Here is a 57,671-nt window from a genome sequence, read left to right on the forward strand (position 1 = left end):
GCTATACGTTGATGAAAAACGAGCATGTGCGCATCGACATCATCAGCGGCCGCCTGAGTGCACAGAGCCGGGCGTGGATCGACATCTTCGGCTTCGTGTTTTTCTTCTTCCCGATGGTCTATCTCTTCGTCAGTCTCGGCTGGCCGTTCTTCATGATGTCCTTCTCCGGCGGCGAAATGTCGTCGAACGCCGGCGGGCTGATCCGCTGGCCGGTGAAAATCCTGCTGCCGGTCGGTTTTGCGCTGCTCGCGCTGCAGGGCGTCTCGGAGCTGATCAAGCGCGTTGCTTTCCTGCGCGGACTGATCGCCGATCCGACCGAAAAGGAAGGCATCAGCGCCGAAGAGCAACTGGCGGCTGAAATCGCCGCGACGGCCCGTGGGGAGCGCGTATGAACGAGTTCCTCATCGCCAACATGGCGCCGATCATGTTCGGCGCGCTGATTGTCTTCATGCTGGTCGGCTTCCCGGTCGCCTTTGCGCTTGCCGCCAACGGCATCTTCTTCGGCCTGCTCGGCATCCATCTCGGCCTGCTCAACGAGTCGCTGTTCATGGCGCTGCCCGAGCGCGTCTTCGGCATCATGAACAACGACACGCTGCTCGCCGTGCCCTTCTTCACCTTCATGGGGCTGGTGCTTGAACGCTCGGGGCTGGCCGAGGAACTGCTCGACACCATCGGCCAGCTGTTCGGGCCGATCCGCGGCGGGCTCGCCTACGCGGTGATCTTCGTCGGCGCGCTGCTGGCGGCGACCACCGGCGTCGTCGCCGCGTCGGTGATCTCGATGGGCCTGATCTCGCTGCCGATCATGATGCGCTACGGCTACGACCGGAAGATCGCCTCCGGCGTCATCGCCGCCTCGGGAACGCTGGCGCAGATCATCCCGCCGTCGCTGGTGCTGATCATCATGGCCGACCAGCTCGGCCGCTCGGTCGGCGACCTCTACGAGGGGGCGCTGATCCCCGGCCTCACCCTCACCGCGCTCTACGTCGGGTTCATCTTTCTGGTCAGCATCTTCCGTCCGGCGGCGGTGCCCGCCCTGCCGCTGGAGGCCCGCTCGCTGCATGGCATGAAGCTCCTCATGCGCACGCTGACCTCGCTGGTGCCGCCGCTGCTGCTCATCTTCCTCGTCCTCGGCACCATCTTCATCGGCGTCGCCACGCCGACCGAGGGCGGTGCCATGGGCGCCACTGGCGCGCTGCTGCTGGCACTGGCGAAAAAGCGTCTCTCCTGGAGGCTGCTCCGCCAGGCGATGGACTCGACCGCCAAGCTGACGACTTTCGTCGTCTTCATCCTGATCGGTGCGCGCGTCTTCTCGCTCACCTTCTATGGCGTCGACGGCCACCTCTGGGTCGAAGAGCTACTCACGGCCTTGCCCGGCGGGGTGGTTGGCTTCCTCATCGTCGTCAACATCCTCGTTTTCGTACTCGCCTTCTTCCTCGACTTCTTCGAACTGTCGTTCATCATCGTGCCCCTGCTGGCGCCGGTGGCCGACAAGCTCGGTATCGACCTCGTCTGGTTCGGCGTGCTGCTGGCAGTGAACATGCAGACCTCGTTCATGCACCCGCCCTTCGGCTTCGCGCTCTTCTACCTGCGTTCGGTCGCGCCGAAGGAAGTGAAGACGTCCGAAATCTACTGGGGCGCGATTCCCTTCGTGCTGATCCAGATCATCATGGTCTCGCTGATCATCGTCTTCCCGAACATCGTCAGCTACGGCGACAGCGGCCACGGCGATACGAAAAAGCCCGAGGTCGAACTGTCGATCGAACAGCTCCAGCAAAGCGGAAGCAGCGACGCTCCCGCGCAGAAAGACGACGACGATCTCGCCAAAACGCTGCGCGGCGAAAAGTAGCAACTGCCCCTGCCCCGCCAAAGAGAAAGCCCCGCCAAGCGGGGCTTTCTGCACAACACACCAGACGACTGCGCCGTCTGGAGAGTCCTACTTGGCGCCGTGCAGGAACTGCGCCATTGAGGCTTCGGCGATGCTGAACCAGGCGTTTTGCACCTTGGCGTATTTGAAGTAATCCTCCGATATCTTCTTGAACGCCGGGCTCTTCGCCGACTCTTCGGCATAAACCTCCTGCGAGGCCTTCTGCGCGGCCTGCATGATCTCGTTGCTGAAGCGACGCAGCTTGACGCCACTGGAAAGCAGCCGCGACAGCGCCGCCGGGTTCTTGTGGTCGTACTCGGCCATCATCGTCACGTTCGCCTCGAAGGCCGCCGCCTCAAAGGCCGCCTTGTACTCGGCGGGCAACTTGTCCCACTCCTTCTTGGCGACGAAGAAGTGGATCACCAGACCCGGCTCCCACCAGCCCGGATAGTAGTAATTCTTGGCGACCTTGTAGAAACCAAGCTTTTCGTCGTCATAGGGGCCGACCCATTCGGCAGCGTCGATGGTGCCTTTTTCGAGCGACGGATAGATATCGCCACCGGGGATCTGCTGCGGTACGGCACCGAGCTTGGCCCACACTTTCCCGGCGATACCGGCGACACGGAATTTCAGCCCCTTGATGTCGTCAAGGCTCGTCAACTCCTTGCGATACCAACCGCCCATCTGGGTGCCGGTGTTGCCGCCGGGGAAGGACTGCAGGCCGTAGTTGCTGAAGAATTCGTCCATCAGCTTCTGGCCGTTGCCGTAGTAGAACCAGGCGTTCGCCTGCCGGCAATCCATCCCGAAGGGCAGCGCCGAGCCGATGGCGAAAGTCGGCTCCTTGCCGAAAGAGTAGTACGAGCAGGTATGACAACACTCGACGGTGCCGGCCTGCACGGCATCGAGCGCCGCCGGCCCGCCAGGAACGAGTTCGCCGGCCGCAAACACCTGAATCTGGAATTTGCCGCCCGTGAGTTCTTTCACCCGCTTGGCCAGCACTTCGGCGCCGCCGTAGATCGTGTCGAGGCTCTTCGGGAAGCCCGACGTCAGACGCCATTTGATGGTAGGTGTCGTTTGTGCGATCGCTGGCATCGCCAATGCTCCGGCCGCCAGCCCCACACCGGTCTTTTTCAGGAAGGAACGTCTCTCCATGGTTTGTCTCCTCAGGGTTTGGAAGGGGAACGCCTGAAGATTAACGCCAATGCCGTCGCCATGAAACACCCCATCCCCACCGGCAGTCCTGATCGAACCCTTCCTGCCCGTACCGCACGGAGCGGCGATGGAGAACGCCGTACCCGACGCTCAGTCGCCTGCGACCTTCATCTCTTCAATCAACAGCGAACCCACCTGCTTCGACCCACGAACGACGACATCGTTGCCGATGGCCGCAATCGAACGAAACATCTCGGCGAGATTGCCGGCAATGGTGATTTCCTCGACCGGATGGACGATCTCGCCGTTTTCCACCCAGAAGCCGGCGGCGCCGCGCGAATAATCGCCGGTAACGTAATTGATGCCCTGTCCGAGAAGTTCGGTGACGAGCAGGCCGCGATCCATCTTGCGCAGCATCGCCTTGAAGTCGCGCTTGCCGGGTTTGACGATGAGGTTGTGGCTGCCACCGGCGTTACCGGTGCTCGCCAGCCCGAGCTTGCGCGCCGTGTAGGTACTCAGGAACCAGCCGTGCAGGATGCCATCGACGACGAGATCGCGATCCCGCGTTGCCACCCCTTCGCCGTCAAACGGCGAACTGGCGAGCGCGCCCGCCAGATGCGGACGCTCGGCGATATTCACCTTCTTGGAAAACACCCGCTTGTCGAGGCGTCCCATGAGGAAGGACGCCCGCCGATAGAGGCTGCCGCCGCTCGCCGCATGCACGAAGCTATTGAGCAGGGAAGCCGCCAGCGGCGCCTCGAACAGCACAGGCATCTTGCCGGTCGGAATCCGCCGTGCGCCAACGCGAGCCAGCGCCCGCCGGGCAGCGGTATCACCGATTGACTCGGGCGAAGCCAGCAGCGACGCATCGCGCGCCGTCGAATACCAGTCGTCGCGCTGCATCGCATCGCCCTTGCCGGCGATGACCGAGCACGACAGCGAATGGCGCGAACTCGGGTAACCGCCCATGAAGCCGAGACTGTTGGCGAGAACGAAATGCCCTTGCTGCGTCGCGACGCTCGCCCCTTCCGAATTGGTGATCTGCTTGCCGACGGCAAAAGCCGCTTCCTCGCAGCGCTGCGCCAGCGCAATCGCCGCTTCGATCGACAGATCCCACGGATGATGCAAGGCGAGATCGGGAATGCTCCCCGGCTGCGCCAGCCAGTTCGCGTCGGGCAAACCGGCGCAATTGTCTTCGGCGGTAAAGCGGGCAATATCGAGCGCCGCCTCGACCGTCTGGCGCAGCGCTTCCGGCGAGAAATCGGACGTACTCGCGGAACCCTTGCGCTGACCGACGAAGACCGTCACACCGACGCCCTTGTCGCGGTTGTACTCGATCGTCTCCACGTCACCGCAACGCACGGTGGCAGACTGGCCAAAGCCCTCCGAAACCTCGACCTCACAGGCGCTGGCGCCCTTGGCGCGGGCATGAGCCAACGCGTCAGCCGCCAGTTGCTGCAAGGTCGCAAAGCCATGCGCGAAGTGCGCCGGAGCAGCGGAAGGAGCCGGTGAAGCGGCGGCGGACGGTTTCGGGGAACGAGGCATGGTGGCGGGCAAGCGGGGGGTAAAGCCGCTATCATAGCAGTTCGCCCAACCGCGCCGCCGCGACTCTACGGGGTCAAAAATGCGACTTGCCGCGACGTTTCATCCCTTTCCCGGAAGCCCTCAGACGATGCCCGCCGACCACGACGCCGACACCGAACTCCCCCTCTCGAAGACCCGCCGCAAGCAGGCAATGGAGGAGCTGCAAACGCTTGGCGAAGAACTCGCCGGCCTGTCGTCTGACCGCCTGAAAAAAATCGATCTACCGGAAAGCCTGCACGACGCGGTGCGACAAGTGCAGCGCATGACGCGCAACGACGAAGCGCGGCGCCGGCAGATGCAGTACATCGGCCGTCTGATGCGCGACATCGATCCGGAGCCCATCCGCGCGGCGCTGGCCGAGGCGCGAGGCGACTCGGCCGTCGAAATCGCCCGCATGCACCGGCTGGAACGGCTGCGTGCCGCCATCCTCGCCGACGAACGCGCGCTCGGCGAGGTCGCCAACGAATTCCCCGGTGCTGATTTACAGCATTTGCGCGCCCTGCGCCGCTCGGCGCTCAAAGAGCAAGCGAATGGCAAACCGCCGCGCAGCTATCGCGCCCTCTTCCGCGAGCTGCGCGCCCTGAGCGGTGACACCACGCTGGGCACCGACGCTGCCGACGCGCCTGACGCTGACGACGCCAGCGACGACTGAGCCGCCGACCACGGCAGCGGCGAGCGCCACGGAATCAGCGTGATCGACGCGGCCAACAGCGTCGCCGCGCCGTCCAGCTGATTTCGGCAACGCCGGCGTAACGCCCTTCCGTTACAATCAATCCGGTTACCTCGACCGGATATTGACGCCCGCATGCAGCAGTACCTTGATCTGATGCGCCATGTGATCGATCACGGCGCAGAAAAATCCGACCGCACCGGCACCGGTACGCGCTCGGTTTTCGGCTGGCAGATGCGTTTCGACCTCGCCGCCGGCTTTCCCGTCCTCACCACCAAGAAGCTGCACCTGCGCTCGATCATCCACGAGCTCTTGTGGTTCCTGCGCGGCGACACCAACACCGGCTACCTGCGCGAGAACGGCGTGCGCATCTGGGACGAGTGGGCCGACGCCGACGGCAACCTCGGCCCGGTCTATGGCCACCAGTGGCGCCACTGGCAGACGCCCGACGGGCGAGAGATCGACCAGATCGCGCAACTCGTCGCCAGCCTGAAGAACAACCCGGACTCGCGCCGGCACATCGTCAGCGCCTGGAATCCGGGCGACGTCGAGCACATGGCGCTGCCGCCCTGCCACGCGCTGTTCCAGTTCTACGTTGCCGACGGGCGCCTGTCGTGCCAGCTCTACCAGCGCAGCGCCGACATCTTCCTCGGCGTGCCCTTCAACATTGCCTCCTACGCACTGCTGACGCTGATGCTGGCGCAGGTCTGCGGGCTACGCCCCGGCGATTTCGTGCACACGCTCGGCGACGCGCACCTCTACAGCAATCACCTCGAACAGGCGCGGCTGCAACTCTCCCGCCGCCCGCGCGCGCTGCCGACGATGCGCATCAATCCCGAGGTCAGCGACCTCTTCGCCTTCCGCTTCGAGGACTTCGCCCTCGAAGGCTACGATCCCCACCCTCACATCGCGGCGCCTGTCGCCGTCTAGGCCATGACCCCAACCCTCGCCGCTGCCTGGAAAGACCTTGACGATCTCGCCCGCACCGAACGCGGGTTGAGCTTGCGTGAATTGTTTGCCAACGACACGGCGCGTTTTTCGCGCTTCTCCTGCCGGGTCGGCGGGCTGCTCTTCGATTACTCGAAGCAGCGCATCAGCGAGGCGTCGCTGGCGCACCTGTTGCGGCTGGCCGAAGCCGCCGAGGTCAGCGACTGGCGTGAGCGTCTCTTTGCCGGCGAAGCGATCAACACCAGCGAAGACCGCGCGGCCCTGCATTTCGCCCTGCGCCGGCGGGGCGCGGAGCCGCTTTTCGTGCGCGGCGTCGATGTCATGCCGGAGATCCGCGCCACGCAGACGCGCCTGCGCGAGTTTTCCGACGCGGTACGCAGCGGCCGCTGGCGCGGCTATTCGGGCGAACCGATCCGGGCCATCGTCAATCTGGGCATCGGCGGCTCCGACCTCGGCCCGCGCATGCTGACCACCGCCCTGCGCGCCATCGGCCACCCGACGCTGGCGGTGCACTACGTCGCCAACGTCGACAGCGCCGACCTCGCGCCGCTGCTCGAAACGCTCGATCCGCGCACGACGCTCTTCATCGTCGCCAGCAAAACCTTCACCACGCTGGAAACGCTGACCAACGCCGTGACGGCGCGCGAGTGGCTGATCGCCAACGCCGGCGACAGCAGCGATGGCCCCGAAAGGACGGCGCAAGCGCTGGCACGGCAATTCGTTGCCGTCACGGCGCGCAGCGACACCGCCATCAGCTTCGGTATCGCGCCAGACATGATTTTTCCCTTTAGCGACTGGGTCGGCGGACGCTTTTCGCTGTGGTCTTCCATCGGGTTGCCGCTGGTGCTGGCCATCGGCATGGACGCTTTCGAGCAGTTGCTCGCCGGTGCCGCCGCCATGGATGAACACTTCCGCACCGCGCCGGCACGCGAAAACCTGCCGCTCTTGATGGCACTCGTCGGCGTATGGAACAGCAGCATTCTCGGCGCGAGCGCCTACGCCGTCGTGCCGTACAGCCAGTCGCTCGCGCTATTGCCCGACTACCTGCAGCAACTGGAGATGGAAAGCAACGGCAAAAGCATCGGCCGCGACGGCCAGCCGCTGCAACGCCCGGCAGCACCGGCGATCTTTGGTGGCGCCGGTACCAATGCGCAACACGCGTGGTTCCAGCTGCTGCATCAAGGCGGACGCCTGCTCCCCGTCGACTTCGTCGCCATCGTCGAAAGCGACTACCCGCTGCCCGGCCACCACGAACGGCTGCTGGCGAGTTGCTTCGCGCAGAGCGAGGCGCTGGCCTTCGGCGAACCCGAAGCCGACCCCGCCTACCGCCGCTGCGCCGGCAACCAGCCCTCGTCGACCTTCGTCCTGCCGCGCCTCGATCCCTACCATCTCGGCGCGCTGCTCGCCGCCTACGAACACAAGACCTTCGTGCAGGGAGTCCTGTGGGGGATCAATTCCTTCGACCAATGGGGCGTCGAGCTTGGCAAACATCTGGCGCAGCGCCTGCTGCCCGCCATCGAAAGCAACACGCCGCTGGCGACCCGCTGCGACACTTCGACGGCGGGTCTCATCGCGCACTGCCGCGCCGTGCGCGAACGCCATCTGTAAGGGCGGCGCCGGCGTACGCCGCTGCCCACCACGCGCTTTTTGGTCGAAGCCTCACCAATCGAGGCCTCTCTAAAACGGGCGTCGCGACATCAGGCGCTGCGGGGAGCGCAGGCTTCCTGCGGCGCACCGGCCACGCACCCCGTCATTTTTCCGCTCCATTTTTCTGCTCGTTTCCCGACACCCCACTCATGACGTCAACGCCCCCTCCCGCCCATGAAGGCGCTGCGGCCACGCCGCAACGCCTGTCGCTGATCGCCGTCGTGGCACGCAATCTCGCCATCGGCCGCGATAACGGACTGCTCTGGCATCTGCCCGAAGACCTGCGCCACTTTCGTGCGACGACGCGCGGTTGCGCGGTGATCATGGGCCGACGCACCTGGGAATCGCTGCCGGCGGCGTTTCGCCCCTTGCCGGGTCGGCACAATCTGGTGCTGACGCGCGACCACGGATTCGTCGCGCCGGGCGCCAGCATCGTGCATTCGCTGGAGGAGGCGATTGCGGCGGCGGGCGGCGGCGAAGTCTTCGTCATCGGCGGTGCCGAGCTCTACCGACAGGCGCTGCCGCTCGCACAGCGGCTGGTGCTCACCGAGGTGGCGGCCGACGCCGACGGCGACGCCTTCTTCCCGCCCGTCGCCGCCGACGAGTGGCAGGAGATCGGGCGGCAGGAAGGCAGCCGCAGCGAACCGGCGTTCGACTTCGTCAGCTACCAGCGCATCGCCGACGCGCGCTGAGCGCGATACGGAAGCGCGATACAGCATTCCGCGCCATTCAGATTTCGCGCATCTCTCGGCGCGACGAAGCCGCAGGCGTAATCGGATTTCAGGTTGGCTGGCTGACCTAAGACGCTGCGGGGAGGGTTTTGCGCACATAGGGATGTCGCGCCCATAGCGCATGACGGGAGCGGGGCCGGGGCGCCTCATGGCTGCACAAATCGTTGCCCCGGCCCCACTCCCGTCATGTCGAGCCGAGTCGGTGCATCTGACGAAAGGCGAAAGGCAGAAACAGCGGACGGCAGAAGAGGTGGTAACCGTACGCGGCCAAGCCCGACAAGGCGGGCCGGGCGGCGGGTGCGACGATTTGTGCAGCCATGAGGAGCGCCCGGCGCCCGGCCCGCCGCACGCACCGCACGCACCAAGCCAAGCCTAAGCCACCCGCAATTCACCACGCGCCGTACGCCGAACCTACGCGCGGCGCCCGATTCCACCCCACCGCACCGCAAATGCGGGAATAAGGACTCCGTCCCAGAGCTCAGTACGCCGTGGCAGTCGGAGCCGCCGCCAATGAAAAACGGGCTCGGTCCACCGACCGAGCCCGCTCACCCCGCTACTAACAAGCTCAGCGCACGCAGTCGACGAAGTACTGCGCCTTGCCGTCGACGACTTCCTTGACCAGACCGTGAATGTCGGTCTCGAAGCCTGGGAATTTCTCGTTGAATTCGCGCGCGAACTTGAGGTAGCGGACGATCGTCGCGTTGAAGCGCTCGCCAGGAATGAGCAGCGGGATTCCCGGCGGGTACGGCGTCAGCAGGATGCTGGTGATGCGCCCTTCGAGCTCGTCGATCGGCGTGCGGTCGACCTCGCGGTGCGCCATGCGCGCGAAGGCGTCGGCCGGCTTCATCGCCGGTTCCATGTTCGACAGATACATCTCGGTGGTCAGTCGCGCGATGTCGTTGGCGCGGTAAATGCCGTGAATCTGGTCGCACAGGTCGCGCAGGCCGATGCGCTCGTAGCGCGGGTGCTTGGCGACGAATTCGGGCAACACCTTCCACAGCGGATGGTTGCGGTCGTAGTCGTCCTTGAACTGCTGCAGTTCGGTGACCATCGTGTTCCAGCGGCCCTTGGTGATACCGATGGTAAACATGATGAAGAACGAGTACAGGCCGGTCTTTTCGACGATGACGCCATGCTCGGCGAGATACTTGGTGACAATCGCCGCCGGTATGCCGAATTCGTCGGAGAAGTCGCCGTCGACGTCGAGCCCCGGCGTGATGATCGTCGCCTTGATCGGATCAAGCATGTTGAAGCCCGGCGCCAGATCGCCGAAGCCGTGCCAGCGTTCGCCGGCCTTGAGCACCCAATCCTCACGGTCGCTGACGCCCTCTTCGGAAAGGTCGTCCGGGCCCCACACCTTGAACCACCAGTCGGCGCCCCATTCCTCGTCGACCTTGCGCATGGCGCGGCGGAAGTCGAGCGCCTCGCGGATCGATTCCTCGACCAGCGCCGTGCCGCCCGGCTCCTCCATCATCGCCGCGGCAACGTCGCACGAGGCGATGATCGCGTACTGCGGGCTCGTTGAGGTGTGCATCAGAAAGGATTCGTTGAAGCAGTCGCGGTCGAGCTGCCGCGTCTGCGACTCCTGCACCAGAATCTGCGACGCCTGCGAGAGTCCGGCGAGCAGCTTGTGCGTCGACTGCGTCGAGAACAGCATCGAATCGCGGCAGGGCGCGCGGTCCTTGCCGATGGCGTGCATGCCGCGATAGAAATCGTGGAAGGTCGCGTGCGGCAGCCAGGCTTCGTCAAAGTGCAGCGAATCGATGCGGCCGTCGAGCAGCTCCTTGATCTCCTCGACGTTGTAGAGGATGCCGTCGTAGGTGCTCTGCGTGATCGTCAGCACGCGCGGCTTGGCCTTGACGTCGCGCGCAAACGGGTTGGCGGCGATCTTCTTCTCGATGTTTTCCCAGCGGAACTCTTCCTTGGGGATCGGACCGATGATGCCGAAGTGGTTGCGCGTCGGCATCAGGAACACCGGAATCGCGCCGGTCATGATGATCGCGTGCAGGATCGACTTGTGGCAGTTGCGGTCGACGACGACGACGTCGCCCGGTGCGACGGTCGAGTGCCAGACGATCTTGTTCGAGGTCGAGGTGCCGTTGGTGACGAAGAACAGGTGGTCGGCGTTGAAGATGCGCGCCGCATTGCGTTCGGAAGCGGCCACCGGCCCGGTGTGGTCGAGCAGCTGGCCGAGTTCGTCAACGGCGTTGCAGACGTCGGCGCGCAGCATGTTCTCGCCGAAGAACTGGTGGAACATCTGGCCGACCGGGCTCTTCAGGAAGGCGACGCCGCCCGAGTGCCCCGGACAGTGCCACGAATAAGAACCGTCGGCGGCGTAGTGCGTCAGCGCGCGGAAGAAGGGCGGCGGCAGCGATTCGAGGTAATCCTTGGCTTCGCGCACGACGTAGCGGGCGATGAACTCCGGCGTGTCCTCGAACATGTGGATGAAGCCGTGCAGCTCGCGCAGCACGTCGTTCGGGATATGCCGCGAGGTGCGCGTCTCGCCGTGCAGGAAGATCGGGATGTCGGCGTTGCGGAAGCGGATTTCCTTCACGAAGGCGCGCAGTTCCTCGATCGTGTCGTCGGCGCGGTCGGAAACGAACTCCTCGTCGTCGATCGACAGGATGAACACCGAGGCACGGCTCTGCTGCTGCGCAAAGGAGGTCAGGTCACCGTAGCTGGTGACGCCGAGCACTTCCATCCCCTCTTCCTCAATCGCCGTGGCGAGCGCACGGATGCCAAGGCCACTGGTGTTTTCGGAACGGAAGTCTTCATCAATGATGATGACGGGAAAATGAAAACGCATGGTGTACCTACCCCCTGCCCCCTCCTCGGATGAGGGGGTAACGACTGTTTTCCCGCGCGGGCGCGGCTTTACTCGATGAGTGGCACGGCGCCCCCCTGCGGCACCGTGCCGGCGCGGCTCAGATTTTCGGCAGCGTGACGCCGACCTGGCCCTGGTATTTGCCGCCGCGATCCTTGTACGAGGTTTCGCACATTTCATCGGACTCGAAGAACAGCACCTGCGCGCAGCCTTCGCCCGCGTAGATCTTCGCCGGCAGCGGCGTGGTATTGGAAAATTCCAGCGTGACGTAGCCTTCCCATTCCGGCTCGAAAGGCGTCACGTTCACGATGATGCCGCAACGCGCATAGGTGCTCTTGCCCAGACACACGGTGAGCACCTGACGGGGAATGCGGAAATACTCGACGGTACGCGCCAGCGCGAACGAGTTCGGCGGGATGACGCAATAGCCCTTGCCCGAGACTTCGACGAAGGACTGCGGATCGAAGTGTTTCGGATCGACGATGGTCGAGTTGATATTGGTGAAGACGCGGAATTCGTCGGCGCAGCGAATATCGTAGCCGTAGCTCGAGGTGCCGTAGGAAACAATCTTCTCGCCATTCGCTTCACGCACCATGCTCGGCTCGAACGGCTCGATCATGCCGTGCTCTTCAGCCATGCGGCGGATCCATCGGTCGTTCTTGATTGACATCGCTCGTCACCCGTCAGCGGAAAAGGCGCACATTCTACGATGAGTCTGTGTCGATTGTGCGGCGGAAAAGCCGACGCAACGGTGCGCCCGGCAACAGAAAAGCGCGGGGCGTGGCAGTCTTGCAACGGATGGCGGCAAACGCCCGGCGCGACGCGGGATTTCCCGCCGCGCCGGAGGGTGTTTCAGGTGTTCTGCACGACGATGTTGGGGAAGCGCGAACTCATGTCCTTGGCGCGTTCGCCGACCTTCACCGCGACGCGGCGGGCGATGCTGCGATAGCGCTCGGCAGCCGGCGAATCCGGCGCCCCCACCACCGTCGGCCGGCCGGCGTCGGCGAGTTCGCGGATCGAGCGGTCGAGCGGCAGCGAACCGAGCAGTTCGACCTCGTAGTCGGCCGCCATGCGCTCACCACCGCCTTCGCCGAAGATGTGCTCGGCGTGGCCGCAGTTCGAACAGATGTGGATGCTCATGTTTTCGACGAGGCCGAGGATCGGGATGCCGACCTTCTCGAACATCTTCAATCCCTTGCGCGCGTCGAGCAGCGCGATGTCCTGCGGCGTGGTGACGATCACCGCGCCAGTCACCGGGAATTTCTGCGCCAGCGTCAGCTGAATGTCGCCGGTGCCGGGAGGCATGTCGACCACCAGATAATCGAGATCGCGCCAGCGCGTCTGCCGCAACAACTGGTCGAGCGCCTGCGTCACCATTGGCCCGCGCCAGACCATCGGCGCATCCGCTTCGATCAGGAAGCCGATCGACATCACCTGCAGGCCGAACGCTTCCAGCGGTTCCATCGACTGCCCGTCGACGCTCTCCGGCTCGCGGCCCGACAAACCAAGCATCTGCGGCAGCGACGGGCCATAGATGTCGGCGTCGAGCAAGCCCACGCTGGCGCCTTCCTGCGCCAAGGCCAGCGCCAGATTGACGGCGGTGGCGCTCTTGCCGACGCCGCCCTTGCCCGAAGCGACGGCGACGATATTCTTGACGCCCGGCAGCGGCTTCAAACCATGCTGCACGACGTGCGCGATGACCTGCGTGCGCACCCCGATTTCGACCTCGCTGACACCGGCCAGTGCTTCGAGACAGCCACGCACGGCGGCGCGAATGGCGCCATGACGCGATTGCGCCGGGAACGGCAACTCGATGTCGAGCGCCACGCTCGACCCCGCGATGCGCACATTCTTCACTGCCTTCGCCGTAACGTAGTCCTTCTGCAAATCGGGGTCGATCAGTCCGGAGAGCGCCGCGAACACGGCGTCGAGACTGAGGGCTTCACTACCTGTCATGGCAAACAGCTCCTTACGGGATCGATGGACGAAAAAAAATCAGCGGGGAAGGGGGCGCACGGTACGAACGACGCGCCCCATGCAATACCCGATTATTTTACTCCGGTTTTAGCCGGTTCAATCAAGCGCGTGCCCGCACTTTGCTAGAATGCCTTCTTCGTAACGTTTGCCATTGCCGCCCGGTTAGCCATGACCCGCCAGATTCTCGTCACCTCCGCCCTGCCCTACGCCAACGGCTCGATTCACTTGGGCCACCTCGTCGAATACATCCAGACCGACATCTGGGTGCGTTTCCAGAAGATGCGCGGACACGAATGCTGGTACGTCTGTGCCGACGACACGCACGGCACGCCGGTGATGCTGCGCGCCGAGAAGGAAGGCATCGCGCCCGAAGTTCTGGTCGAACGCGTGCGCGGCGAGCACAGGCGCGACTTCGCCGGCTTCCATGTCGGCTTCGACAACTTCCACACAACGCATTCGGACGAGACGCGCGAGCTTGCCTGTGAAATCTACCAACGCCTGAAGGCCAACGGACTGATCGCTGCGCGTACCATCGAGCAGTTCTTCGACCCGGTGAAGTCGATCTTCCTGCCCGACCGTTTCATCAAGGGCGAATGCCCGAAGTGCGGCGCGAAAGATCAGTACGGCGACAACTGCGAAGCCTGTGGCGCCGCGTACACGCCGAACGAACTGAAGAACCCGTACTCGGCGATCTCCGGCGCAACGCCGGTGCTGCGCGAATCCGAACACTACTTCTTCCGCCTCTCCGACCCGCGCTGCCAGGATTTCCTGCGCCAATGGACGCAGAACGAGGCGCGCCTGCAGCCGGAAGCGGCCAACAAGCTGCGCGAATGGCTCGGCGAACCCGGCGACAACCGGCTGACCGACTGGGACATCTCACGCGACGCGCCCTACTTCGGCTTCGAGATTCCCGACGCGCCGGGCAAGTACTTCTACGTCTGGCTCGACGCGCCGATCGGCTACATGGGCTCGTTCAAGAACCTGTGCGCGAAGCGCGGCATCGACTTCGACGCCTTCTGGCAGCCCGATTCGACCGCCGAGCTCTATCACTTCATCGGCAAGGACATCCTCTACTTCCACGCGCTGTTCTGGCCGGCGGAACTCAAGCACGCCGGTTTCCGCACGCCGACCTCGGTGTTCGCGCACGGCTTCCTCACCGTCGACGGGTCCAAGATGTCGAAGTCGCGCGGCACCTTCATCACCGCCGAGAGCTACGTCACGCAAAAGCTCGACCCGGAATGGCTGCGCTACTACTACGCCGCCAAGCTGTCGGCCTCGCTCGAAGATATCGATCTGAACCTCGACGACTTCATCGCGCGTGTCAATTCCGATCTGGTCGGCAAGTTCGTGAACATCGCCAGCCGCTCGGCCGGCTTCATCGCCAAGCGTTTCGGCGGCGAACTCGCCCCCTGCGACACCACGCTGCCGGCCTGGCAGGCGCTCGTCGAACGCGCGCCGGCGATTGCCGATCTCTACGAAACCCGCGAATTCGGCAAGGCCATGCGCGAAGTCATGGCGCTCACCGACGCCGCCAACCAGTACGTCGACAGCGTCAAGCCCTGGGAACTCGCCAAACAACCCGAGCGCGAAGGCGAGCTGCACGCCGCCTGCAGCAACGCGGTCAACCTCTTCCGCCAGCTCGCCATCCTCCTCTCGCCGGTACTGCCGGCGCTGGCGGAAAAAGTCGCCACCTTCCTCAATGTCGCCCCCTTCGCCTGGCGCGACCTCGGCCAGCCGCTGGCGCCGCGCCACGTCATCAACGCCTACCAGCACCTGATGACGCGCGTCGACAAGAAACAGATCGACGCGCTCGTCGCCGCCAACCGTGAAACGCTGGCGCCCGCCAGCGACGCTCCCGCCGCCAAACCCGAAAAGAAAGCCACCGTGACTACCCCTGCATCGGCTCCCGCCACCACCGCGACCACCGCGACCACCACTCCCGCCAGCGAAGCCCCGGCCGCCACGCCGACGATCGCCATCGACGACTTCATGAAGGTCGACCTGCGCATCGCGCGCATCGCCGACGCCGGCCCGGTCGAAGGCGCCGACAAGCTCGTACGTCTGTCGCTCGACCTCGGCCCGCTCGGCACGCGTCAGGTCTTCGCCGGCATCAAGTCGGCGTACGACCCGGCGCAGCTCATTGGCCGGCTGACGGTGATGGTCGCCAATCTGGCGCCGCGCAAGATGCGCTTCGGCCTCTCCGAAGGCATGGTGCTCGCCGCGTCCGACCCGGACGGCAACGCACCCGGTATCTTCCTGCTCGCGCCCGACGCTGGCGCGCAGCCGGGCATGCGCGTCAAGTAAGACGCCGGGGGAACGACGATGTCTTCCCCTGTGACCTCCTAGGCGCCGAGGGCTCGCCCTTGTCGCCGCTGGCGCTGATCCTCCTCGCCTGCCTCGTCTGGCTGGCTATCGGCCTGCTCGGCGCAACATTTTCGCGCCGCTTCGTTTTCGTCACCCGCGTGCTGTTCCCGGCGGGGGCGCTGGTCGCGGCGACGGTCGCACTCACCGCGCTCCTGGCGCTCCTCACGCAGGGCGATACGCCACACACGGCCATGCTGCCGCTCGGCCTGCCCGGACTGCCCTTCCACCTGCGCCTCGACGCGCTCTCGGCCTTCTTTCTCTGCCTGCTCGGCGCCGTCGCCGCCGGCATCTCGCTCTACGCCGCCGGCTACTTCCGCCGCGGCCAGGGCAGCACGCCGGGCCTGCAGTGCCTGCTCTACCACCTGTTCCTCGCCAGCATGGGCGGCGTACTGCTCGCCGACGACGCCTACTTCTTCATGGTGGCGTGGGAGTCGATGGCGCTCTCCTCGTACTTCCTCGTCACCTCGGATCACCGCATCGCCGAGATCCGCCGCGCCGGCTTTCTCTACCTGATCGTCGCCCACGTCGGCGCCATCGGCATCCTGCTGTCCTTCGGTGCGATGAGCGGCGGCACCGGCGATTACACCTTCGACGGCATCCGCACCAACGCGCCCGAGGGCTGGCTGGCCTCGGCCGCCTTCCTGCTGGCGCTCGGCGGCTTCGGCGCCAAGGCCGGCCTGCTGCCGCTGCACGTCTGGCTGCCCGAGGCACACCCGGCGGCGCCGTCGCCGGTGTCGGCGATGATGAGCGGCGTCATGCTCAAGACCGCGATCTACGGCCTGCTGCGCGTCACCTTCGACCTGCTGCCCGAACAGCAATGGTGGTGGGGCGCGCTGCTGCTCGGGCTGGGGCTGGCGACGGCGCTGTTCGGCGTCGTCTTCTCGACGGTGCAGAGCGACATGAAGCGCCTGCTCGCCTACTCGTCGATCGAGAACATCGGGCTGATCTTCGCCGGCATCGGCCTGTCGCTGGTGTTCGCGGCCAATTCGATGCCGCTGCTCGCGGCGCTGGCGCTGACCGCGGCGCTCTACCACTGCCTCAATCACGCCTTCTTCAAGAGCCTGCTCTTCCTCGCCACCGGCTCGGTGCTGCACGCCACCGGCCAGCGCAACCTCGGCCGCCTCGGCGGACTGATCCACCGCATGCCCTGGGTGGCGTGGCTGGCGCTGCTCGGCGTCGTCGCCTCGGCCGGGCTGCCGCCACTCAACGGCTTCGTCTCCGAATGGCTGCTGTTGCAGAGCTTCCTGTTCACGCCGCAACTGCCGCACGGCTACCTGAACATGCTGCTGCCGGTAGCCGCCGGCGCCATCGCGCTGACCGCCGCGCTGGCCGGCTTTGCCATGGTCAAGTTCTTTGGCGTCGTCTTTCTCGGCCAGCCGCGCGAAGAGCATCTGGCAAAAGCGCACGACGCCGGACGCATGGAGCGCCTCGGCCTGATCTGGCTGGCCGCCGGCTGCGTGCTGCTCGGCGTGCTGCCCAACTTCGTCATCGCCGCGCTCGACCCGGTGACCAATTTCCTCGTCGGCGCCGGTTTTGCGCCGGCCGCCGACAAGGGCAGCTGGCTGTTGCTGGCGCCGATCAGCGAAGAGCGCGCGAGCTACAGCGGCGCCATCTTCCTCGGCGGTCTGCTCGCCTTCACGCTGGCGCTGTTCTTCGTCGTGCGCGCCGTCTTCCACGGCCGGCTGCGCCGCGCCGACGCCTGGGATTGCGGCTTTCCGCTGCTGAGCGGGCGCACACAGGACACCGCCGAAGGCTTCGGTCAGCCGATCCGCCAGGTGTTCGCGCCCTTCTTCCGCATCACGCGCGAGCATCCGTCGCCCTTCGACAAGGAGCCGCATTACCGCATCGTCGTCGACGACCCGCTGTGGCACTGGCTGTACCTGCCGCTCGCCTGGCTGGTCGATCTCGGCACGCGCGTCGTCGGCAAGCTGCAGCGCGGGCGCATCGCCATCTACCTGCTGTACAGCTTCGTCACCCTGCTCGCCCTGCTGGTGTTCACCACACGATGAGCCTCTACGCCTTCGCCACCCAACTACTGACGCAGCTGCTCGAGCTGCTGATCGCGCTGGCGCTGGCGCCGCTGCTCGGCGGCTGGGTCAATGTCTGCCGCGCGCGCCTGCAGAAGCGCTGCCCGCCGCCGCTGCTGCTGCCCTACCACAACCTGCTCAAGCTCTTCCGCAAGGACGTGCTGCTGGCGCACAACGCCTCGTCGCTGTTCCGCGTCGCGCCGTACCTCATCTTTTCGTGCATGGCGCTGGCCGCGGCGCTGGTGCCGACCTTGTCGACCGAACTGCTCTTTGCGCCGGCAGCCGACGCCATCGCGCTGGTTGGCCTGTTTGCGCTGGCGCGCGTGTTCATCGCGCTGGCCGGCATGGACGTCGGCACCGCCTTCGGCTCGCTCGGCGCGCGCCGCGAAATGCTGATCGGCTTTCTGGCCGAACCGGCGCTGCTGATGGTCTTCTTCACCGCCTCGATCATCTCGGGCTCGACCTCGCTGGCGACCATCGTCGGCACGCTGGCGCATCACGAGTTCGCCATCTACCCGAGCCTGGCTTTTGCCGGCGTTGCCTTCACCATGGTGTCGCTGGCCGAAAACGGCCGCGTGCCGGTGGACAACCCGACGACGCACCTCGAACTGACGATGATCCACGAGGCGATGATCCTCGAATACTCCGGCCGCCACTTGGCGCTGATCGAATGGGCGGCGAGCCTCAAGCTCTTTGCCTACTCTTGCCTCGGCATCGCGCTGTTCTTCCCCTTCGGCATTGCCGAATCGACCGGACCGGGCGCGCTCGCCGTGGCCGGCGTTTTCCTCGTCGGCAAGCTCGCGGTCGGCGGCTTCGTGCTGGCGCTGATCGAAACGCTCAACGCCAAGATGCGCGTCTTCCGCACGCCGGAATTCCTCGGCACCGCCTTCCTGCTGGCGGTGCTGGCGATCCTCGTGCATCTCTTGCTGGAGGGCGGACGATGAACCCGCTGGCCTGGCTGCCGACGCTGCCCGGTTTGCCCTTCGCCGGCCAGCTGATCAACCTGTGCGCGGCGATCATGCTGCTGCTCGCCTTCGCCATGCTGGCGCAGCGGCGAATCGTCACGCTGATCAACCTCTTCGCGCTGCAGGGCGCGGTGCTGTGCCTGTCGACGGCAATCGTCGCGCTGTCCACCGGCCAGTCGCACCTGTGGGGATCGGCGCTGATCACGCTGCTGCTCAAGGTGATCCTGCTGCCGTGGATCCTGCACCGGCTGGTGCACAAACTGTCGGTGAAGTGGGACGTCGAGACGCTGTTCAACATCCCGACGACGATGCTCGTCGGCATCGGTCTGGTGATCATCGCCTTCAACGTGGCGCAGCCGATTTCCGAGTTTGCCGGCACGATCACGCGCGCGACCATCGGCATCGCGCTCGCCTGCGTGATGCTCGCCTTCCTGATGATGATCACGCGCAGCAAGGCGGTGCCGCAGGTGGTCGGCTTCATGTCGATGGAAAACGGCCTGTTCTTCGCCGCCACCAGCGCCACCTACGGCATGCCGATGGTGATCGAGCTCGGCGTCGCGCTCGACGTGCTGGTCGGCATGGTCGTCTTTGGTGTGTTCTTCTTCCAGATCCGCGAGAAGTTCGACAGCCTCGACATCCGCCACCTCGAAGAAAAGACGAAGCAGGAATGAACGCGAGCCCCGACGCCATCGAAACGCTGGCCCGGCAGGTCGGCGCTGCGCCGCCGCTGGATGCGCAGCTGGGCACGCAACTGAGTGCGCTCCCGGTGGCGGACCCGGCCGCGCTGTGGCTGCTCGCCGCCGTGCTGCTGCCGTCCTTCGTCGGCGGTGCGCTGCTCGGGCTGATCGGCCACCGCCGCTACGCCGCCGAAATCAACATCGCCGCCAGCCTGGCAACGCTGCTCGGCGCTGGCGCGCTGACGCTGCACGTGATCAACACCGGGCCGGCGAGCTTCTTTGGCGAACAGTTCTTCGTCGATCCGCTCAATGTCTTCCTGATCGCGCTGACGGCCTTCGTGGGGTTCACCACATCGCTCTTCTCGCGCCCCTACCTGCGCGCCGAGGTGGCGCGCGGCAAGCTCGACGGCGGCCGCATGCGGCTCTACCACAGCATGTTCCAGCTGTTCATGGGCGCCATGCTCACCGCCTTGTCGACCAACAACCTCGGCATCCTGTGGGTGTCGATGGAAGCGGCGACGCTCGCCACCGTGCTGCTGGTCGCGCTCTACCGCACGCCCGCCAGCCTGGAAGCGGCGTGGAAGTACTTCATCCTGTGCGGCGTCGGCATCGCGCAGGCGCTGTTCGGCGTGATCCTGCTCTACTTCGCCGCCGAACGCGTGCTCGGCGCCGAAGGCGGCGCGCTGCTGTGGACGCACCTGAACGCGATCAAGAGCGACCTCGAACCGACCGTGCTGTCGCTCGCTTTCATCTTCCTGCTGGTCGGCTACGGCACCAAATGCGGCTTCGCGCCGCTGCACAACTGGCTGCCCGACGCGCACGCCGAAGGGCCGACGCCGGTATCGGCGGTGCTTTCCGGGCTGCTGCTCAACGTCGCGCTGTACGCGGTGCTGCGTTGCAAGACGCTGGTCGACGGCGCGCTGGAAACGCACTTTGCCGGCAACCTGATGATGGGCTTCGGCCTCTTCTCGGTGGTGGTCGGCGCATTCAGTCTGGCGCGGCAGAAGGACATCAAGCGCCTGTTCGGCTATTCGTCGATCGAGCACATGGGGCTGATCGGCTTCGCCTTCGGCATGGGCGGCCCGGCCGCGTCGTTTGCCGGCCTGCTGCACATGACCGTGCATTCGCTGACCAAGTCGGCGATCTTCTTTGCCGTCGGCCACGCCGTGCAGAAGGTCGGCTCGGCGGCCATCGACGACATCCGCGGCCTGCTGCGCGCCTCGCCGATGATCGGCTGGAGCCTCGCGCTCGGCGCGCTGGCCATCCTCGGCATGCCGCCCTTTGGCGTTTTTGCCAGCGAATTCCTCATTCTCACCACGGCCATCCAGGAGCATCAGTGGGCGGTGCCGATCCTGCTCGTCTCGCTCGGCGTCGCCTTCGCCGCCGGGCTGGGCAAGGTGCAGGGAATGGTCTTCGGCGACGCGGTGCCGGTGCTGCCTGGCGTGCGTCCGGCGACGCTGCCGGTGCTGCTGCATCTGGCGCTAGCGCTGCTGCTCGGCCTGTGGATACCGCCCGAACTCGCCGACTGGTATCGCGCCGCGGCGCATCTGCTCGGCTGACGGAGAGCAAGGATGAACACCCAGCGCTTCCTCGACCAGCCCATCGACTTCGCGCCGCTGCCGGCACAGGCTTTTCCGGTGTGGCACGCCGAACTCGCCGCCGGCGACGACGCCGCGCTGCTCGACTTCTGCCGCGCCGCCCGCGCCGCCGGCCGCTGGCTGGTGACGCTGTGGACGAGCATCGACGGCGGCAGTCACCGCCCGGCCGCGGCGCCGCTGCTGCCCGACCCGGCCGACGCCGCCAGCACGGCCACGCCGCAGAGCGCCGCGCTGCACGTCGCGCTCGACCTCGCCGAAGGGCTGGTCTGGCTGACGCTGCCGCTGCCGGCCACCGACGCGGCGCAGTCGGCAGGCAAGCCGGCCGAAGACACCACCGGGCAGCCGCCGTCGTACACCTCACCCTTCGCCACCTTTCCCGATCTGGCGCCGATCTTCCCCTCGGCTACGCGCCTGCAGCGTGCCGCGTTCGACCTCACCGGCGTTGGCCCGGCCAGCGGCGACCGCCGCCCCTGGCTGCGCCACGCCAACTGGCCGGCGGACTGGTTTCCGCTGGCGCCCGACACGCTCGCCGCGCCAGCGCCGCGCTTTGCCACGCAGGCCGAGGACTACGCCTTTGTTCGCGTCGAGGGCGAAGGCGTGCATGAAATCCCGGTCGGGCCGATCCACGCCGGCGTGATCGAGCCGGGGCACTTCAGGTTTTCGGTGGTCGGCGAGTTGGTGCTGCGCCTCGAACAACGCCTCGGCTGGAAGCATCGCGGCATCGCGCAGCGCTTTGCCCGGCTGTCGCTGGCCGGCGCTGGCGCCACGGCGGCGGCGAAGCTCGCCGGGCGCATTGCCGGCGACAGCACGGTGGCGTGGGCCTGGGCTTTCTGCCAGGCCGCCGAAGCCATCGCCGCGCAGGCGGCGACGGGCGGCTTTGCCGTGCCGCCGCGCGCGCTGCTGCTGCGCGCCCTGCTGCTCGAACGCGAGCGCGTTGCCGCGCATCTGGCCGACCTGGGCGCGCTCGGCAACGACGCGGCTTTCGGCTTTGGCCTGATGGAATTCCTGCGCCTGCGCGAAAACTGGCTGCGCACGCAGGCCGGCATTTTCGGCCACCGGCTGCTGATGGACTGCGTCGTTCCCGGCGGCGTGGCGCGCGATCTCGGCGCCGACGACGCCGCTAGCCTGCGCGCCGAGTGCGCCACGCTGGCCGGCGAACTCGCCAAGTTGCACGCCATCTACGACGACCACGCCGGACTGCAGGACCGCCTGCTCACCACCGGCCGCGTCACGCCGGCGCTGGCCGCGCAACTGGGCCTGATCGGCCTGCCCGGCCGCGCCAGCCTGCAGGCGCGCGACCTGCGCTGCCGTGGCGACCACGCGCCGTGGCCGGCGCTGGCGCCGCAGATGGTGGTACATCCCAACGGCGACGTTGCCGCACGCGTACTGCAGCGCTTTGCCGAAATCGACGAATCGCTGCGCCTGATCGGGCGCATCCTCGACCAGCTGGCCAGCACGGAAGGCGACTACCGCGCGCCGTGGCCGGAACATCTGCCCACCGCCGCCAGCGGCTTGGGCTGGGTGGAAGGCTGGCGCGGCGACGTGTTCGTGGCGCTCAGCACCGGCGCCGACGGCCACATCCGCCGCTGCCACACGCACGACCCCTCGTGGCACAACTGGCCGGTGCTGGAACACGCGGTGATCGGCAACATCGTTGCGGACTTTCCGCTGATCAACAAATCGTTCAACCTCTCCTACGCCGGAGTGGATTCATGAACCCTTTCTTGCGCGCACTGCTGCGCCAGCACCCCGCCGCCGACCCGGCGCCGGCACCCGACACCTCGCTGTGCCCGCCGCGCACAGCGGCAACGGGCGGCGACAGCACGGAGAGCAAAGAACCCGCCGCCTGCACGCCGGCGCAACTCGCCAGCCTGGCCAAGGCGCTGGTCATCCGCCACGTGGATAGCGGCTCGTGCAACGGCTGCGAACTCGAAATCGGCGCGCTAAACGGCCCGCACTACCGCCTGGAAGCGCTCGGCGTGCGCTTTGCCGCCAGCCCGCGCCACGCCGACGCGCTGCTCGTCACCGGGCCGGTCAGCGGCAACATGGACGTTGCCCTGCGCCGCGCCTGGGCCGCCGTGCCGACGCCCAAACGGCTGATCGCCGTGGGCGACTGCGCCTGCAACGGCGGCATCTTCGGCGAGAACTACGCCTGCCGCGGCGGCGTGGGCGGCGTGCTGCCCGTCGACGTCGCCATCCACGGCTGCCCGCCGACGCCGGAACGCCTGCTCGCCGGCATCCTCGCTGCCGTCGCCCCGGCAACAGCCGACCACCACGCATCGGCCAGCGAAGCGCAGGCCGACGAAAAACCGTGAGCAACAGCAGCAAGCGTGCCGAAACGGTACTCAAGCTGCGCGTGCGCGGCCGCGTGCAGGGCGTCGGCTACCGCCGCTCGCTGGAAATTAAGGCGCGCGCGCTCGATCTGGCCGGCTGGGTGCGCAACCTCGCCGACGGCAGCGTTGAAGCCTTGGTCGCGGGCGATCCGGCGGCGGTGGCCGAACTCTGCGAATGGGCGCGGCACGGGCCGCCGCTGGCGCGGGTGGATGCGGTAGAGACGCCGGCGCTGGAGTGCGATGAGGCGGGAGCGTGGGCGCCTTATCCGTTTGCGGTTTGCGCCAATTTCTGAAGTTTGGCAAGGCACGGCATTACTTGGGCATGGCGGGCGCTCAGCAATTTACGCCCTATATATAGGGCATAGGTCAACCAATCACGACGTACTTTCGCCGGATATGCACATATGCGCAGAAATACGCATCCGTTCGAGATAGCCGAGCAATTAAGAGCCTCCGCACTAGCCTGTGTCGCCTATGCTTGCCAAGCTTTTTCCGGGCAGTGCGTAGAATACGAAAACCATTGACGACGACTCATCAAACAAATATAAAGTCGAAAATAGAAGACTTTTCTTTTGACTATTCTCCACTGGCAGGTTAATTGGCTATGCACCCCACCGCACTATCTAAGGCCGACCGGCTAAAACTGCTACTGGCAGAAGGCTTCTTCCCTTCTCAGCTACCTCCTTGCTTTACCTCTCATAATCTTGCCGAAAAATACAGCAAAGTCGTTTCCCGATGGGACAAATTAAAACCAAATCGCTGCGTTGAGGATACTGAATGCGAGCGTTACTCAGTAGCGCGAGTCGGACATGGCCGGCGCCCCATATCGATCCCCAATCCCGTTTCCCAATTTTACCTTTCTCGATTCATATCCAACAATTGGGGAAACATATATCGACATCTACAAAAGAGCAGAATTTCACTTAGCAAACCGCAGTTCAAGCGTGATATTGGACGCGCAATATCGATCACAGCCGCATCTGAAATAGCGGAGCAGAAGTTACTACGATCCGCAGGTGCGCGCTTCGCCTTAGTAACAGACATCTCCCAGTTCTTTCCATCTCTCTACACACATGCAATACCGTGGGCATTGCACGGAAAGTCAGTTTCCAAAGACAAGAGAAATAGAAAAAATCCAAAATATTACGGAAACACATTAGATGAGTTGGCCAGAGCCTGCCAGAACGCACAAACCATCGGGATACCCATCGGCCCAGACACCTCGCATATAATTTCTGAGATATTGGGCGTCGCCATAGACCTTGAAATAAAGAAGCGGTTAAAAAAATGGCCCCGAGGACTACGTCACGTCGACGATTTCTATTTGTTTTTTGACACGGAAGCCGAAGCAGTAAAAGGGCTTGCATCAGTAACATCGTCGCTTCAGGAGTTTGAACTACGCCACAATATTTTAAAAACTCGAATAATCCCTGTGCAGTTGCTTAATGAAGACTCGTGGACTCACGGAATTGGCGCATTTGAGTTTTCTTACGACGTGGCAGGCCAGCGAAAAGACATTCACAGATATTTTGATTTATTATTCGATGCCGAAAAGAAAAACTCCGATGAAAATGTGGTCCTTTACGGACTAAGAAAACTACAAACGCAAATTATAAAACGACCCAATTGGCCGATATTTCAAGCCTATTTATTCCGCTGCATTCTACAATATCCTAATACGATCCAAGACGTTGCAACCATTGTAGCCACGTACATCGAACACAACTTTCCCGTTAAGAACTTTAGGGCACAATGGGCAAACATTTTAAATGGACTGATTCAGCAGTATGCTCATGTGGAAGGCCATAGCGAAGTCGCATGGCTACTATGGCTATCCAATCTGCTCGATGTAAGACTAGCCAAAGAATCAGTCGGTGCTCTTGAAAAAATACATAGCTCAGTTTGCATCTTGCTGGGCCTCCACCTTGAAAAGCGCGGACTATTGCAACGCAAGCTAAAGCGATCATCACTTGGGGACTATCGTGACTCAAAAGCTCTCTACAAGAGTAGCTGGCTACTTACATACGAGGGTGCGCGACAAGGATGGCTACCAGAGGTCGCATCACTCGTTAAAAATGACCAGTATTTCGGGCCAATGCTGAACGAAGGAATAGGTTTTTTTTCCGAAACCGGAAACGTGGCACCAATATTTCAGCTGAAGAGGGAGCACGACTCGATATCCCATCCGTTCAACGACGAATATTTCGACGATGATGAGGACATCTCTAATTATTTCGATTTCAGCGACATCGCCGAAAACTACCTGAACAGTCGGAGGCGTAGCATTTCGCACTCGCGTGATGACGAAGACGAAGAACGCGACAACACGGTGCAAATAGATATTTCCAGCCTTTGGGACGACATTCCGCTATAAGCCGCAGAACATTTAGTGATTAATTTTGCTTTCCTGCGCACTTACATTCCGCATTCACGCTAAATTCTGCCCTCAAGTTTGTTATTTTTGGATCGAGCCAGCATCAAAATTTTCTGTACTGACCGACCAATTCAAGAGTTCTGGCCTTCGACAAATAACTTACCAACAACTGACCTAGATTCCATAAAGTATCAATAACTGCCAGAGCCGATCTACAACCCTCCCCATGAAAAACGGCCCGCATTCCTGCGAGCCGTCCCCTGCTTCACCAGCTACTGGCTTCCGTCAGTCAGCCACCCTCACCCCAACTCCACCAGCAAGTCCTTCGCCTCGATGCGGCTGCCGGAGGCGACGTGAACGCGCACTACCGTTGCGTCGCGCTCGGCGGTGATCATCGTTTCCATCTTCATCGCTTCGATCGACAGTAGCGGGCTGCCCTTGCTCACGGTCTGGCCGGCCTTGACCAGCACCGTGCCGACCATGCCGGGCATCGGCGCGGCGACATGGTTGGGGTTGCCGGCTTCGGCCTTCGGCGCGGTCTGCGAGGAGACGACGGCGCCCTTCTTCGGCACGCGCACGGTGCGCGGCTGGCCGTTCAGCTCGAAGAACAGCTTGACCATGCCGTCCTCGTCGGGCTCGGTGCGGCCGATCAGGCGCACGATCAGCGCCTTGCCGGGGTCGATTTCGATGGTGACTTCCTCGCGCGCGCTCATGCCGTAGAAGAACAGCGGCGTCGGCACCAGCGAGACGTCGCCGAAATGGCGCTGATGCTCGGCAAAGTCGGCGAAGACCTTGGGGTACATCAGGTACGAGGCGAGGTCGTTGTCGTTGATGTGCCGGTCGACGCGCTTTTCGGCCTGCGCGCGCGCGGCTTCCAGATCGACCGGCGGAATGTCGGCGCCGGCGCGGCCGGGCAGCGGCTTGCGGTCCTTGAGCACTTTCGCCTGCAGCGCCGGCGGGAAGCCGTCGGCGGGATAGCCCATCTCGCCGCGGAAGAGCGAGATCACCGACTCGGGGAAGGCGATTTCCTTCACCGGGTCGGCCACGTCGGCCGGCGTCAGCTCGTTGGCGACCATGAACAACGCCATGTCGCCGACCACCTTGGACGACGGCGTCACCTTGACGATGTCGCCGAACAGCTTGTTCACGTCGGCGTAGCCCTGCGATACCTCGTCCCAGCGGTGTTCGAGGCCCATCGCGCGCGCCTGCTCGCGCAGGTTGGTGTACTGGCCGCCAGGCATTTCGTGGCGGTAGACGTCCGAAGTGCCCGAGCGGATGTCGGCCTCGAACGGCGCGTAGTAGCGGCGCACGCCTTCCCAGTAGCGGGCGAAGGGTTGCAGCTTCTGCGCAGTGAAACCGGGGCTGCGCGGATCGCCTTCCAGCGCCGCCACCAGCGCGCCGAGGCTCGGCTGCGAGGTGAGCCCGCTCATCGAATCCATGGCGCCATCGACGGCGTCGACGCCGGCCTCGACCATCGCCAGCACGCTGGCGATCGAGCCGCCCGAGGTGTCGTGCGTGTGGAAATGGATCGGCAGGCCGACTTCTTCCTTCAGCGCTTTCACCAGCGCGCGCGCCGCACGCGGCCGGCAGACGCCGGCCATGTCCTTGATGCCGAGGATGTGCGCGCCAGCCTTTTCCAGCTGCTTGGCCATGTCGACGTAGTACTTGAGGTTGTACTTCGGCCGGCTGCTGTCGAAGATGTCGCCGGTGTAGCAGATCGCCGCTTCGCACAGGGCACCGGATTCCTGCACCGCGTCCATGGCGACGCGCATGTTGTCGACCCAGTTGAGCGAATCAAATACGCGGAAGACGTCGATGCCTTCCTTGGCCGCCTGCTGCACGAACTGGCGAACGACGTTGTCGGCGTAGTTGGTGTAGCCGACGGCGTTGGAGGCGCGCAGCAGCATCTGGAAGAGGATGTTCGGCGCCGCCTGGCGCAGCTTGTGCAGCCGCTCCCACGGGTCTTCCTTCAAAAAGCGCATGGCCACGTCAAAGGTGGCGCCGCCCCAGCATTCGAGCGAGAACAGTTCCGGCAGCTGGCGCGCATAGTGCGGCGCAATCGCCAGCATGTCGGCGGTGCGCATGCGCGTGGCGAACAGCGACTGGTGCGCGTCGCGCATGGTGGTGTCGGTGATGAGGATGCGTTCCTCATTGCGCATCCACTCGGCGAAGCCCTTGGCGCCCAACTCTTTCAGGCGGTCGCGGCTGCCCGGCGGCGGCGCGATGGCAAGGTCGGTCGCCGGCAGCAAGGGCGCGGCGAGCGGCAGCTTGGGCAGCGTGCGGCCCTTCATTTCATCGTTGCCGTTGACGATCACGTCGCCGACAAAGCGCAGCAGGCGCGTCGCGCGGTCGCGCCGCTTGGGGAAGTGGAACAGCTCGGGCGTGGTGTCGATGAAGCGCGTCGAACACTCGCCGGAGATGAAGGCCGGGTGGTTGATCAGGTTTTCGAGGAAGTGCAGGTTGGTCGCCAGCCCGCGCACGCGGAACTCGCGCAGCGCGCGGTCCATGCGGTGAATGGCTTCGCCGCTGCTCGGCGCCCACGCGGTCACCTTGACCAGCAGCGAGTCGTAATAGGGCGTGATCACCGCGCCGGCGTAGGCGGTGCCGGCATCGAGGCGGATGCCGAAGCCGGCGGCGCTGCGGTAGGTGGCGATCTTGCCGTAGTCCGGCGTGAAGTTGTTTTCCGGGTCTTCGGTGGTGACGCGGCATTGCAGCGCGTAGCCGTTGAGATGAATGTCGGCCTGCGCCGGCACGCCGGACTCGGGCGTGCCGATCTTCGCGCCTTCGGTGATGTGAATCTGCGCCTTGACGATGTCGATGCCGGTCACCTGCTCGGTGACGGTGTGCTCGACCTGGATGCGCGGGTTCACTTCGATGAAGTAGAACTTGCCGGTGTCGCCATCCATGAGGAATTCGACGGTGCCGGCATGCGTGTAATTGACGGCGCGCGCGAGCTTCAGCGCCGAGCTGCACAGCTCGTCACGGCCGGCGGCGTCGAGATAGGGCGCCGGCGCGCGTTCAACGACCTTCTGGTTGCGCCGCTGCACCGAACAGTCGCGCTCGAAGAGGTGCACGGCCTGCTGGTGGCGGTCGCCAAGAATCTGCACTTCGACGTGGCGCGCGTTGCGCACCAGCTTTTCCAGATAGACCTCGTCGTTGCCGAAGGCGGCGCCGGCTTCGCGGCGGGCAACGTCAAGCAGCGCGGCGAGGTCGGCTTCGGATTCGATCACGCGCATGCCGCGGCCACCGCCGCCCCAGCTGGCCTTGAGCATCAGCGGATAGCCGATCTCGGCGGCGAGTTTCGCAGCTTCGGCAAAGTCGGCCGGCAGCGGGCCGGTCGCCGGCATCACCGGCACACCGGCAGCCACCGCCGCGTTGCGCGCGGCCACCTTGTTGCCGAGCGTGCGCATCACTTCCGGCGTGGGGCCGATGAAGGCGATGCCGTTTTTGGCGCAGGCTTCGGCGAAATCCGGGTTTTCCGACAGCAGACCGTAGCCGGGGTGGATGGCATCGACCTTCGTCGCCTTGGCGATGCGGATAATGTCGTCGATGTCGAGGTAGGCCGAGATCGGCTTCTTGCCGGCGCCGACCAGATAGCTTTCGTCCGCCTTGAAGCGGTGCAAGGCAAAGCGGTCTTCGTTTGAATAGATGCCGACGGTGCGGATGCCGAGCTCGGTGGCCGCGCGCATGACGCGGATGGCGATCTCCGAACGGTTGGCGATCAGGATTTTGCGGATGTCCACGTGCGTAACTCCCCCCGGATGTAAGTTCGGCCTTCTGTGGGCCAGTGCTGCCCGGCGGCGGCAAGCCGGCGCGAAGCAGTTCGTGAGTTTGCCAGCAAATGAGGGGATTAGGCGCACCGGCGCGCACGCCAACGACATTTGCCGCAGCGGCCATGCGCCAGAGTCAGACGGCACCGGGGCGTAGAGGTAGAATGCGCGATCTTCACGCGTCCTACTTCAACCCCGTTTCCGAGTCGAAAACATGCCGGTCAAGCTCGTCCAGTCCACGCCTTCTGCCTACCAATATCCGCTGCTGATCAAACAACTGTTGCTGACGCCGCTGGCCATCGCCCCCGACCAGGAAATCTGCTATCAGGACAAACGCCGCCACAGCTACCGCGAACTGCGCCAGCGTATCGGTCGCCTCGCCAACTGTCTGACGACGCTCGGCGTCGACGCCGGCGACACGGTGGCGGTGATGGACTGGGACAGCCACCGCTATCTCGACTGCTACTTCGCCATCCCGATGATGGGGGCGATCATCCAGACGGTGAACGTCCGCCTCAACGCCGAACAGATTCTCTATAGCCTGAACCACGCCGAAGCCGACGTGCTGCTCGTCAACAGCGAGTTTTTCCCGATTGTCGAAGCCATCGCCGCGCGGCTGACGACGGTGAAAAAGCTCGTCCTCCTGAATGACGAAGCCACCGAGCCGGCGCTGCCGGCAGCGATCAGCCAGGTGCTGCACTACGCCGGCGAATACGAGACGCTGCTGGCTGCGGCCGATAGCGACTACCCCTTCGCCGATTTCGACGAAAACGCGCAGGCGACGGTGTTTTACACCACCGGCACCACCGGCAATCCGAAGGGCGTCTATTTCAGCCACCGCCAACTGGTGCTGCACGCGCTCGGCTGTGCCGCCGCGCTCGGCGGCGCCAACGGTAACGGCCGTCTGCACCGCGAAGACGTCTACATGCCGCTGACGCCGATGTTCCACGTGCACGCCTGGGGCTTCCCCTACATCGCGACGATGCTGGGCTTGAAGCAGGTCTATCCGGGCCGCTACCAGCCCGATGTGCTCTGCCGCCTGATCGTCAGCGAGGGCGTGACCTTCTCGCACTGCGTGCCGACCATCCTGCACATGGTGCTCAGCCACCCGCACGCGAAAGACCTCGATCTCTCCGGCTGGAAGCTGATCATCGGCGGCTCGGCGCTACCCGAAGCGATGGCCGCCGCGGCCTTCAAGCGCGGCATCGACCTCTTTACCGGCTACGGCATGTCGGAAACCTGCCCGGTGCTGACGCTGGCGCACCTGTCGACGACCGACATGCAAGGCAGCCCGGAAGAGCAGGCCGTCCTGCGCGCCAAGACCGGCCTGCCGCTGCCGCTCGTCGACCTGCGCGTCGTCGATGCCGACATGAACGATGTGCCACACGACGGGCGTGCGACGGGTGAAGTGATCGTCCGTTCGCCCTGGCTGACGCAGGGCTACCTGAAAGCCCCGGAAGCCTCGGAAGACCTATGGGCCGGCGGCTACCTGCACACCTCCGACATCGGCAATATCGACGCCGCCGGCTATCTGAAGGTCACGGATCGCAGCAAGGACGTGATCAAGGTCGGCGGCGAGTGGACCTCATCGCTCCAGCTCGAAGACATCGTCGCCAAACACGAGGCGGTGCAGGAAGTCGCCGTCATCGGTGTTGCCGACGCCAAATGGGGCGAACGGCCGCTGGCGCTGGTCGTGCTGAAAGCCGACTACGTCGGCCAGGTGACCGAACACGCCATCCGCAACTACGCCGCGCACGCCATCGAGGCAGCCGGCGTTTCGCGCTATGGCCTGTTGTTGCAGGTGAGCTTCGTCAAGCACCTGCTCAAAACCAGCGTCGGCAAGATGAACAAGCTCGCCATGCGCGCCAACCCGCAGGCGCTGCGCGACTAGGCGAGCGGACGGCGGCAGAAGCGAAGCGGGCCGGCAGCAGCAAACTGAGCCGGCGTCGCGATTAATCCGCCGCGTCGAACAAGGCGCGCAGGGACGCCTGATAGGCGGCCGCCTGCGCGTCGTTTTCAGCGGGCGCCCAGGGCGCGCGTTCGGCCTCGGTGAGCACCTGCCAGGGGCCGGCCTTGGCCTCGAAAAACACCGTGCCCGGCTCGCAGGCCAGAACGGAGTGAAAGACACCGTGCGGGATGTCGACGCCGATGCAATCGCTGCCCGCCCGCAACTCGGCGTAGCGCACCGGCTGGCCGGCATCGTCAAAGAACACCACGCCGAGAGAGCCGCGCACGACGAGCATGGTCTCGTCCTTCGCCGGGTCGAGATGGCGGTGCGGCGGCACGTAGGAGCCGGGCTCGATGGCATTGAGCAGGCGATGCGCGGCATCGCTCTCGTGGCGGTGGAAGTTGCGGTTGCGGCGACGGCGCGGGCTCGTCATCGCCTCGTCGACGAGCGAATCGAGCAGGGCGCGGTCGATGAAAGTGGGCGTATCCATGGGCATCCGTAGAAAGTAAGCGGCGAAATAAGCGGAGATCGGATGTAACAGGGCTGGCTGAGCGCGACTCAGGCGTAATCGATACGCACGCGCGCCTCGCCGAGCCAGGCGGCAAGCGCCGCCACCAGTTCGTCGTCGAGAGTGACGCGCCAGGCGTCGCCGAGCTGCAACTGGCACTCGGCCAGTTCGTTGCGGTAAAAAATACGCACGGCGCTGGCGCCGGGCACATGCGGCGTCAGGAGCGTCTGCATGTGCTGCAAGACCGCCGCCGGCTTGCCGGCCAGCACGCTGCCGTCGATGGAGAGCGAGAGGTGGCGGGCGAAGCGGCCGCGCGCCTCCGCCAGCGTCAGCAGCCGTTCGGCAACGACGCGCACGCGTCCCTCGCCGGCGAAGTCGTCACGGCTGATCTTGCCCTCGACGATGAGCACTTCGTCTTCACGAATCTTGTTGCGCTCGGCCTCGAAAACTTCGTTGAACACCGACACTTCGTGCGCGGCCTTGCCGTCGTCGAGCATGACGAAGGCCATCTTGCCGCGCGCCGTGAGCTTGCTGCGCACACCGGTGACCAGACCGGCGACGAGTTGCGGCTCGCGCTGCGCTTCCAGACGATCGAGCGAACGGCGGACAAAGCGGCTGATCTCGCCGCGCACGGCGTCGTACGGATGGCCGGAGAAGAAGAAGCCGAGGGCGATCTTTTCTTCCGACAGGCGCTGCTTTTCGTTCCAGCGCGGCGTCTCGACGTAGGAAGGTGCGTGCTCGCTGGCGTCCTCGCTGCCGAGAAGGTCGAAGAGACTGGTTTGCAGCGCGTTGCGCTCGGCCTGCTCGGCCGCTTCCATGGCGATGCCGACCGAAGCGAGCAGCCGCGCGCGGTGGTCGTCGAGCGAATCGAAGGCGCCGGCGCGAATCAGCGCCTCGATGGCGCGGCGGTTGACCAGGCGTTTGTCGGCGCGGCGGCAGAAGTCGAAGAGATCCTTGAACGGCCCGCCCGCAGCGCGCACCTCGATGATCTGGCGCACGGCCTGTTCGCCGACGCCTTTCACCGCGCCGAGGCCGTAGCGGATGGTCTTGCGATCCACCGGCACGAAACGGTAATCGGAGGCGTTAACGTCGGGACCGAGGATGGCGATCTTGTTGGCCAGCGCGTCGTCGTGGAAGATTTTCACCGAGTCGGTGTTGTCCATGTCCGACGACAGCGTCGCGGCGATGAAGGCCGAGGTGTGGTGCGCCTTCAGCCACGCCGTCTGGTAGGTGACGACGGCGTAAGCGGCGGTGTGCGACTTGTTGAAGCCGTACTCGGCGAACTTCTCCATGAGATCGAAGAGCTGCATCGCCAGCGCTTCCGGGTAGCCTTTTTTCTTCGCCCCCTCGCGCATGATGTCGCGGTGCAAGGCCATTTCCTCGGCCTTCTTCTTACCCATCGCGCGGCGCAGCAAGTCGGCGCCACCGAGCGTATAGCCGCCGATGATCTGCGCGATCTGCATCACCTGCTCCTGGTAGACGATGACGCCGTAGGTCGGCTCGAGGCAGGCTTTCAGATCGTCGTGGAAGTAGTCGATCTTCTGCTGGCCTTTTTTCCGCAGGATGAAGTCGTCGACCATGCCCGAGCCGAGCGGGCCGGGTCGATAGAGCGCGAGCACGGCGATGATGTCTTCAAAGCGGTCGGGAGCGAGCTTTTTCAGCAGCTTCTTCATGCCCTCCGATTCGACCTGGAACACCGCGGTGGTGTTGGCATCGCGCAGGATCTGGTAAGTCGCCGTATCGGCGAAGGACATGGTGTCGAGATCGGGGCGGCTGCCGGTCAGCGCCTCGACGTACTCGACGGCGAGCTTGATGATGGTGAGGTTGCGCAGCCCCAGAAAGTCGAACTTGACGAGGCCGACCTTCTCGACGTCGTCCTTGTCGAACTGCGACACCGAGGCGCCGCCTTCGGCCGAGTAGAGCGGGCAGAAGTCGGTGAGCTTGCCCGGCGCGATCAAGACGCCGCCGGCGTGCATGCCGACGTTGCGCGTCAGGTCTTCGAGGCGATAGGCGAGGTCGAAGAGTTCGCGTACTTCCTCTTCTTCGTCAATGCGCGTTTTTAGCTGCGGCTCGGCTTCGAGAGCTTTCGCCAGCGACAGCGGCTTGTTCGCTTCGAGCGGGATCAGCTTGGAGAGCGAATCGCACTGGCTGTACGGCATGTCGAGCACACGCCCGACGTCGCGGATCACCGCCTTCGACGACATGGTGCCGAAAGTGGCGATCTGCGACACCGCCGCCGCGCCGTATTTTTCGCGCACGTACTCGATGACGCGCCCGCGCTTGTCCTGACAGAAGTCGACGTCAAAGTCAGGCATCGACACCCGTTCGGGGTTGAGGAAGCGCTCGAACAGCAGCGCGTAGCGCAAGGGGTCGAGGTCGGTAATCCCCAGCGCGTAAGCGACGACCGAACCGGCACCGGAGCCCCGCCCCGGCCCGACCGGCACGTCGTTGTTCTTGGCCCAGTTGATGAAGTCGGCAACGATCAGGAAGTAGCCGGGGAAGCCCATCTGCACGATGGTTTCCGTCTCGATGCGCAGCCGCTCGACGTACTCGGGACGGCGACGGGCGCGCTCGTCCTCGTCGGGATAAAGCTGCGCCAGACGACGCTCCAGCCCCGCCGCCGCCTCGCTGCACAGAAAGTCATCGAGCGAGACGCCGGCCGGCGTCGGGAAGTTCGGCAGATAGTTCTTGCCGAGGGTGATTTCGAGGCTGCAACGACGGGCGATCTCGACCGAGTTTTCCAGCGCTTCCGGCAGGTCGGCAAAGCGTTCGATCATCTCGTCGGGCGTGCGGAAATACTGCTCCTCGGTAAAGTGCTTCGGCCGCCGCGCATCGCCCAGCACCTGCCCTTCGGCGATGCAGACGCGCGCTTCGTGCGCCTTGAAGTCGTCGCGCTCAAGAAACTGGATCGGGTGTGTAGCCACCACCGGCAGATCGAGCGCTTCGGCCAGCGCGACAGTGCCAGCGACGAGCGCCTCCTCGTTCGCACGCCGGCCATCGGCAGGCTCGACACGCTGCACTTCCAGATAGAAGGCACCGGGAAAGAGCGCCGCCCAGGCGCGTGCGCGCGCCGTCGCCTGCCGCTGCGAGCCTTGCGCCAGCGCCTCGCCGATATCGCCATGCACGCCGCCCGAGAGGGCAATCAGGCCATCGACGCCGACCTCGCGCAACATCTGCCGCGTCACTTCGGCGCGCCCCCGCGTGCGCGGCGCGAAGTACGCGCGCGTCAGCAGTTCGCACAGTTGCAGGTAGCCGCGATGCGTGCGGCAAAGCAGCAGCAGGCGGTGCGGCCGGTCGTTATCGGCGTCGTTGGCAATGAAGACATCGCAGCCCAGCACCGGCTTGATGCCGGCCTTGCGCGCCGCGGTGTAGAACTTGACGAAGCCGAAGAGGTTGGCGAGGTCGGTCAGTGCCAGCGCCGGCATGCCCAAGGCGGCGGCACGAGCCACCGCGTCGTCAATGCGGACAATGCCGTCGGTGATCGAGTACTCGCTGTGCAGGCGGAGGTGGACGTAGCGGGGATCAGACATGCCGGCATTTTACCCTGCACCGCCGGGTGACGCCGGGCGTTCCGCGCGCGGACAGGGCAAGCGCCGCAGCCAACGCCGCGACGATGCAGGGATCGCTGAGCGTACCCGCTCGAGGGCACGGCTCACGGCAAGGCTCAGGCCGCGTCCAGCCACTCCAGTATCGGCTGCCATGCTGTGAGATCGCGGGCGGCGCGTGACGGCGGCAGATCGAACAGCGTCATGCCGTTGGCGACGGTCTGAGGGTAGAGCTGCGTATCGCGCAGATAGGCGAGCACCGGCAGCTCGTAGGAGGCAAGAAAGCTTTCCAGTTCGCTCGCCGCCCGCGTGCGTGCGTCGACCCGCATGCCGACGACGGCGACGAAGGTGCGCTCCTTGCGCACCGCCTTTTCGGCGAGCAGCGTTTCGAGAAAATGGCGCGTCGCCAGCATGTCGAAAAGCGAGGGCTGCACCGGCACGATCACCCGGTTGACGCGCTTGACGCAGCGTTCGAGCGCCTTGCCGTGCAGGCCGGCGGGCGTATCGAGCACGACGCGCGTGGTGCCGGCCGGCGGCCGGGCGGTCAGGCTGACGGCCTTGCCCGTGGCGGATTTGCCCGCCGCGCCGGCTTTGCCCGCCTCCCCCGCCTTGCCGCGTTCGCCAAGCTCCCAGGTGCCGATACGCGGCAGTTGCGGCGAGCGCAGGCGTAGCCACTCGCGCGAGGACTGCTGCACATCGGTATCGCCGAGCATGACCTGCTCGCCGGCGCGCGCGAAATAGCCGGCCAGATTGGTAGCCAGCGTCGATTTGCCGGAACCCCCTTTGGGGTTGGCGACGAGAAACGATTTCATGCCACGGACTCTGCGGTGAAAAGCTGCACGGGAGGCGAACGAAGTCAGCGCCAAGGAGAGACGATGGAGAACAAACGCCCGTCAGCCTAGCCGCTGCCCGTTTTTTGGGCAAGGCAGAAAAGCCCTTTGCCGACGACGACTTGCCGCACTCGTCCTCCGTTCGCCCACACCTTTATCCACAGAATCTGGGGAAAACCCTGCGGGCAATGTGGCAAACCGCCCGCCGCACCTAGCGCGGCGTCAGTTTGGCGTAGGCGAGCGCCAGCCATTTGACGCCGGCGCTGCCGAAATTGACCTGCACGCGCGCATCGTTGCCACCGCCTTCGGCGGCGACGATGACGCCCTGCCCGAAGCGGCTGTGCTCGACGTTCTGGCCGATGCGCAATCCGCCGTACGCGTCAGCCGCCATCGGCGCCTGCCCGTAGCCACCGCTGCTGCTCGTCTGGCTCGTTGCCTGACTGCCGGCGCCGTAGCCGCGCCCGTAGGCCAGCGTCGGCGCCGCAACCGGGGTAATGCGCGACAGCAGGGCCACCGGCAGTTCATCGAGGAAGATCGACGGCGCGCAGTAGCGCGTCTGCCCGTGCAGCATGCGCGTCTGCGCCCAGCTGAGGTAGAGGCGCTTGCGCGCACGCGTGATCGCCACGTACATGAGGCGGCGCTCTTCTTCGAGGCCGTCGCGCTCCTGCGCGGCGTTTTCGTGCGGGAACAGCCCTTGTTCGAGGCCGCTCAGGAAGACGGCGTCAAACTCCAGCCCCTTGGCGGCGTGCACGGTCATCAACTGGATCGCCGTTTCACCTGCGCCCGCCTGATGCTCACCGGCTTCCAGCGAGGCGTGGGAGAGGAAGGCAGCCACTTCGCCCCCCTCTTCGGCGGTGCGGTCGCCGTCTTCACGCAGAAAGCTGACGGCGGCGTTGATCAGTTCGCTCAGATTTTCGAGGCGCTCGCCGCCTTCTTTCTCGCCGAGATAGTGCTGGCGCAGACCGCTGACGTCGATGATGTGCTCGACCTTTTCGGGCAGCGGCAGCGCTGCGGTTTCGCTGCGCAGCTTTTCGATCAGGCGAATGAAGCCGCCGACCGCCGTTCCCGCCTTGCCCGAGAGGCTGGCGGCGGCGTTGTAGAGGCTCGAATTGGCGCGGTGCGCCGCTTCCTGCAAGGCTTCGAGGCTGCGCGTGCCGATGCCGCGCGTCGGGAAATTGACGACGCGGGCGAACGCGGTGTCGTCGTCGGCGTTGGCGATCAGGCGCAGGTAGGCGAGCGCGTGCTTGATTTCCTGGCGCTCGAAGAAGCGCAAGCCGCCGTGCACGCGGTAGGGCACGCCGGCGGAGAAAAGCTGGTGTTCGAGCACGCGCGACTGCGCGTTGGAGCGGTAGAGCAGCGCGATCTGGTCGCGCTCGATGCCGTCGCGGATCAGTTCGCGTACTTCGTCGACAATGAAGCGCGCTTCGTCGAGGTCGGTGAAACCCTCGAAAACCCGGATCGGCTCGCCGGCGCCGGCGTCGGTCCACAGGTTTTTGCCGAGCCGGCCACGGTTGTGCGCGATCAGCGCATTGGCGGCATCGAGGATGTTGCCGTGCGAACGGTAGTTCTGCTCGAGGCGAATGACGTTGAGGACGCCGAATTCGCGCTCGAAATCGCGCATGTTGCCGACCTCGGCACCGCGAAAGGCGTAGATCGACTGGTCGTCGTCGCCGACCGCAAAGACGACGGCCTGACCGGCACCAAGAGCCCCCGGCGCCCCGTCAGCCGGCAGCACACCCGGCCCACGCCCGGCCAGCAGCTTGAGCCAAGCGTACTGGAGCTTGTTGGTGTCCTGAAACTCGTCGACGAGGATGTGCGAAAAACGCGTCTGGTAGTGGCGACGCAAGGGCTCGTTGCGGTTGAGCAACTCGTAGGCGCGCAGCAACAACTCGGCGAAGTCGACGACGCCTTCGCGCTGGCACTGCGCTTCGTATTCGGCGTAGAGCGCGACGCGACGGCGCGTCCAGTCGTCCCACGCTTCCGCCTCGCCGGCGCGGATACCCTGCTCCTTGTGGCTGTTGATGAAGTGCATCAATTCGCGCGGCGGGAATTTTTCGTCGTCGACGCCGAGGTTCTTCAGCAGGCGCTTGATCGCCGACAGCTGATCGCCGGAATCGAGAATCTGGAAGAGCTGCGGCAGCCCGGCCTCGCGGTAGTGCGCGCGCAAAAGGCGGTTGCACAGGCCGTGGAAGGTGCCGATCCACATGCCGCGCGTATTGATCGGCAGCATCGCCGACAGGCGGGTGAGCATTTCCTTGGCCGCCTTGTTGGTGAAGGTCACCGCCAGCACGCTGTGCGGATTGGCCTGCCCGTGCTGGATCAGCCAGGCAATACGGGTGGTAAGCACGCGCGTTTTACCGCTGCCGGCACCGGCGAGGATCAGGGCGTGCTGCGACGGCAGAGTCACCGCCGCGAACTGGTCGGGATTAAGACCGGCAAGAAGATCGGACATGAATGGGCAATTCTGGGAAAAAGTAGACGCGAAGTGAGGGCACGATAAGCGTGAGCGGATAAAGCAGGCACGCAGCACACGGACGGAGAAAGCGCGCCAGTTGCCACACAAGCACCGCAGACAACCGCTGCGCGGGCCACCGAGCCACACAGAGGGCAGTACCGGCCGCCCAGCGCAGGCTGGGCACCGCCCCGCCTCTCGGGAATACGCCGATTATCCTTGATCCGACGCCGGAGCGGGCGCCACGCACGCGGCGGTTGGCGCCGCAGGGCGTGCGCCGCGCACCGTCTGAGCACACGCCAAACGCCCGCATTCGCCGGCAGACGCATTGAACCAAGGGCGGCGCGCGCTTGCCATAGGAGCATTGCTGCGCCGCACCAATTACGCAATTAACGCCCCGCGCACGCAGAAAGCCATGCGGGGGAATACGCGACTGGCCCGCCAACACTCAAGGACACCCACCATGCAAGCCCCGATGATTCTGCCCTGGATTGCCCACCGCGCCGGTATCGGCGAGGCGCTGGCACTCAAGCTCTGGCGCCGCGCAGTCGGCGAAGCCGAGCAAATGAGCGTCGGCAGCGATCGCGCCGAGTATTACCGGCTGGCAGTTGAACGCTTTATCGATCTCGCCGACAGCGAGGCCGACGGCTCACTCGCCCGTAGCGTCGGCAGCGCACACGCCGCGCCGCGCACACTCAGCCTCGCCTGGGTGTGGCGCCACCAGACGCGCATGTCCTACCTGGGACTTGTTGCCGCCAAGAGCGCGTGCACGCTCTGGCAGCAGCAGTGGGCCGCCTGTATCCCCACTTGCATCCCCGCCAGCCGCGCGGCCGAGAAGCGCGCCGCCTGAGCGCGCCAGCCAACGAGGCGGCATGCGCCGCAAGGCACGGCGCAGAATTTATCGGGGACGAACGCGTATAATCGGCGCCTTTGGCGACATCTGCAGCCGCCTCGTCACGCGCGAGTGCTTTCACTCATGTCGGGGCGCTCGCCTCGACGCGTCGCCGCATGACGAGACACCGCCGTCAGCCTGACCGACGGAAGTAGCCGCTGCGCCGCCCACACCGACCGATCTTTTCGCGAACGACTCCCCGCCCCATGCTGGAAAAATACCAACCCGCCGACATCGAACTCGCTGCCCAGCAACGCTGGCAGAAAACCGCCGCCGCCCGCGCCGTCGAAGATACGAGCTGCCCGAAGTACTACTGCCTGTCGATGTTCCCCTACCCCTCGGGCAAGCTGCACATGGGGCACGTGCGCAACTACACGATCGGCGACGTGCTCGCGCGCTTCCACACGCTGCAGGGCTACAACGTGCTGCAGCCGATGGGCTGGGACGCTTTCGGCATGCCGGCGGAAAACGCGGCGATCCAGAATAAGGTGCCGCCGGCGCAGTGGACCTACGCCAACATCGAGTACATGAAGGGCCAGCTGCAGCGCCTCGGCTTCGCCATCGACTGGGAGCGCGAGGTCGCCACCTGCAAGCCCGACTACTACCGCTGGGAGCAGTGGCTGTTCACCCGCCTGTTCGAGAAAGGCCTGATCTACAAGAAGCTCGGCACGGTGAACTGGGATCCGATCGACCAGACGGTGCTCGCCAACGAGCAGGTGATCGACGGCCGCGGCTGGCGCTCGGGCGCGCTGATCGAAAAGCGCGAAATCCCGATGTACTACATGAAGATCACCGCCTACGCCGACGAGCTGCTCGCCGCGCTCGACGACCTGCCCGGCTGGCCCGAGCAGGTGCGGCTGATGCAGAAGAACTGGATCGGCAAGAGCACCGGCGTGCGCTTCGCCTTCCCCTACGAGCTCGACGGCAAGGCCGACCAGCTGTGGGTGTTCACCACGCGCGCCGACACGATCATGGGCGTCACCTTCGTCGCCGTCGCCGCCGAGCATCCGCTGGCGACTTACGCCGCGGCGAAGAATCCCGAGATCGCCGCGTTTGTCGAGGAATGCAAGAAGGGCGGCGTCGCCGAGGCCGACATCGCCACCATGGAAAAGAAGGGCGTGCCGACCGGCATCTTCGTCACGCACCCGCTCACCGGCGAACAGGTCGAGGTGTGGGTCGGCAACTACGTGCTGATGGGCTACGGCGACGGCGCGGTGATGGCGGTGCCGGCGCACGACGAGCGCGACTTCGCGTTCGCCAAGAAATACCGCCTCGCGATCAAGCCGGTGGTGGCTGTTGCCGGTCATGAATTCTCGACCGACGCCTGGCAGGAGTGGTACGCCGACAAAGCCAACGGCGTCTGCGTCAATTCCGGCAAGTACGACGGCCTCGACTACGCCGCCGCCGTCTACGCCATCGCCGCCGACCTCGCCGCCAAGGAGCTGGGCGAGAAGAAGGTGCAGTTCCGCCTGCGCGACTGGGGCATCTCGCGCCAGCGCTACTGGGGCTGCCCGATCCCGATCATCCACTGCGATTGCTGCGGCGACGTGCCGGTGCCCGACGCGCAGCTGCCGGTGGTGCTGCCCGAGAACGTCGTCGTCGACGGCGCCGGCAGCCCGCTGGCGCGCATGCCCGAGTTCTACGAGACGACCTGCCCGAAGTGCGGCAAGCCGGCGAAGCGCGAAACCGACACGATGGACACCTTTGTCGAGTCCTCGTGGTACTTCCTGCGCTACTGCTGCGCCGACAACGACCAGGCGATGGTCGACGAGCGCGTCGCCTACTGGTGTCAGGGCGGCATCGACCAGTACATCGGCGGCATCGAACACGCCATCCTGCACCTCTTGTACTCGCGCTTCTGGACCAAGCTGATGCGCGACGTCGGCCTGTTCGACAATTTCCCCGCCGGCGCGCGTCTCGACGAGCCCTTCGCCAACCTGCTGACGCAAGGCATGGTGGTCGCGCCGACCTACTACCGCGACGAAGCCGACGGCAAGAAGCTGTGGCTCAACCCAGCCGACGTCGATCTCGAATGCGACGCGCGCGGCCGCCCGGTGGCGGCGACGCTGCGCGCCGACGGCCAGCCGGTGGTCATCGGCGGCATCGAGAAGATGTCGAAGTCGAAGAACAACGGCGTCGACCCGCAGGCGCTGATCGACCAGTACGGTGCCGACACCGCGCGCCTGTTCATCATGTTCGCCAGCCCGCCCGACCAGTCGCTCGAATGGTCCGACGCCGGCGTCGACGGCGCCTTCCGCTTCTTGAAGCGCCTGTGGAAGATCGTCTACGACCACAGCAGCGTAGGCAGCGTCGCCGCCTACGTTCCCGGCCAGGACGGCGAACTGTCGCCGGCGCTGAAGGCTTTCCGCCGCCAGCTGCATCTGGCCATCGGCAAGATCGCCGACGACTACGGCCGCAGGAAGCAGTTCAACACCGCCATCGCCGCGGTGATGGAACTGCTCAACGCCTACGGCAAGCTCGCCGACAGCGAGCCGCTGGCGCGCGCCGTCCGCCAGGAAGCGCTCGAAGCGGTGGCGGTGCTGCTCTGGCCGATCGTTCCGCACATCGGCGAGGAACTCTACGCTACGCTCAAGCCGGGCTGCGCGATCAGCGACGCCGGCTGGCCGAAGGTCGATGAAGCGGCGCTCAAGCAGGACGAAATCGAGCTGATGCTGCAGGTGAACGGCAAGCTGCGTGGCAGCCTGCGCGTACCCGCCAGCGCCGACCGCGCCGCCATCGAAGCGCAGGCACTGGCCAGCGAAGCGGTGCAAAAGCATCTGGCCGGACAGGCGCCGAAGAAGCTGATCGTCGTCCCCGGCCGTCTCGTCAACATCGTCGTCTGACCCGAAAGAGCCTCCCGATGCGCGTCCGTACGCTGGCGGCCACCGCCTTCCTCATCGCCGCGACCCTGCTCGCCGGCTGTGGCTTCCAGCTGCGCGGCGCCTACACGCTGCCTTACGAGAGCCTCTATCTGGCGCTGCCCGACTATTCGGAGCTGGGCGCCGGGCTCAAGCGCACCATCCGCGCCTCGGGTGCGACGCGTCTGACCGACACGCCGGAAGACGCCGAGGCCATCTTCCAGCCGACCGGCGAATTCCGCGAAAAGGTGATCCTCTCGCTCTCCGGCTCCGGTCGCGTGCGCGAAGTTCGCCTGCGCTACCGCTTCAACTTCCGCGTCGTCGACATCAAGGGACGCAACCTCGTGCCGCCCGGCGAGATCGAAATGACGCGCGACATGAGCTACGACGACTCCAACGTCCTTTCCAAGGACCAGGAAGAAGTCCTCCTCTGGCGCGACATGCAAAACGACATGGTGCAACAGATGATGCGCCGCCTCGCCGCCGTCAAGCCGCAGCCGGCCAACACGTTCGACTGAGCAAGCACGCCCCCCCTGACGAAACACGGCCCATGCAAATCCCCGGAGAACGGCTGGCAACGCACCTCACGGGCGAGTTGCGCCCGCTGTACGTCGTTTATGGTGACGACCCTCTGCTCGTCATCGAAGCCTCGGACGCCATCCGCGCCGCCGCGCGCCGGCAAGGCTTCGACGAACGCACCGTGCTGACGGCGCTCGCCGGCTTCAACTGGACGCAACTGCATCACGCGGCGGGTGCGCGCTCGCTCTTCGGCGGACGCACGCTGATCGAACTGCGCATCCCCAACGGTAAGCCGGGCCGCGAGGGCGGTGCCGCGCTACAAGACTACGCCAAGCATCCCTCGCCGGACGCCCTGCTGCTGGTGACACTGCCCGAACTCGACTGGAAGGACGAAAAAGCCGCCTGGCTGACCGCCCTCGGCAACGCCGGCGCCGTCGTCAAACTCAACGCGCCCAAGCTCGCCGACCTGCCCGCCTGGATCGCCGCGCGTCTGCGCCGGCAAGGCCAGAGCGCCGACGCCGAGGGACTCGCCTTCATCGCCGAACGCGTCGAAGGCAATCTACTGGCCGCGCATCAGGAAATCCAGAAACTCGCCCTGCTACATCCGCCCGGCGCGCTCACTCGCGAGGCGATTCGTGAGGCTGTCCTCGATGTGGCGCGCTACGACCTCGATGCGCTGCGCGACGCCATGCTTGCGGGCGATGTCGCGCGCTTTACGCGCACTCTCGATGGCCTGCGCCAGGAGGGCGAAGCGCCGCCCCTCGTTCTCTGGGCACTAACGGAAGAAATACGCGCCCTCGCGCAGATTCACAGCGGGCTCGCCAATGGGCAGACGCTCGATGGACTGCTCCGCGACGCCCGCGTCTGGGGCGCACGACAAGGGCTGATCAAGCAGGCGCTACGCCGCGTTGGCGCGACGGGCGCAGCCGCCTGTCTGACGCATGCCGCGCGTATCGACCGCCTGATCAAGGGTATTGGCAACGGCAATCTGTGGGACGAATTCCTGCGCCTGGGCCTGCTGGTCGCCGCCCCGGCCACCGCCAGACGCTAAAACGCAAAAAGGGCCAGTCGCCCGGCGACTGACCCGCATGAGTGTTTTCCGCTGACGCTAGGAAGAACGATCTGCAGAAAGCGGCGGCACAGCGACAGAGGCATCGTTGGCGACAGGAATATCGGTCGCACGCCCGGACTGCGCGGCAACGACCTCACCTTCGGAGGTATCCGGCGCCAGGCATTCCCAGGCGCACTCGCGACCATCGACACCACGGACATCCTGCGTGCTGGCGCAGCCCGACTCGCGCACCAGGCACTCGCCGGTGCAATGCTCGTCGACCACCACTACCCGCATTTCGGTATCCACTTTGCGCTCACCGTCCCAGAAGCTGCATGTTGCGCACACTTTTACTTCAGTGGGCAGAATGAGTTTACGTTGCATGGATGATTAACCGTATCTTGTTCGCATTGCTATGAACGTCGGAGTGTAAACTTTTTGCTTGGTTCCGTAAGGTTTTTCTACGCTCGCTGACAGGCCGCGACAACCGCCACCGCAGGCCCGCTGAGCGACGGTTCACAGGACAGCCACAAGCACCGATAATCAGACACTTGCCGCACGATCTTCGCCACACTCCTACCGTCAAAGAAAATTACATGGATATTGAGCACTACATGCAGAGCGTCGGCCAGCGCGCCCGCGCCGCGTCGCGCGCCATGGCTCGCGCCGATAGCGGCGCCAAAAACACTGCGCTGAAGGCCATCGCCGCCGCCCTCCGTCGCGAATCAGCCGCGCTGCTCGCTGCCAACGCGGAGGATGTCGCCGCCGCGCGTGCCGCCGGACTGGAGCCGGCAATGCTTGACCGCCTGACACTCACCGCCCAGGGTGTCGCCAAGATGGCCGAAGGCGTCGAACAAGTCGCAACACTCGCCGACCCGATCGGTGAAATCAATGACATGAAATACCGCCCGAGCGGCATCCAGGTCGGCCGCATGCGCGTGCCGCTCGGCGTCATCGGCATCATTTACGAGGCGCGGCCGAACGTCACCGCCGACGCCGCGGCGCTCTGCCTGAAGTCGGGCAACGCCGCGATCCTACGCGGCGGCTCGGAAGCGATCCGCTGCAACCGCGCCATCGCCGCGCTGGTGCAGGAAGGACTCGCTGCCGCCGGGCTGCCGGCCGACGCCGTGCAGGTGATCGACACCACCGACCGCGCCGCCGTCGGCCACCTGATCACCATGCGCGAGTACGTCGACGTGATCGTCCCGCGCGGTGGCAAGGGGCTGATTTCGCGCCTCTTGGCCGAAGCGCGCGTGCCGATGATCCAGCACCTCGACGGCAACTGCCACGTCTACCTCGAAGAGGAAGCCGACCCGAACAAGGCGCTGAAAATCATCGAGAACGCCAAGACGCAGCGCTACGGCACCTGCAACACCACCGAATCGCTGCTCGTCGACCGCTCGGTCGCCGCCATGCTGCTGCCGCCGATTGCGCAGATGCTGACGCACAAGGGCGTCGAGATCCGCGGCTGCGCCGAAACCTGCGCGCTGGTCGCCAATGCTGTGCCGGCAAGCGAGGACGACTACTACGCCGAATTCCTGGCACCGGTCATCTCGCTCAAGGTCGTCGCCGACATCGACGAGGCGATCGCACACATCAACCAGTATTCGTCGCATCACACCGACGCCATCGTCACCGACAACCATCCGAAGGCCATGCGCTTTTTGCGCGAAGTCGACTCGGCGTCGGTGATGATCAACGCGTCGACGCGCTTCGCCGACGGTTTCGAATACGGTCTCGGCGCCGAAATCGGCATCTCGACCGACAAGATTCACGCACGCGGCCCGGTCGGCCTGAACGGTCTGACCTGCGAGAAGTGGATCGTCCTCGGCGACGGCCACGTGCGCGCCTGAGCCGCCCATCACACCACCTAAAGAGCCGCACAGACGGCTCACCACTCAACCAAAGGAGACACCCTGATGAACCGCCTGCGTTCCCTGCTCGCTGCCTGCTCTTTCGGAGTACTGACACTGTTGACCTTGCCGACGGCGCACGCCGTCGAAGCCGGCGGCATCAATTTTGACGACCGCGCCCGCGTGGGCAACAGCGACCTCGTTGCCAACGGTGCCGGCATGCGCAAGAAGCTCTTCATCAAGGTGTACGCGATGGCGCTCTATCTGCCGGCGCGGCAGAGCGACGGCGACGCCGTGCTGGCCTCGCACGGCGCCAAGCGCATCACGGTGCAGATGTTGCGTGATGTCACCGCGCAGCAATTCGTCGACGCGCTCAACGAAGGCATTGCCGAAAACCATACCCCGGCCGAACTCGCCGCCCTGAAAGACCGCGCCCGACAATTCGCCGACGCCATGCTGTCGGTCGGCGAGGCGAAAAGCGGTACGGTCGTCCAGCTGGACTGGCTACCCGAAAGCGGCACGCGCCTGACGATCAACGGCCAGACGCGTGGCCGCGACATCGCCGGCGAAGACTTCTACACCGCCTTGCTGAAAATATGGATCGGCCACAAGCCGATTCAGGACGAACTCAAGCAAGCGCTGCTCGGGCGCACACGCTGACGTCGCACACAACACGTAGGCTTCTCAGATGCCGCACGCCCCGCTGCCCTTCCACGCCATTGTTCCCGCCGAGTGCTTCTGGCTCGGCCTGCGCTGCGCACAGTTGCCCGACGCCGACGGCCAGCCCGGCCGCCCGGCGCTGGTTGGCGTTCACTTTCTCGACGCCCCCCGTGCATACGTGACGGCGCCTGCCGCCTGCGCCGATCTGGCCGCCGAGAGTGCGCGTCAGCTCAAGGCCTGGCTCGCCGATCCGCGTGTGCGCTTCGACCTGCCGCTGGCACCGCGCGGCACGCCGTTTCAGCACCGCGTCTGGGCCACCATCGCCGCCATTCCGCGGGGCGACACGCGCACCTATGGCGCCGTCGCCAGCGAACTGCACAGCGCGGCGCGGGCGGTGGGGCAGGCCTGCGGCGCCAATCCGCTGCCGATCATCGTGCCGTGCCACCGCGTCATCGCCGCCAACGGGGGGCTTGGGGGGTTCGCCCGCGCAGAAGGCGGTTTCCTGCTCGACGTCAAACGCTGGCTCTTGCAGCATGAGCACCAAGGCTGACCCGGACGCGTCGACGCCCTCGCCGGCGGACCGCGAAGAGATCGACGCATTTTGCGATGCCTTGTGGCTCGAAGACGGCCTCGCCCGCGCCTCGCTGGCGAGCTATCGCAGCGACCTGCAACAACTGGCGCTGTGGCTTGCCCGCAGTGACGAAACGCCCGCAGCGAAGGAGCGCAGCACGCGCGCGTTGCTGCCGCAAGCCGATGCAGCCCGCCTGACGCGCTTCGTCGCCGATCTCTCGCACCGCGTCGCCCCCGCCTCGCAAGCGCGCTACGTCTCCAGCCTGCGCCGCTACTACCGCTTTCTCCTCGCCCGTGGCCGCATCGGCGAGGACCCGACACTCCAGATCACGCAACCGCTGAAACCCGGACGACTACCGAAAGCCATCAGCGAAACGCAGGTCGATGCCCTGCTCGGCGCGCCCGACGTCGACACCCCCCTCGGCCTGCGCGACCGCGCCATGATCGAGACAATCTACGCCAGCGGACTGCGCGTCTCCGAACTCGTCGGGCTGACGCTGAACGAGGTGAGTTTCGACATGGGCGTCGTGCGAATTTTCGGCAAAGGCGCCAAAGAACGCCTGGCGCCGCTCGGCGAACAGGCCGTCGACTGGCTGCGCCGCTATCTCGCCGAAGCGCGCCCCGACATCCTCAACGGCCAACGCAGCAACGCCCTCTTCGTCACCGCGCGGGGCGGCGCCATGACCCGTCAGCAGTTCTGGAACCTGATCAAGCGCTACGCCCGCATTGCCGGCATCGCCGAAGAGCGACTGTCGCCGCACGTCCTGCGCCACGCCTTCGCCACGCACCTGCTCAATCACGGCGCCGATCTGCGCGTCGTGCAACTCCTCCTCGGCCACGCCGATATTTCGACCACGCAGATTTACACGCACATTGCCAGCGAGCGACTGAAGTCGCTGCACGCCAAACATCACCCGCGCGGCTAAGGCGAATCCCCAGACGCACAGCAAACCATGAAGAAAGAACACGTTTCCGAAACACCCGCGACGCAATTCCTGCATCGCCAGGGTATCGAGTTCTCCAGCCACATCTACGCCTACGAAGCGCACGGCGGCACCCGCGTCTCGGCACGCGAACTGGGCGTCGACGAGCACTGCGTCGTCAAGACACTGGTCATGGAAGACGAACACGGCAAACCGCTGATCGTCCTGATGCACGGCGACTGCAAAGTCTCGACGAAAGAACTTGCCCGCCAGATCGCCCGCAAAAAGATCGAGCCCTGCGCCCCCGAGGTCGCGCAGCGCCACAGTGGCTATTTGGTCGGCGGCACCAGTCCTTTCGGTACCAAGAAAGCGATGCCGGTATTCGTCGAACGCAGCATCCTCGATTTGCCGCAGATCTACATCAACGGCGGCAAACGCGGCTTTCTCGTCTGCCTCGCGCCGGAGGTACTGACGCGCGTCCTCGCCGCAACGCCAGTCGACGCGGCACTACGCGACTGAGCCGCCTGAACAGCGCCAGCCGCCTGGCCGCTAGACGCGGGCGCCGCGCTCAATGACGACGCCGACGCGCCGCACGCCCCGGATGACGCCCTGCTTGGCGATGGCGACGCGCACCCAGCCCGCGCCAAAATCTTCGAGGAGGAGCGTGGCGATGTATTCGGCGAGCTTTTCCAGGAGATTGAAGCGACGCTCGGCCAGTTCCTGACGCAAGCGGGCGACGACCGTTGCGTAGTCGATGGTGTCGCCGATATCGTCGCTGGCACCGGCACTCGCCGTCGAGACGCCGATCTGCAAGGACAACTCGATGGTCTGAGCCATCGCTTTTTCGCGCGGATAAATGCCGATGTGGGCGGCGAGCCTGAGCTCTTCGATGAAAATGATGTCCATGCAGCGGGGCGGCGGAGAGGTTAGAATCGCGGGCCGACCGATGCTGTCGTCGTGCCTGCGCGTAGCGCCGGAGGCGGCGCCAGCCGTGGCGCACCGCCCTGCGATGCGCCAGCAAGGTCGCCATTCTAACCTCTAAGCCAGAGTCGCATGCCCGCCGAACTGACCGCACCGCTTGCCACCTTCCAAAGCCTGACGCCACCGGACGCCCTCGCCCTCGTCGCCGCCTATCTGCTCGGTTCGGTACCTTTCGCAGTCATCAGCAGCCGCCTCTTCGGCCTCGCCGACCCGCGCACCTACGGCTCGGGCAACCCCGGCGCCACCAACGTCCTGCGCAGCGGCAACAAGGCAGCGGCCATCCTCACGCTGCTTGGCGACGCCCTCAAAGGCTGGTTCGCCGTCTGGCTGGCGGCATACTCCGGCGCGACGCCACTGCTCGTCGGACTCATCATGCTGGCAGTCTTCTTCGGCCACCTCTTCCCGATCTTCCTCAAATTCAAGGGCGGCAAAGGGGTCGCCACGGCGGCCGGCGCACTGCTGGCGGTGTCGCCCGCCATCGGACTGGCGACGCTAGGCGTCTGGCTCGGCATCGCGCTGGTCTTGCGCTATTCGTCGCTCGCTGCCATCTGCGCCGCCGTCGGCGCGCCGCTACTGACGCTTTGGCTACACGGTGCCGACGAGCTGACGATCACCGTCGGCGTCATGGCGCTGGCGCTGATCGTCAAACACCGCCACAACCTGCAACGCCTCATCGCCGGCACAGAGCCGAAAATCGGCGGCAAGAAGACCTGAGCGACGGCGGTACGCTGAAGGCGCTGACGGACGGCCAGAGGCCCAACCACCAGCGGCGATAAAGCCCCGGCTTTACGCCACCAGATCGGCCAGCGGCCAGCGCGGCCGAATGGCAAAGCTGCCCGCCGCCTTGCCGGGCGTGCCCGCCTGCAAACGCAGGGCGCCGGCCAGGGCGATCATGGCGCCGTTGTCGGTGCAGAACTCGAACTCGGGGTAATACACCGTCGCGCCGGTCTTCTTTGCCCGGGCGTCGAGTTGCCGACGCAGTTCGCGATTGGCGCCGACGCCGCCAGCGACCACCAGTTGATCGAGGCCGGCAAGGCGCAAGGCAGCGCTGGATTTCTTCACCAGCACCTCGACAATCGCCGCCTGGAAAGCCTGCGCAATATCGGCCCGTTGCGTCTCGGCGAGTGCTGACTCTCCCCCCAGCTCGCGCACTTGAACGAGCACGGCCGTTTTCAGGCCACTGAAAGAAAAATCGAGATCGCCGGAATTGAGCATCGGGCGCGGCAAGCGAAAAACGCCCGGCGTTCCCTTTTCCGCCAAGGCCGACAAGGCTGGCCCGCCCGGATAACCAAGGCCAAGCAGTTTGGCGGTCTTATCGAAAGCCTCGCCGGCCGCATCATCGAGCGTTTCGCCCAGCAGCGTGTAACGTCCGACGCCATCGACGCGCATCAACTGCGTATGCCCACCCGACACCAGCAAAGCGACAAACGGAAAACGCGGCGGCGTGCGCGACAGTAATGGCGACAGCAGGTGACCTTCCAGGTGATGCACCGGCACGCTCGGCACACCGAGCGCCATAGCCAGCGATTCAGCAAACGCCGCGCCCACGAGCAAAGCGCCCGCGAGCCCCGGCCCCTGCGTGTAAGCGATGGCATCGATCTCGGCAAGCGAGCACCCGCTCTGCGCGAGCGCCTGCCGCAACAAGGGCGAGATGCGCCGGATGTGATCGCGCGACGCCAGTTCCGGCACGACGCCACCATAGGCTTCATGCATCGCCACCTGCGAATGCAGCGCATGCGCGAGAAGCCTGCCGCCATCGTCGGAGCGATAGAGCGCGACGCCGGTTTCGTCGCAGGAAGATTCGATGCCAAGGATAAGCATGGGCGGCATTCTACCGCACCCAAGCCCCCTCCCCGCCTGCCGTTGCGCGCGACGCGCCCACAGTGCGCTTCGAAATCAAAAACCCCCATTAAAAACACTGGAATTTCCGCGACGTCTTCTCTATAATGCGCGGCTCTATTGAAGCCGTTTCCTCTGACCGATCACCGCTCGCCGGCCCGGCCTGAGTTTGACGGGACTTCGCTGAGATCACCGAACCCGCCGAGCCGGCGCCATCGCCCGATCCCCGCAGCCTTCCGCTGCTGGCCGGACCCGATGGTCGAAGGTGCCGAACGGATTTGCCGGATTCTGAACCTAGGATTGAGTCAATGCCCGCCATTCGCGTCAAGGAAAATGAACCGTTTGAAGTTGCGATCCGCCGCTTCAAGCGCACCGTCGAGAAAACCGGTCTGCTGACCGAACTGCGCGCCCGCGAGTTCTACGAGAAGCCCACGGCTGAACGCAAGCGCAAGCTGGCCGCTGCCGTCAAGCGCCACCACAAGCGCATGCGCAGCCAGCTCCTGCCGCCGAAGCTGTACTAAGCGTCCATTGCCTCACCGCCTGAGCCGCCTGTCTGACGATGGGCGGCTTTTGGTGTTTATACCGACGGTTTTACCAAGACGCAGCGTCGCAGGGCTCGAACGATGCAGTTCATCGCTTGAAGCAGCAAAAAACACTGTGGCGCGGCGGCCGCACCGGCGACCCCACACGTTAAGAGACGGCTGACCATGACTCTGAGAGAACAAATCGGCGACGACATGAAGTCGGCGTTGCGCGCCCGTGAAACCGCACGACTCGGCGCGATCCGGCTACTCCTCGCCGCCATCAAGCAGCGCGAAGTCGATGAACGCATCACGCTCGACGACGATGCCGTTATCGGCGTCATCGGCCGCATGCTGAAACAGCGCCGCGAGTCGGTCAGCCAGTACCGCGCCGCGGGCCGCAACGACCTCGCCGACGCCGAACAGTTTGAAGCTGACCTGCTCGAAGCCTACCTGCCCGCCGCGCTCTCCGACGCCGAACTGGACACCGCCATCGCCACAGCCATCGCCGCAACGGGCGCCAGTCGTCCGGCCGACATGGGTCGCGTAATGACGACACTGAAAGCGACCATTGCCGGCCGCGCCGACATGGCCGCCGTTTCGCAGCGCGTCAAAGCGCGCCTGACGAACGCCTGAGCATCCGGCACACCTCCCTCGCCGAGCCACCCGCTCCGTGATCCCGGAATCCTTCATCCAGGAACTGCTGCATCGCGTCGACATCGTCGACCTGATCGACGCACATGTTCCGCTGAAGAAAGCCGGCGCCAATTTCGCGGCCTGCTGCCCCTTCCATAACGAGAAATCGCCCTCGTTCACCGTCAGCCCGACAAAGCAGTTCTATCACTGCTTTGGCTGCGGCGCGCACGGCACGGCGATTGGCTTCCTGATGGAATACTCCGGGCTGGGCTTCGTCGACGCCGTACACGACCTAGCCCAGCGCGTCGGCCTGACCGTCCCGACCGACGATCATCGGCGCCCGGCCGACGCACCGCGTAGCGCCGCGCTCTCCGACATCATGGCGCGGGCCGCGCGCTTCTATTACGAATCGCTCAAAACCTCGCCAAAAGCCATCGCCTACCTCAAAGCGCGCGGGGTCAGCGGCGAAGTGGCACGCCGTTTCAGCATTGGCTACGCACCTGACGACTGGCAAAGCCTGCAAGGCGTTTTCGCCAACTACGACGACCCCGCCCTGCAAAGCGCTGGCCTCGTCATTCGCAACGAACAGGGGCGCCTGTACGACCGCTTTCGCGACCGCGTGATGTTCCCGATCGCCAATGCCAAGGGCGAGGTTATCGCTTTCGGCGGACGCGTCCTCGGCGACGGCGAACCAAAATATCTCAACTCACCGGAAACGCCGCTCTTCGAAAAAGGCCGCGAAGTCTTTGGCCTGCCGCAAGCGCGCGCCGCCCTGCGCGAAACCAACACGGCAGTCGTCGTCGAAGGCTACATGGACGTCGTCGCCCTCGCCCAGCACGGTGTCGGCAACGCCGTGGCGACGCTCGGCACCGCCACGACGGCGACACACGTCCAGAAACTGTTGCGCCAGGTCGACCGCATCGTTTACTGCTTCGATGGCGACAATGCCGGGCGCAAAGCCGCCTGGCGCGCCCTCGAAAACAGCCTCGAAGCACTGCCGGTACAAAAGAGCATCGGCTTCGTCTTTCTCCCGCCAACCGACGACCCCGACAGCTTCGTCCGAGCCAACGGCGCGGCGGCATTCGAGCGCCTCGTCGCCACCGCCACACCGCTCTCCGACTTCCTGCTTAGCGAACTCTCCGCCCAGTGCGATCTCGGCAGCGCCGAAGGCCGCGCGCAACTCGTCGCCGCCGCCAAGCCTCTTCTGGCGCGCCTGCAGACGCCGATCCTGCGCCTACAGATTGTCAAACGACTCGCCGAGACCAGCGGCTTTTCGCAAGCCGAAGTCGAACGTCTGTGCGAACTGCGCCCCATCGCCCCGCCCGCACCGGCCCGCGCCCCGCGGCGCGCCCCGTCGCTCGCCCGCGCCCTGCTCGGACTCCTGCTGCACAAACCGGAATTGGCGAAACGCATTCCGCTCTCGGCACTTTCGGACAGCAGCGCCGAATCGCGCGCCGTCCGTCAAATCTGCCTGCTGGTGCGCGATGCTGGCGACGCCGTTCCAGGCTGCGCCGCCCTGCTCGAACGGCTGCGCGGCAGCAGCGAGGAGAACGTCCTGCGCGACGCCGCCGCGGAACTAATAGAGCGACCGTTCGCCGAAGAGGACATTGACCGTGAATTTGACGGCGCGCTGATTCGCCTGCAAGAGAGCGAGCAGCGGCGTGCTTTCGCGGAGCTGCAAGCCAAAGTCCAACGACTGGGCGTCGGCGGCTTGAGCGACGAAGAGAAGCGCGACTACATCGCAGCACTCACCGCCAGCGTGCGCACCCCTGCGTCCGCTGCCGATGACTGACTGCCGAGAAAGCGCTAAGTTGTGATAAAATTTACGGTTTTTCCAACATATCGCTAACCGGGAAGAGGGTCATGGCAAGGGAAAAGACAGCGACTCCAGCGAAAGACGTCAAGACCAAATCGGCCAAAGCCAAGGCTGCCGCAGACCTGCTCGTGCAGGCCGGCTCCTCGCCGTCGCCCGTCGACGCCGAAACACGCAAGACGCGGCTGAGAAACCTCATCAAGCAGGGCAAGGAACGCGGCTACCTGACCTACGCGGAAATCAACGACCACCTCCCCGACGACGTGGTCGATGCCGAGCAGATCGAAAGCATCATCAGCACCTTCAACGACATGGGCATCCAGGTCTATGACGAGGCGCCCGATGCCGAAACCCTCCTCATGTCCGACGCCGCGCCCGCTGCCGGCGCCGATGATGCCGACGTGGAAGAACAGGCTGAACAAGCCCTGTCGACCGTTGACTCCGAATTCGGCCGCACGACCGATCCGGTGCGCATGTACATGCGTGAAATGGGCTCGGTCGAACTGCTGACGCGCGAGGGCGAGATCGAGATTGCCAAGCGCATCGAAGACGGCCTGAAGCACATGATCCAGGCGATTTCCGCCTGCCCGACGACCATTGCAGAGATTCTCGACGCCGTCGACAAGATCGGCCGCGACGAAATGCGCATCGACGAACTGATCGATGGCCTGGTCGACCTCAACGCCGACGCCGGCCCCGGCGAAGTCGAGGAGCCGGAAGAAGAGGTCGAAGAGAGCGACGACGAGTCCGAAGACGAGGAAGGCGGAGAAGCCGCTGCCGCGTCGGCGTCGCTCCTGCAACTGAAAACCGAAGCACTCGAGCGTTTCGCCAACATCAAGGCGCTCTACACCAAGGCGCACAGCGCGCTGGTGAAGAAGGGCTCGCAGGACAAGACCTACCTCAAGCTGCAGCAGCAGATCTCCGACGAGATGATGAACATCCGCTTCACGTCGAAGACCATCGAACGCCTGTGCGACTCCGTGCGCGCCATGGTCGAAGAAGCGCGTGGCTGCGAACGCAGCATCCAGCGAATCTGCGTCGATAAAGTGCGCATGCCGCGTCAGCACTTCATCAAATCCTTCCCCGGCAACGAACTCAACCTCGCCTGGGTGGAAGGTGAAATCGCCGCTGCCTCGCGCAGCTACGGCCCGATCCTGACGCGCAACGCACCGAACGTCGTCGAAGAGCAAAAGAAGCTCGCCGCGCTGCAGGACCGCATCGGCATCCCGCTCAAGGAACTGAAGGACATCAACAAGCAGATGTCGACCGGCGAAGCCAAGGCCCGCCGCGCCAAGCGCGAGATGACCGAAGCTAACCTGCGTCTGGTCATCTCGATTGCCAAGAAATACACCAACCGCGGCCTGCAGTTCCTCGACCTGATCCAGGAAGGCAACATCGGCCTGATGAAGGCCGTCGACAAGTTCGAATACCGTCGCGGCTACAAGTTCTCGACCTACGCGACGTGGTGGATCCGTCAGGCGATCACGCGCTCGATCGCCGACCAGGCGCGCACCATCCGCATCCCGGTACACATGATCGAGACGATCAACAAGATGAACCGCATCTCGCGGCAGATCCTGCAGGAAACGGGTCTCGAACCCGATCCGGCAACGCTGGCCAAGAAGATGGAGATGCCGGAAGAGAAGATCCGCAAGATCCTCAAGATCAGCAAGGAACCGATCTCGATGGAAACGCCGATCGGCGACGACGACGACTCGCACCTTGGCGACTTCATGGAAGACCAGTCGACACTGGCACCGACCGACGCGGCGCTGTATTCCAGCCTGCGCTTCATCACCAAGGACGTGCTCGACACGCTCACGCCGCGCGAAGCCAAGGTGCTGCGCATGCGCTTCGGTATCGAAATGAACACCGACCACACGCTGGAAGAAGTCGGCAAGCAATTCGACGTGACGCGCGAGCGCATCCGCCAGATCGAGGCCAAGGCACTGCGCAAGCTGCGCCATCCGTCGCGTTCGGAAAAGCTGCGCAGCTTCCTCGACAGCGGCAACTGACCCGGTGGCAGGTTTTCCGGGCCTGTAGCTCAGTTGGTTAGAGCAGAGGACTCATAAGCGTTTGGTTGTTTTTGTTGATTCTTAATAAATTCAAAGAGTTATAAGATTTTTTAGGGTTCTAAAAACAAAGTAGGCTACGCATAGGCTACAAAAGTCGTAAAAATTTCACAGGGCCCCTAGCTCATGCTTAGGTTAGAGCAGTCGACTCATAATCGATTGGTGCTCGGTTCGACTCCGAGGGGGCCCACCAAACATCTAAAAGCCACTCATTGAAGTGGCTTTTTTTTCGGCTGTTGTGATGGTTGGTGTGGGGCAAGGGGTGTTGAAGTTCCAAGAAGAAGTTATCCTATGGAACAAAGATGAAGAAGCTAGTAAAAATAGAGACAACAAAATTCAGGAAACATGTAGCTGGCTTAGATGCCAGTGAATCAGAAAAAGATAAGAACATGCCTACACTTCATTGGGTCGGAAAAAACAAGGTGGTAAATCATCACCACGAAGTGCCTTTCCGTTTGCTGGATAAGAAGTACAGCTTTGCGGGGAATGAAGGTACGCCTGCCAATTCCACGAACAACAAAATCATTCATGGCGACAATCTAGAAGCCTTGAAGAGCCTTCTTCCTGAGTTTGAAGGCAAGGTGAATTGCATCTACATTGACCCACCTTACAACACTGGCAATGAAGGCTGGGTGTACAACGACAATGTGAATGATCCCAAGATCAAGAAGTGGCTTGGTCAGGTTGTTGGTAAAGAAGGCGAAGACTTAAGTAGACACGATAAGTGGCTGTGCATGATGTATCCGCGCCTGAAGATGCTTCATCGTTTGTTGGCTGATGATGGGGTTATCTTTGTTTCCATTGATGACAACGAGGTTGCTAATCTGCGGTTGTTGATGGATGAAATTTTTGGCCGTGGCAACTTCATTGCGGAGATGATTTGGGAAGGTGCTTTCAAAAACACGGCTAGTCAAATTGGGGTGAATCATGAGTATGTGATTCTGTATGCCCAAAACAAGTCAAAAATTGCTAAAGAATGGAACATTGCAAAGGATGCAGCAGAGCCTGTTCTGAAAGAGGTTGCACGACTCAAGAAGAAGCATGGTGAGGATTACGAAACTGCATCAGAAGAGTTAGCAGGCTGGTTTCGTGCGAACAAAGCCAATGAGTGTTTTGCACATAGAAGATTCAGGTACATCGACAAAAGAGGTGCATATAAAGAGGATGACCCAACTGCACCCGGTGGCCGCAAATTTGAGCTAATAAACCCAAAGAATGGAAATGTCATTCCTCTTCGTGCAAACAGAGGATGGGCATTTGACCAAGCAACATTCAATCAGATGGTTGATGAGGGCAGAGTCAGTTTTGTGACTGAAACGACCATCATGATCAGACGATATTTCCACGAAACAGACACAGCAACACCTCAAAGTGTGTTCTATCAGCCCACTCGTTCGGCTTCTGAAAGACTTGCCTCAATCATTGGTGCAGGGAAATTTGAGTATCCAAAAGATGAGACTATCGTTCAAAAGTTTTTTGAGATGGTGGCAGGACCAAATTCTGTCATCCTTGATTCTTTTGCTGGTAGTGGCACAACTGCACATGCCGTCCTGAATCTCAATGCACAAGATGGTGGCAATCGTCGGTTCATCTTGTGTGAAATGATGGACTATGCAGATACCCTTACTGCTGAACGGGTCCGCCGTGTCATCAATGGTTATGGTGAAGCCAAAAAATCTGTGGCAGGTTTGGGTG

At 64.4% G+C, this 57,671-nt stretch carries 44 protein-coding genes and 1 tRNA gene (2 of these 45 only partly in view); 32 read left to right on the forward strand and 13 right to left on the reverse strand.

Annotated elements, in window-relative coordinates; genetic code table 11:
- Together GHK24_RS02815 and GHK24_RS02820 are read left to right on the forward strand one after the other, a co-directional pair.
- Window positions 1-392, forward strand: partial view of a TRAP transporter small permease subunit gene (locus GHK24_RS02815; RefSeq protein ID WP_167680815.1) — the 3' portion only. 199 nt of this gene lie to the left of the window's left edge; the window shows 392 of its 591 coding nt (coding positions 200-591); the start codon falls outside the window, past its left edge; it ends in the stop codon at window positions 390-392.
- A complete protein-coding gene (locus GHK24_RS02820; RefSeq protein WP_153468582.1) occupies window positions 389-1,846 on the forward strand; it encodes a TRAP transporter large permease in 1,458 nt (485 codons plus the stop codon). The genes GHK24_RS02815 and GHK24_RS02820 overlap by 4 nt, the downstream gene beginning before the upstream one ends.
- Before the next feature lie 87 nt (window positions 1,847-1,933).
- Here GHK24_RS02820 and GHK24_RS02825 read toward each other — a convergent pair whose 3' ends face one another.
- Window positions 1,934-3,016, reverse strand: coding sequence for a TRAP transporter substrate-binding protein (locus GHK24_RS02825; RefSeq protein WP_153468585.1), 1,083 nt, complete (start codon window positions 3,014-3,016; stop codon window positions 1,934-1,936).
- A gap of 150 nt (window positions 3,017-3,166) precedes the next feature.
- Window positions 3,167-4,561 carry a metalloprotease PmbA gene (gene pmbA, locus GHK24_RS02830; protein ID WP_153468588.1) on the reverse strand — a complete coding sequence of 465 codons (1,395 nt, stop codon included), beginning with the start codon at window positions 4,559-4,561 and terminating at the stop codon, window positions 3,167-3,169.
- Between the two features lie 127 nt (window positions 4,562-4,688).
- Here pmbA and yjgA point away from each other — a divergent pair, with 127 nt between their 5' ends.
- The 4 genes from yjgA to GHK24_RS02850 all read left to right on the forward strand — a co-directional run bounded on the left by yjgA (window position 4,689) and on the right by GHK24_RS02850 (window position 8,557).
- Window positions 4,689-5,252: a ribosome biogenesis factor YjgA gene (gene yjgA, locus GHK24_RS02835; protein WP_153468591.1), complete on the forward strand. Its 564-nt coding sequence runs from the start codon at window positions 4,689-4,691 to the stop codon at window positions 5,250-5,252.
- 153 nt (window positions 5,253-5,405) lie between these two features.
- A complete protein-coding gene (locus GHK24_RS02840; protein ID WP_153468594.1) occupies window positions 5,406-6,200 on the forward strand; it encodes a thymidylate synthase in 795 nt (264 codons plus the stop codon).
- Between the two features lie 3 nt (window positions 6,201-6,203).
- Window positions 6,204-7,826, forward strand: coding sequence for a glucose-6-phosphate isomerase (pgi, locus tag GHK24_RS02845; protein WP_153468597.1), 1,623 nt, complete (start codon window positions 6,204-6,206; stop codon window positions 7,824-7,826).
- 188 nt (window positions 7,827-8,014) lie between these two features.
- Window positions 8,015-8,557 carry a dihydrofolate reductase gene (locus GHK24_RS02850; protein ID WP_153468600.1) on the forward strand — a complete coding sequence of 181 codons (543 nt, stop codon included), beginning with the start codon at window positions 8,015-8,017 and terminating at the stop codon, window positions 8,555-8,557.
- 604 nt (window positions 8,558-9,161) lie between these two features.
- Here the strand turns inward: GHK24_RS02850 and GHK24_RS02855 are convergent.
- The 3 genes from GHK24_RS02855 to apbC all read right to left on the reverse strand — a co-directional run bounded on the left by GHK24_RS02855 (window position 9,162) and on the right by apbC (window position 13,376).
- Window positions 9,162-11,402, reverse strand: a complete 2,241-nt coding sequence (locus GHK24_RS02855; protein WP_153468617.1) for an arginine/lysine/ornithine decarboxylase — start codon at window positions 11,400-11,402, stop codon at window positions 9,162-9,164.
- 118 nt (window positions 11,403-11,520) lie between these two features.
- Entirely contained in the window at window positions 11,521-12,090 is a 570-nt protein-coding gene (gene dcd, locus GHK24_RS02860) for a dCTP deaminase (protein ID WP_153468620.1), read from the reverse strand.
- A gap of 182 nt (window positions 12,091-12,272) precedes the next feature.
- Window positions 12,273-13,376 carry an iron-sulfur cluster carrier protein ApbC gene (gene apbC, locus GHK24_RS02865; RefSeq protein WP_153468623.1) on the reverse strand — a complete coding sequence of 368 codons (1,104 nt, stop codon included), beginning with the start codon at window positions 13,374-13,376 and terminating at the stop codon, window positions 12,273-12,275.
- 189 nt (window positions 13,377-13,565) lie between these two features.
- On the opposite strand from apbC, the gene metG reads away from it, so the two are divergent.
- The 9 genes from metG (at window position 13,566) to GHK24_RS02910 (ending at window position 25,735) form a co-directional block, all read left to right on the forward strand.
- Window positions 13,566-15,701: a methionine--tRNA ligase gene (gene metG / locus GHK24_RS02870; RefSeq protein ID WP_153468626.1), complete on the forward strand. Its 2,136-nt coding sequence runs from the start codon at window positions 13,566-13,568 to the stop codon at window positions 15,699-15,701.
- Window positions 15,702-15,760: 59 nt separating this feature from the next.
- Window positions 15,761-17,770 (forward strand): hydrogenase 4 subunit B, encoded by a 2,010-nt coding sequence (gene hyfB, locus GHK24_RS02875; RefSeq protein ID WP_153468629.1) that lies wholly within the window; start codon window positions 15,761-15,763, stop codon window positions 17,768-17,770.
- Window positions 17,767-18,732 (forward strand): respiratory chain complex I subunit 1 family protein, encoded by a 966-nt coding sequence (locus GHK24_RS02880; protein WP_153468631.1) that lies wholly within the window; start codon window positions 17,767-17,769, stop codon window positions 18,730-18,732. Before hyfB ends, GHK24_RS02880 begins: the two co-directional genes overlap by 4 nt.
- Window positions 18,729-19,424, forward strand: a complete 696-nt coding sequence (locus GHK24_RS02885; RefSeq protein ID WP_153468634.1) for a formate hydrogenlyase — start codon at window positions 18,729-18,731, stop codon at window positions 19,422-19,424. Before GHK24_RS02880 ends, GHK24_RS02885 begins: the two co-directional genes overlap by 4 nt.
- A complete protein-coding gene (locus GHK24_RS02890) occupies window positions 19,421-20,989 on the forward strand; it encodes a hydrogenase 4 subunit F (RefSeq protein ID WP_153468637.1) in 1,569 nt (522 codons plus the stop codon). Before GHK24_RS02885 ends, GHK24_RS02890 begins: the two co-directional genes overlap by 4 nt.
- A gap of 12 nt (window positions 20,990-21,001) precedes the next feature.
- Window positions 21,002-22,744 (forward strand): NADH-quinone oxidoreductase subunit D-related protein, encoded by a 1,743-nt coding sequence (locus tag GHK24_RS02895; RefSeq protein WP_153468640.1) that lies wholly within the window; start codon window positions 21,002-21,004, stop codon window positions 22,742-22,744.
- A complete protein-coding gene (locus tag GHK24_RS02900) occupies window positions 22,741-23,343 on the forward strand; it encodes an NADH-quinone oxidoreductase subunit B family protein (RefSeq protein ID WP_153468643.1) in 603 nt (200 codons plus the stop codon). The genes GHK24_RS02895 and GHK24_RS02900 overlap by 4 nt, the downstream gene beginning before the upstream one ends.
- Window positions 23,340-23,654, forward strand: coding sequence for an acylphosphatase (locus GHK24_RS02905; RefSeq protein ID WP_340666079.1), 315 nt, complete (start codon window positions 23,340-23,342; stop codon window positions 23,652-23,654). Before GHK24_RS02900 ends, GHK24_RS02905 begins: the two co-directional genes overlap by 4 nt.
- A gap of 305 nt (window positions 23,655-23,959) precedes the next feature.
- Window positions 23,960-25,735 (forward strand): RNA-directed DNA polymerase, encoded by a 1,776-nt coding sequence (locus GHK24_RS02910; RefSeq protein WP_153468646.1) that lies wholly within the window; start codon window positions 23,960-23,962, stop codon window positions 25,733-25,735.
- Between the two features lie 299 nt (window positions 25,736-26,034).
- Here the strand turns inward: GHK24_RS02910 and GHK24_RS02915 are convergent, their stop codons facing one another.
- Complete coding sequence (locus GHK24_RS02915) at window positions 26,035-29,478, reverse strand: pyruvate carboxylase (protein WP_340666080.1); 3,444 nt, start codon at window positions 29,476-29,478, stop codon at window positions 26,035-26,037.
- A gap of 241 nt (window positions 29,479-29,719) precedes the next feature.
- On the opposite strand from GHK24_RS02915, the gene GHK24_RS02920 reads away from it, so the two are divergent.
- Window positions 29,720-31,396: a fatty acid--CoA ligase gene (locus tag GHK24_RS02920; RefSeq protein WP_153468653.1), complete on the forward strand. Its 1,677-nt coding sequence runs from the start codon at window positions 29,720-29,722 to the stop codon at window positions 31,394-31,396.
- Window positions 31,397-31,457: 61 nt separating this feature from the next.
- Here the strand turns inward: GHK24_RS02920 and GHK24_RS02925 are convergent, their stop codons facing one another.
- The 4 genes from GHK24_RS02925 to GHK24_RS02940 all read right to left on the reverse strand — a co-directional run bounded on the left by GHK24_RS02925 (window position 31,458) and on the right by GHK24_RS02940 (window position 38,788).
- Window positions 31,458-31,943: a WbuC family cupin fold metalloprotein gene (locus GHK24_RS02925; protein ID WP_153468657.1), complete on the reverse strand. Its 486-nt coding sequence runs from the start codon at window positions 31,941-31,943 to the stop codon at window positions 31,458-31,460.
- Between the two features lie 68 nt (window positions 31,944-32,011).
- Window positions 32,012-35,491 (reverse strand): DNA polymerase III subunit alpha, encoded by a 3,480-nt coding sequence (gene dnaE / locus GHK24_RS02930; protein WP_153468661.1) that lies wholly within the window; start codon window positions 35,489-35,491, stop codon window positions 32,012-32,014.
- Window positions 35,492-35,625: 134 nt separating this feature from the next.
- The gene (locus GHK24_RS02935) at window positions 35,626-36,318 is read right to left on the reverse strand and encodes a ParA family protein (protein ID WP_153468664.1); all 693 of its coding nucleotides are present in this window, start codon (window positions 36,316-36,318) and stop codon (window positions 35,626-35,628) included.
- Window positions 36,319-36,547: 229 nt separating this feature from the next.
- Window positions 36,548-38,788: a UvrD-helicase domain-containing protein gene (locus GHK24_RS02940; RefSeq protein WP_153468667.1), complete on the reverse strand. Its 2,241-nt coding sequence runs from the start codon at window positions 38,786-38,788 to the stop codon at window positions 36,548-36,550.
- A 463-nt stretch (window positions 38,789-39,251) separates the two neighbouring features.
- On the opposite strand from GHK24_RS02940, the gene GHK24_RS02945 reads away from it, so the two are divergent.
- The 4 genes from GHK24_RS02945 to holA all read left to right on the forward strand — a co-directional run bounded on the left by GHK24_RS02945 (window position 39,252) and on the right by holA (window position 44,108).
- Window positions 39,252-39,638: a hypothetical protein gene (locus tag GHK24_RS02945; protein ID WP_194286359.1), complete on the forward strand. Its 387-nt coding sequence runs from the start codon at window positions 39,252-39,254 to the stop codon at window positions 39,636-39,638.
- Window positions 39,639-39,886: 248 nt separating this feature from the next.
- Window positions 39,887-42,523: a leucine--tRNA ligase gene (leuS, locus tag GHK24_RS02950; protein ID WP_153468670.1), complete on the forward strand. Its 2,637-nt coding sequence runs from the start codon at window positions 39,887-39,889 to the stop codon at window positions 42,521-42,523.
- A 17-nt stretch (window positions 42,524-42,540) separates the two neighbouring features.
- Window positions 42,541-43,056, forward strand: coding sequence for an LPS-assembly lipoprotein LptE (locus tag GHK24_RS02955; RefSeq protein ID WP_153468673.1), 516 nt, complete (start codon window positions 42,541-42,543; stop codon window positions 43,054-43,056).
- 32 nt (window positions 43,057-43,088) lie between these two features.
- A complete protein-coding gene (gene holA, locus GHK24_RS02960) occupies window positions 43,089-44,108 on the forward strand; it encodes a DNA polymerase III subunit delta (protein WP_153468676.1) in 1,020 nt (339 codons plus the stop codon).
- A gap of 57 nt (window positions 44,109-44,165) precedes the next feature.
- On the opposite strand, the gene GHK24_RS02965 is transcribed toward holA, so the two are convergent.
- Window positions 44,166-44,492 (reverse strand): hypothetical protein, encoded by a 327-nt coding sequence (locus GHK24_RS02965; protein WP_153468679.1) that lies wholly within the window; start codon window positions 44,490-44,492, stop codon window positions 44,166-44,168.
- A 212-nt stretch (window positions 44,493-44,704) separates the two neighbouring features.
- Between GHK24_RS02965 and GHK24_RS02970 the strand changes: the two genes are divergently transcribed.
- The 5 genes from GHK24_RS02970 to ybaK all read left to right on the forward strand — a co-directional run bounded on the left by GHK24_RS02970 (window position 44,705) and on the right by ybaK (window position 48,633).
- Complete coding sequence (locus tag GHK24_RS02970; protein WP_153468682.1) at window positions 44,705-45,961, forward strand: glutamate-5-semialdehyde dehydrogenase; 1,257 nt, start codon at window positions 44,705-44,707, stop codon at window positions 45,959-45,961.
- 66 nt (window positions 45,962-46,027) lie between these two features.
- Window positions 46,028-46,621: a chalcone isomerase family protein gene (locus GHK24_RS02975; protein ID WP_209022531.1), complete on the forward strand. Its 594-nt coding sequence runs from the start codon at window positions 46,028-46,030 to the stop codon at window positions 46,619-46,621.
- Between the two features lie 28 nt (window positions 46,622-46,649).
- Window positions 46,650-47,171, forward strand: a complete 522-nt coding sequence (locus GHK24_RS02980) for a methylated-DNA--[protein]-cysteine S-methyltransferase (RefSeq protein ID WP_153468688.1) — start codon at window positions 46,650-46,652, stop codon at window positions 47,169-47,171.
- The gene (gene xerD, locus GHK24_RS02985; protein WP_153468691.1) at window positions 47,155-48,117 is read left to right on the forward strand and encodes a site-specific tyrosine recombinase XerD; all 963 of its coding nucleotides are present in this window, start codon (window positions 47,155-47,157) and stop codon (window positions 48,115-48,117) included. Before GHK24_RS02980 ends, xerD begins: the two co-directional genes overlap by 17 nt.
- 27 nt (window positions 48,118-48,144) lie before the next feature.
- Window positions 48,145-48,633, forward strand: coding sequence for a Cys-tRNA(Pro) deacylase (ybaK, locus tag GHK24_RS02990; protein WP_153468694.1), 489 nt, complete (start codon window positions 48,145-48,147; stop codon window positions 48,631-48,633).
- Between the two features lie 30 nt (window positions 48,634-48,663).
- Here the strand turns inward: ybaK and GHK24_RS02995 are convergent, their stop codons facing one another.
- Window positions 48,664-49,020, reverse strand: coding sequence for a dihydroneopterin aldolase (locus GHK24_RS02995; protein WP_153468697.1), 357 nt, complete (start codon window positions 49,018-49,020; stop codon window positions 48,664-48,666).
- A gap of 147 nt (window positions 49,021-49,167) precedes the next feature.
- Between GHK24_RS02995 and plsY the strand changes: the two genes are divergently transcribed.
- Window positions 49,168-49,809 carry a glycerol-3-phosphate 1-O-acyltransferase PlsY gene (gene plsY / locus GHK24_RS03000; RefSeq protein WP_153468700.1) on the forward strand — a complete coding sequence of 214 codons (642 nt, stop codon included), beginning with the start codon at window positions 49,168-49,170 and terminating at the stop codon, window positions 49,807-49,809.
- A 72-nt stretch (window positions 49,810-49,881) separates the two neighbouring features.
- Here the strand turns inward: plsY and tsaD are convergent, their stop codons facing one another.
- Entirely contained in the window at window positions 49,882-50,916 is a 1,035-nt protein-coding gene (tsaD, locus tag GHK24_RS03005; RefSeq protein ID WP_153468703.1) for a tRNA (adenosine(37)-N6)-threonylcarbamoyltransferase complex transferase subunit TsaD, read from the reverse strand.
- 326 nt (window positions 50,917-51,242) lie between these two features.
- On the opposite strand from tsaD, the gene rpsU reads away from it, so the two are divergent.
- The 6 genes from rpsU to GHK24_RS03035 all read left to right on the forward strand — a co-directional run.
- A complete protein-coding gene (rpsU, locus tag GHK24_RS03010; RefSeq protein ID WP_153468706.1) occupies window positions 51,243-51,455 on the forward strand; it encodes a 30S ribosomal protein S21 in 213 nt (70 codons plus the stop codon).
- A 186-nt stretch (window positions 51,456-51,641) separates the two neighbouring features.
- A complete protein-coding gene (locus GHK24_RS03015) occupies window positions 51,642-52,091 on the forward strand; it encodes a GatB/YqeY domain-containing protein (protein ID WP_153468709.1) in 450 nt (149 codons plus the stop codon).
- A 37-nt stretch (window positions 52,092-52,128) separates the two neighbouring features.
- The gene (gene dnaG / locus GHK24_RS03020) at window positions 52,129-53,883 is read left to right on the forward strand and encodes a DNA primase (protein ID WP_340666081.1); all 1,755 of its coding nucleotides are present in this window, start codon (window positions 52,129-52,131) and stop codon (window positions 53,881-53,883) included.
- Window positions 53,884-53,954: 71 nt separating this feature from the next.
- Window positions 53,955-55,919, forward strand: coding sequence for an RNA polymerase sigma factor RpoD (rpoD, locus tag GHK24_RS03025; RefSeq protein ID WP_153468712.1), 1,965 nt, complete (start codon window positions 53,955-53,957; stop codon window positions 55,917-55,919).
- 170 nt (window positions 55,920-56,089) lie between these two features.
- Window positions 56,090-56,169, forward strand: a tRNA-Ile gene (locus tag GHK24_RS03030).
- Window positions 56,170-56,278: 109 nt separating this feature from the next.
- Window positions 56,279-57,671, forward strand: partial view of a site-specific DNA-methyltransferase gene (locus tag GHK24_RS03035; protein WP_228384488.1) — the 5' portion only. 380 nt of this gene lie beyond the right edge of the window; 1,393 of the gene's 1,773 nt are visible here — the first part of the coding sequence; the start codon lies at window positions 56,279-56,281; its stop codon lies off the right edge, out of view.

Origin of the sequence: Rhodocyclus gracilis (assembly GCF_009617575.1) — a bacterium.
Taxonomy (GTDB): Bacteria; Pseudomonadota; Gammaproteobacteria; order Burkholderiales; family Rhodocyclaceae; genus Rhodocyclus; species Rhodocyclus gracilis.

What these genes read in the sequence shown, in the direction of transcription:
- rpsU (WP_153468706.1), top strand. Translation starts at nt 51,243, where the DNA reads ATGCCCGCCATTCGCGTCAAGGAAAATGAACCGTTTGAAGTTGCGATC.
- GHK24_RS02900 (WP_153468643.1), top strand. Translation starts at nt 22,741, where the DNA reads ATGAACCCTTTCTTGCGCGCACTGCTGCGCCAGCACCCCGCCGCCGAC.
- GHK24_RS02825 (WP_153468585.1), bottom strand. Translation starts at nt 3,016, where the DNA reads ATGGAGAGACGTTCCTTCCTGAAAAAGACCGGTGTGGGGCTGGCGGCC.
- GHK24_RS02995 (WP_153468697.1), bottom strand. Translation starts at nt 49,020, where the DNA reads ATGGACATCATTTTCATCGAAGAGCTCAGGCTCGCCGCCCACATCGGC.
- GHK24_RS02880 (WP_153468631.1), top strand. Translation starts at nt 17,767, where the DNA reads ATGAGCCTCTACGCCTTCGCCACCCAACTACTGACGCAGCTGCTCGAG.
- GHK24_RS02920 (WP_153468653.1), top strand. Translation starts at nt 29,720, where the DNA reads ATGCCGGTCAAGCTCGTCCAGTCCACGCCTTCTGCCTACCAATATCCG.
- GHK24_RS02975 (WP_209022531.1), top strand. Translation starts at nt 46,028, where the DNA reads ATGAACCGCCTGCGTTCCCTGCTCGCTGCCTGCTCTTTCGGAGTACTG.
- GHK24_RS02820 (WP_153468582.1), top strand. Translation starts at nt 389, where the DNA reads ATGAACGAGTTCCTCATCGCCAACATGGCGCCGATCATGTTCGGCGCG.
- GHK24_RS02955 (WP_153468673.1), top strand. Translation starts at nt 42,541, where the DNA reads ATGCGCGTCCGTACGCTGGCGGCCACCGCCTTCCTCATCGCCGCGACC.
- plsY (WP_153468700.1), top strand. Translation starts at nt 49,168, where the DNA reads ATGCCCGCCGAACTGACCGCACCGCTTGCCACCTTCCAAAGCCTGACG.
- dcd (WP_153468620.1), bottom strand. Translation starts at nt 12,090, where the DNA reads ATGTCAATCAAGAACGACCGATGGATCCGCCGCATGGCTGAAGAGCAC.
- GHK24_RS02965 (WP_153468679.1), bottom strand. Translation starts at nt 44,492, where the DNA reads ATGCAACGTAAACTCATTCTGCCCACTGAAGTAAAAGTGTGCGCAACA.
- apbC (WP_153468623.1), bottom strand. Translation starts at nt 13,376, where the DNA reads ATGACAGGTAGTGAAGCCCTCAGTCTCGACGCCGTGTTCGCGGCGCTC.
- GHK24_RS02970 (WP_153468682.1), top strand. Translation starts at nt 44,705, where the DNA reads ATGGATATTGAGCACTACATGCAGAGCGTCGGCCAGCGCGCCCGCGCC.
- leuS (WP_153468670.1), top strand. Translation starts at nt 39,887, where the DNA reads ATGCTGGAAAAATACCAACCCGCCGACATCGAACTCGCTGCCCAGCAA.
- GHK24_RS02885 (WP_153468634.1), top strand. Translation starts at nt 18,729, where the DNA reads ATGAACCCGCTGGCCTGGCTGCCGACGCTGCCCGGTTTGCCCTTCGCC.
- metG (WP_153468626.1), top strand. Translation starts at nt 13,566, where the DNA reads ATGACCCGCCAGATTCTCGTCACCTCCGCCCTGCCCTACGCCAACGGC.
- GHK24_RS02980 (WP_153468688.1), top strand. Translation starts at nt 46,650, where the DNA reads ATGCCGCACGCCCCGCTGCCCTTCCACGCCATTGTTCCCGCCGAGTGC.
- GHK24_RS02840 (WP_153468594.1), top strand. Translation starts at nt 5,406, where the DNA reads ATGCAGCAGTACCTTGATCTGATGCGCCATGTGATCGATCACGGCGCA.
- rpoD (WP_153468712.1), top strand. Translation starts at nt 53,955, where the DNA reads ATGGCAAGGGAAAAGACAGCGACTCCAGCGAAAGACGTCAAGACCAAA.
- GHK24_RS02940 (WP_153468667.1), bottom strand. Translation starts at nt 38,788, where the DNA reads ATGTCCGATCTTCTTGCCGGTCTTAATCCCGACCAGTTCGCGGCGGTG.
- xerD (WP_153468691.1), top strand. Translation starts at nt 47,155, where the DNA reads ATGAGCACCAAGGCTGACCCGGACGCGTCGACGCCCTCGCCGGCGGAC.
- GHK24_RS02925 (WP_153468657.1), bottom strand. Translation starts at nt 31,943, where the DNA reads ATGGATACGCCCACTTTCATCGACCGCGCCCTGCTCGATTCGCTCGTC.
- GHK24_RS02855 (WP_153468617.1), bottom strand. Translation starts at nt 11,402, where the DNA reads ATGCGTTTTCATTTTCCCGTCATCATCATTGATGAAGACTTCCGTTCC.
- holA (WP_153468676.1), top strand. Translation starts at nt 43,089, where the DNA reads ATGCAAATCCCCGGAGAACGGCTGGCAACGCACCTCACGGGCGAGTTG.
- dnaE (WP_153468661.1), bottom strand. Translation starts at nt 35,491, where the DNA reads ATGTCTGATCCCCGCTACGTCCACCTCCGCCTGCACAGCGAGTACTCG.
- tsaD (WP_153468703.1), bottom strand. Translation starts at nt 50,916, where the DNA reads ATGCTTATCCTTGGCATCGAATCTTCCTGCGACGAAACCGGCGTCGCG.
- GHK24_RS02945 (WP_194286359.1), top strand. Translation starts at nt 39,252, where the DNA reads ATGCAAGCCCCGATGATTCTGCCCTGGATTGCCCACCGCGCCGGTATC.
- pmbA (WP_153468588.1), bottom strand. Translation starts at nt 4,561, where the DNA reads ATGCCTCGTTCCCCGAAACCGTCCGCCGCCGCTTCACCGGCTCCTTCC.
- GHK24_RS03015 (WP_153468709.1), top strand. Translation starts at nt 51,642, where the DNA reads ATGACTCTGAGAGAACAAATCGGCGACGACATGAAGTCGGCGTTGCGC.
- ybaK (WP_153468694.1), top strand. Translation starts at nt 48,145, where the DNA reads ATGAAGAAAGAACACGTTTCCGAAACACCCGCGACGCAATTCCTGCAT.
- GHK24_RS02850 (WP_153468600.1), top strand. Translation starts at nt 8,015, where the DNA reads ATGACGTCAACGCCCCCTCCCGCCCATGAAGGCGCTGCGGCCACGCCG.
- GHK24_RS02895 (WP_153468640.1), top strand. Translation starts at nt 21,002, where the DNA reads ATGAACACCCAGCGCTTCCTCGACCAGCCCATCGACTTCGCGCCGCTG.
- yjgA (WP_153468591.1), top strand. Translation starts at nt 4,689, where the DNA reads ATGCCCGCCGACCACGACGCCGACACCGAACTCCCCCTCTCGAAGACC.
- pgi (WP_153468597.1), top strand. Translation starts at nt 6,204, where the DNA reads ATGACCCCAACCCTCGCCGCTGCCTGGAAAGACCTTGACGATCTCGCC.
- GHK24_RS02890 (WP_153468637.1), top strand. Translation starts at nt 19,421, where the DNA reads ATGAACGCGAGCCCCGACGCCATCGAAACGCTGGCCCGGCAGGTCGGC.
- GHK24_RS02935 (WP_153468664.1), bottom strand. Translation starts at nt 36,318, where the DNA reads ATGAAATCGTTTCTCGTCGCCAACCCCAAAGGGGGTTCCGGCAAATCG.